Source organism: Curtobacterium sp. BH-2-1-1 (assembly GCF_001806325.1).
Taxonomy (GTDB): domain Bacteria; phylum Actinomycetota; class Actinomycetes; order Actinomycetales; family Microbacteriaceae; genus Curtobacterium.
In genome coordinates, this window is sequence record NZ_CP017580.1 from 2715068 (window position 1) to 2770053 (window position 54986).

At 72.6% G+C, this 54986-nt stretch carries 58 protein-coding genes (2 of these 58 running past the window's edge); 34 read left to right on the top strand and 24 right to left on the bottom strand.

Annotated elements, in window-relative coordinates:
• A protein-coding gene (locus BJK06_RS12970) for an NADP-dependent oxidoreductase (RefSeq protein ID WP_070418244.1) crosses the window boundary here: on the top strand, positions 1-653 show its 3' portion. Its footprint begins 409 nt before the window's first position; only the last 653 of its 1062 coding nucleotides appear in the window; its start codon lies off the left edge, out of view; its stop codon occupies positions 651-653.
• Here the strand turns inward: BJK06_RS12970 and BJK06_RS12975 are convergent.
• From BJK06_RS12975 to BJK06_RS12985, 3 genes are read right to left on the bottom strand one after another with little or no spacing between them, the layout of a single operon-like run.
• Positions 650-1540, bottom strand: a complete 891-nt coding sequence (locus BJK06_RS12975) for an ABC transporter permease (protein WP_070418245.1) — start codon at positions 1538-1540, stop codon at positions 650-652. The two genes, BJK06_RS12970 and BJK06_RS12975, sit on opposite strands and share 4 nt — an antisense overlap.
• Complete coding sequence (locus BJK06_RS12980) at positions 1527-2477, bottom strand: ABC transporter ATP-binding protein (protein WP_070418246.1); 951 nt, start codon at positions 2475-2477, stop codon at positions 1527-1529. Before BJK06_RS12980 ends, BJK06_RS12975 begins: the two co-directional genes overlap by 14 nt.
• Positions 2474-3544 carry an outer-membrane lipoprotein carrier protein LolA gene (locus tag BJK06_RS12985; RefSeq protein WP_070418247.1) on the bottom strand — a complete coding sequence of 357 codons (1071 nt, stop codon included), beginning with the start codon at positions 3542-3544 and terminating at the stop codon, positions 2474-2476. Before BJK06_RS12985 ends, BJK06_RS12980 begins: the two co-directional genes overlap by 4 nt.
• 122 nt (positions 3545-3666) lie before the next feature.
• Here BJK06_RS12985 and BJK06_RS12990 point away from each other — a divergent pair, with 122 nt between their 5' ends.
• A complete protein-coding gene (locus BJK06_RS12990; protein ID WP_070418248.1) occupies positions 3667-5145 on the top strand; it encodes an FGGY-family carbohydrate kinase in 1479 nt (492 codons plus the stop codon).
• 69 nt (positions 5146-5214) lie between these two features.
• Here BJK06_RS12990 and BJK06_RS12995 read toward each other — a convergent pair whose 3' ends face one another.
• From BJK06_RS12995 to BJK06_RS13010, 4 genes are all read right to left on the bottom strand, one after another.
• Positions 5215-5697 carry a ribose-5-phosphate isomerase gene (locus tag BJK06_RS12995; RefSeq protein WP_070418249.1) on the bottom strand — a complete coding sequence of 161 codons (483 nt, stop codon included), beginning with the start codon at positions 5695-5697 and terminating at the stop codon, positions 5215-5217.
• Entirely contained in the window at positions 5694-7436 is a 1743-nt protein-coding gene (locus BJK06_RS13000; protein WP_070418250.1) for a dihydroxyacetone kinase family protein, read from the bottom strand. Before BJK06_RS13000 ends, BJK06_RS12995 begins: the two co-directional genes overlap by 4 nt.
• Before the next feature lie 71 nt (positions 7437-7507).
• Complete coding sequence (locus BJK06_RS13005) at positions 7508-8821, bottom strand: MFS transporter (protein ID WP_217637371.1); 1314 nt, start codon at positions 8819-8821, stop codon at positions 7508-7510.
• A 28-nt stretch (positions 8822-8849) separates the two neighbouring features.
• Positions 8850-9986 (bottom strand): zinc-binding dehydrogenase, encoded by a 1137-nt coding sequence (locus BJK06_RS13010; RefSeq protein WP_070418252.1) that lies wholly within the window; start codon positions 9984-9986, stop codon positions 8850-8852.
• A 105-nt stretch (positions 9987-10091) separates the two neighbouring features.
• Here BJK06_RS13010 and BJK06_RS13015 point away from each other — a divergent pair, with 105 nt between their 5' ends.
• On the top strand, positions 10092-10898 hold the full coding sequence (locus tag BJK06_RS13015; protein ID WP_070418253.1) for a GolD/DthD family dehydrogenase: 807 nt from the start codon (positions 10092-10094) through the stop codon (positions 10896-10898).
• A 25-nt stretch (positions 10899-10923) separates the two neighbouring features.
• Positions 10924-11886, top strand: coding sequence for a sugar-binding transcriptional regulator (locus BJK06_RS13020; RefSeq protein ID WP_070418254.1), 963 nt, complete (start codon positions 10924-10926; stop codon positions 11884-11886).
• A 72-nt stretch (positions 11887-11958) separates the two neighbouring features.
• Here BJK06_RS13020 and BJK06_RS13025 read toward each other — a convergent pair whose 3' ends face one another.
• Complete coding sequence (locus BJK06_RS13025; protein ID WP_070418255.1) at positions 11959-12483, bottom strand: DinB family protein; 525 nt, start codon at positions 12481-12483, stop codon at positions 11959-11961.
• A 189-nt stretch (positions 12484-12672) separates the two neighbouring features.
• Between BJK06_RS13025 and BJK06_RS13030 the strand changes: the two genes are divergently transcribed.
• Positions 12673-14193, top strand: a complete 1521-nt coding sequence (locus BJK06_RS13030; protein ID WP_070418256.1) for an MFS transporter — start codon at positions 12673-12675, stop codon at positions 14191-14193.
• Between the two features lie 178 nt (positions 14194-14371).
• Here the strand turns inward: BJK06_RS13030 and BJK06_RS13035 are convergent, their stop codons facing one another.
• Entirely contained in the window at positions 14372-15394 is a 1023-nt protein-coding gene (locus tag BJK06_RS13035) for a GTP-binding protein (protein WP_070418257.1), read from the bottom strand.
• A 61-nt stretch (positions 15395-15455) separates the two neighbouring features.
• Here BJK06_RS13035 and ykgO point away from each other — a divergent pair, with 61 nt between their 5' ends.
• The gene (ykgO, locus tag BJK06_RS13040) at positions 15456-15578 is read left to right on the top strand and encodes a type B 50S ribosomal protein L36 (protein WP_022905672.1); all 123 of its coding nucleotides are present in this window, start codon (positions 15456-15458) and stop codon (positions 15576-15578) included.
• Positions 15579-15606: 28 nt separating this feature from the next.
• A complete protein-coding gene (locus BJK06_RS13045) occupies positions 15607-16263 on the top strand; it encodes a histidine phosphatase family protein (RefSeq protein ID WP_070418258.1) in 657 nt (218 codons plus the stop codon).
• Positions 16264-16336: 73 nt separating this feature from the next.
• On the opposite strand, the gene BJK06_RS13050 is transcribed toward BJK06_RS13045, so the two are convergent.
• Entirely contained in the window at positions 16337-18079 is a 1743-nt protein-coding gene (locus BJK06_RS13050) for a glycerol-3-phosphate dehydrogenase/oxidase (protein WP_070418259.1), read from the bottom strand.
• Between the two features lie 180 nt (positions 18080-18259).
• On the opposite strand from BJK06_RS13050, the gene BJK06_RS13055 reads away from it, so the two are divergent.
• The 4 genes from BJK06_RS13055 to ald all read left to right on the top strand — a co-directional run bounded on the left by BJK06_RS13055 (position 18260) and on the right by ald (position 22878).
• Entirely contained in the window at positions 18260-19222 is a 963-nt protein-coding gene (locus BJK06_RS13055) for a sugar-binding transcriptional regulator (RefSeq protein ID WP_070418260.1), read from the top strand.
• A gap of 50 nt (positions 19223-19272) precedes the next feature.
• Positions 19273-20259 carry a helix-turn-helix domain-containing protein gene (locus tag BJK06_RS13060; RefSeq protein ID WP_083295242.1) on the top strand — a complete coding sequence of 329 codons (987 nt, stop codon included), beginning with the start codon at positions 19273-19275 and terminating at the stop codon, positions 20257-20259.
• Positions 20260-20268: 9 nt separating this feature from the next.
• On the top strand, positions 20269-21657 hold the full coding sequence (locus BJK06_RS13065; RefSeq protein WP_070418262.1) for an FAD-binding oxidoreductase: 1389 nt from the start codon (positions 20269-20271) through the stop codon (positions 21655-21657).
• Positions 21658-21777: 120 nt separating this feature from the next.
• Positions 21778-22878: an alanine dehydrogenase gene (ald, locus tag BJK06_RS13070; RefSeq protein WP_070418263.1), complete on the top strand. Its 1101-nt coding sequence runs from the start codon at positions 21778-21780 to the stop codon at positions 22876-22878.
• Positions 22879-23118: 240 nt separating this feature from the next.
• On the opposite strand, the gene BJK06_RS13075 is transcribed toward ald, so the two are convergent.
• Positions 23119-23922, bottom strand: a complete 804-nt coding sequence (locus tag BJK06_RS13075; protein WP_070418264.1) for a tryptophan-rich sensory protein — start codon at positions 23920-23922, stop codon at positions 23119-23121.
• 189 nt (positions 23923-24111) lie between these two features.
• Between BJK06_RS13075 and BJK06_RS13080 the strand changes: the two genes are divergently transcribed.
• The 8 genes from BJK06_RS13080 to BJK06_RS13115 all read left to right on the top strand — a co-directional run bounded on the left by BJK06_RS13080 (position 24112) and on the right by BJK06_RS13115 (position 33069).
• Positions 24112-25095 (top strand): magnesium and cobalt transport protein CorA, encoded by a 984-nt coding sequence (locus BJK06_RS13080; RefSeq protein ID WP_070418265.1) that lies wholly within the window; start codon positions 24112-24114, stop codon positions 25093-25095.
• Between the two features lie 106 nt (positions 25096-25201).
• The gene (locus BJK06_RS13085) at positions 25202-27430 is read left to right on the top strand and encodes an alpha-galactosidase (RefSeq protein ID WP_070418266.1); all 2229 of its coding nucleotides are present in this window, start codon (positions 25202-25204) and stop codon (positions 27428-27430) included.
• A 98-nt stretch (positions 27431-27528) separates the two neighbouring features.
• The gene (locus BJK06_RS13090) at positions 27529-28821 is read left to right on the top strand and encodes a chloride channel protein (protein ID WP_070418267.1); all 1293 of its coding nucleotides are present in this window, start codon (positions 27529-27531) and stop codon (positions 28819-28821) included.
• Between the two features lie 97 nt (positions 28822-28918).
• A complete protein-coding gene (locus tag BJK06_RS13095) occupies positions 28919-29131 on the top strand; it encodes an antitoxin (RefSeq protein ID WP_070418268.1) in 213 nt (70 codons plus the stop codon).
• Between the two features lie 121 nt (positions 29132-29252).
• Positions 29253-30545, top strand: coding sequence for a SufS family cysteine desulfurase (locus tag BJK06_RS13100; RefSeq protein WP_070418269.1), 1293 nt, complete (start codon positions 29253-29255; stop codon positions 30543-30545).
• Positions 30542-30991 carry a Fe-S cluster assembly sulfur transfer protein SufU gene (gene sufU / locus BJK06_RS13105; RefSeq protein ID WP_070418270.1) on the top strand — a complete coding sequence of 150 codons (450 nt, stop codon included), beginning with the start codon at positions 30542-30544 and terminating at the stop codon, positions 30989-30991. Before BJK06_RS13100 ends, sufU begins: the two co-directional genes overlap by 4 nt.
• A 124-nt stretch (positions 30992-31115) precedes the next feature.
• Positions 31116-32519, top strand: coding sequence for an LLM class flavin-dependent oxidoreductase (locus tag BJK06_RS13110; RefSeq protein WP_070418271.1), 1404 nt, complete (start codon positions 31116-31118; stop codon positions 32517-32519).
• 4 nt (positions 32520-32523) lie between these two features.
• Entirely contained in the window at positions 32524-33069 is a 546-nt protein-coding gene (locus tag BJK06_RS13115) for a GNAT family N-acetyltransferase (protein ID WP_070418272.1), read from the top strand.
• A 4-nt stretch (positions 33070-33073) separates the two neighbouring features.
• On the opposite strand, the gene BJK06_RS13120 is transcribed toward BJK06_RS13115, so the two are convergent.
• Entirely contained in the window at positions 33074-33649 is a 576-nt protein-coding gene (locus BJK06_RS13120; protein WP_083295244.1) for a VOC family protein, read from the bottom strand.
• A 179-nt stretch (positions 33650-33828) separates the two neighbouring features.
• Here BJK06_RS13120 and BJK06_RS13125 point away from each other — a divergent pair, with 179 nt between their 5' ends.
• The 7 genes from BJK06_RS13125 (at position 33829) to BJK06_RS13155 (ending at position 41863) form a co-directional block, all read left to right on the top strand.
• Positions 33829-34548: a VIT1/CCC1 transporter family protein gene (locus tag BJK06_RS13125; RefSeq protein WP_070418274.1), complete on the top strand. Its 720-nt coding sequence runs from the start codon at positions 33829-33831 to the stop codon at positions 34546-34548.
• Between the two features lie 167 nt (positions 34549-34715).
• A complete protein-coding gene (locus BJK06_RS13130; protein WP_070418275.1) occupies positions 34716-36275 on the top strand; it encodes an NCS1 family nucleobase:cation symporter-1 in 1560 nt (519 codons plus the stop codon).
• 40 nt (positions 36276-36315) lie between these two features.
• Positions 36316-37080 carry an aspartate/glutamate racemase family protein gene (locus BJK06_RS13135; RefSeq protein WP_070418276.1) on the top strand — a complete coding sequence of 255 codons (765 nt, stop codon included), beginning with the start codon at positions 36316-36318 and terminating at the stop codon, positions 37078-37080.
• A complete protein-coding gene (allB, locus tag BJK06_RS13140) occupies positions 37077-38474 on the top strand; it encodes an allantoinase AllB (protein ID WP_070418277.1) in 1398 nt (465 codons plus the stop codon). The genes BJK06_RS13135 and allB overlap by 4 nt, the downstream gene beginning before the upstream one ends.
• A gap of 43 nt (positions 38475-38517) precedes the next feature.
• Complete coding sequence (locus BJK06_RS13145) at positions 38518-39777, top strand: alanine--glyoxylate aminotransferase family protein (RefSeq protein ID WP_070418278.1); 1260 nt, start codon at positions 38518-38520, stop codon at positions 39775-39777.
• Positions 39774-41033: an allantoate amidohydrolase gene (locus tag BJK06_RS13150; RefSeq protein ID WP_070418279.1), complete on the top strand. Its 1260-nt coding sequence runs from the start codon at positions 39774-39776 to the stop codon at positions 41031-41033. The genes BJK06_RS13145 and BJK06_RS13150 overlap by 4 nt, the downstream gene beginning before the upstream one ends.
• Positions 41030-41863 carry a MurR/RpiR family transcriptional regulator gene (locus BJK06_RS13155; protein WP_070418280.1) on the top strand — a complete coding sequence of 278 codons (834 nt, stop codon included), beginning with the start codon at positions 41030-41032 and terminating at the stop codon, positions 41861-41863. Before BJK06_RS13150 ends, BJK06_RS13155 begins: the two co-directional genes overlap by 4 nt.
• On the opposite strand, the gene BJK06_RS13160 is transcribed toward BJK06_RS13155, so the two are convergent.
• Both BJK06_RS13160 and BJK06_RS13165 read right to left on the bottom strand, forming a co-directional pair.
• Positions 41830-42357: an SRPBCC family protein gene (locus tag BJK06_RS13160; RefSeq protein WP_070418281.1), complete on the bottom strand. Its 528-nt coding sequence runs from the start codon at positions 42355-42357 to the stop codon at positions 41830-41832. The two genes, BJK06_RS13155 and BJK06_RS13160, sit on opposite strands and share 34 nt — an antisense overlap.
• A complete protein-coding gene (locus tag BJK06_RS13165; RefSeq protein WP_070418282.1) occupies positions 42354-42929 on the bottom strand; it encodes a GNAT family N-acetyltransferase in 576 nt (191 codons plus the stop codon). Before BJK06_RS13165 ends, BJK06_RS13160 begins: the two co-directional genes overlap by 4 nt.
• 44 nt (positions 42930-42973) lie before the next feature.
• On the opposite strand from BJK06_RS13165, the gene BJK06_RS13170 reads away from it, so the two are divergent.
• The gene (locus BJK06_RS13170) at positions 42974-44011 is read left to right on the top strand and encodes a dipeptidase (protein WP_070418283.1); all 1038 of its coding nucleotides are present in this window, start codon (positions 42974-42976) and stop codon (positions 44009-44011) included.
• Positions 44012-44023: 12 nt separating this feature from the next.
• On the opposite strand, the gene BJK06_RS13175 is transcribed toward BJK06_RS13170, so the two are convergent.
• Positions 44024-44722, bottom strand: a complete 699-nt coding sequence (locus BJK06_RS13175; RefSeq protein WP_258027639.1) for a DUF899 domain-containing protein — start codon at positions 44720-44722, stop codon at positions 44024-44026.
• Positions 44723-44889: 167 nt separating this feature from the next.
• Here BJK06_RS13175 and cysK point away from each other — a divergent pair, with 167 nt between their 5' ends.
• Both cysK and epsC read left to right on the top strand, forming a co-directional pair.
• The gene (cysK, locus tag BJK06_RS13180) at positions 44890-45828 is read left to right on the top strand and encodes a cysteine synthase A (protein ID WP_070418284.1); all 939 of its coding nucleotides are present in this window, start codon (positions 44890-44892) and stop codon (positions 45826-45828) included.
• The gene (epsC, locus tag BJK06_RS13185; RefSeq protein ID WP_229086908.1) at positions 45825-46409 is read left to right on the top strand and encodes a serine O-acetyltransferase EpsC; all 585 of its coding nucleotides are present in this window, start codon (positions 45825-45827) and stop codon (positions 46407-46409) included. The genes cysK and epsC overlap by 4 nt, the downstream gene beginning before the upstream one ends.
• A gap of 10 nt (positions 46410-46419) precedes the next feature.
• On the opposite strand, the gene BJK06_RS13190 is transcribed toward epsC, so the two are convergent.
• Positions 46420-46719, bottom strand: coding sequence for an excalibur calcium-binding domain-containing protein (locus BJK06_RS13190; protein WP_219810642.1), 300 nt, complete (start codon positions 46717-46719; stop codon positions 46420-46422).
• A gap of 83 nt (positions 46720-46802) precedes the next feature.
• Here BJK06_RS13190 and BJK06_RS13195 point away from each other — a divergent pair, with 83 nt between their 5' ends.
• Positions 46803-47186 (top strand): MmcQ/YjbR family DNA-binding protein, encoded by a 384-nt coding sequence (locus tag BJK06_RS13195; RefSeq protein WP_070419456.1) that lies wholly within the window; start codon positions 46803-46805, stop codon positions 47184-47186.
• A gap of 25 nt (positions 47187-47211) precedes the next feature.
• On the opposite strand, the gene BJK06_RS13200 is transcribed toward BJK06_RS13195, so the two are convergent.
• Positions 47212-47877 carry an MOSC domain-containing protein gene (locus BJK06_RS13200; RefSeq protein WP_083295245.1) on the bottom strand — a complete coding sequence of 222 codons (666 nt, stop codon included), beginning with the start codon at positions 47875-47877 and terminating at the stop codon, positions 47212-47214.
• An 84-nt stretch (positions 47878-47961) separates the two neighbouring features.
• On the opposite strand from BJK06_RS13200, the gene BJK06_RS18665 reads away from it, so the two are divergent.
• The 4 genes from BJK06_RS18665 to BJK06_RS13215 are packed head-to-tail and all read left to right on the top strand — an operon-like array spanning position 47962 to position 49695.
• Complete coding sequence (locus BJK06_RS18665) at positions 47962-48150, top strand: hypothetical protein (RefSeq protein WP_181015093.1); 189 nt, start codon at positions 47962-47964, stop codon at positions 48148-48150.
• A gap of 56 nt (positions 48151-48206) precedes the next feature.
• A complete protein-coding gene (locus tag BJK06_RS13205; protein ID WP_070418286.1) occupies positions 48207-48761 on the top strand; it encodes an RNA polymerase sigma factor in 555 nt (184 codons plus the stop codon).
• Complete coding sequence (locus BJK06_RS13210; RefSeq protein WP_070419458.1) at positions 48758-49390, top strand: hypothetical protein; 633 nt, start codon at positions 48758-48760, stop codon at positions 49388-49390. The genes BJK06_RS13205 and BJK06_RS13210 overlap by 4 nt, the downstream gene beginning before the upstream one ends.
• A complete protein-coding gene (locus BJK06_RS13215) occupies positions 49387-49695 on the top strand; it encodes a hypothetical protein (RefSeq protein ID WP_070418287.1) in 309 nt (102 codons plus the stop codon). Before BJK06_RS13210 ends, BJK06_RS13215 begins: the two co-directional genes overlap by 4 nt.
• Before the next feature lie 100 nt (positions 49696-49795).
• Here BJK06_RS13215 and BJK06_RS13220 read toward each other — a convergent pair whose 3' ends face one another.
• The 7 genes from BJK06_RS13220 to BJK06_RS13250 all read right to left on the bottom strand — a co-directional run.
• Positions 49796-50944: a low temperature requirement protein A gene (locus BJK06_RS13220; protein ID WP_258027640.1), complete on the bottom strand. Its 1149-nt coding sequence runs from the start codon at positions 50942-50944 to the stop codon at positions 49796-49798.
• 74 nt (positions 50945-51018) lie between these two features.
• Positions 51019-51882: a phospholipase gene (locus tag BJK06_RS13225; RefSeq protein WP_156794864.1), complete on the bottom strand. Its 864-nt coding sequence runs from the start codon at positions 51880-51882 to the stop codon at positions 51019-51021.
• A gap of 284 nt (positions 51883-52166) precedes the next feature.
• The gene (locus BJK06_RS13230; protein ID WP_070418288.1) at positions 52167-52628 is read right to left on the bottom strand and encodes a MarR family winged helix-turn-helix transcriptional regulator; all 462 of its coding nucleotides are present in this window, start codon (positions 52626-52628) and stop codon (positions 52167-52169) included.
• 175 nt (positions 52629-52803) lie between these two features.
• Positions 52804-53454 (bottom strand): GntR family transcriptional regulator, encoded by a 651-nt coding sequence (locus tag BJK06_RS13235; RefSeq protein WP_070418289.1) that lies wholly within the window; start codon positions 53452-53454, stop codon positions 52804-52806.
• A 108-nt stretch (positions 53455-53562) separates the two neighbouring features.
• The gene (locus tag BJK06_RS13240) at positions 53563-54027 is read right to left on the bottom strand and encodes a DUF1810 domain-containing protein (protein ID WP_070418290.1); all 465 of its coding nucleotides are present in this window, start codon (positions 54025-54027) and stop codon (positions 53563-53565) included.
• Entirely contained in the window at positions 54024-54869 is an 846-nt protein-coding gene (locus tag BJK06_RS13245) for a DUF2071 domain-containing protein (RefSeq protein WP_070418291.1), read from the bottom strand. The genes BJK06_RS13240 and BJK06_RS13245 overlap by 4 nt, the downstream gene beginning before the upstream one ends.
• A protein-coding gene (locus BJK06_RS13250; RefSeq protein WP_070418292.1) for a hypothetical protein crosses the window boundary here: on the bottom strand, positions 54866-54986 show its end. 278 nt of this gene lie beyond the right edge of the window; 121 of the gene's 399 nt are visible here — the last part of the coding sequence; its start codon lies off the right edge, out of view; its stop codon occupies positions 54866-54868. The genes BJK06_RS13245 and BJK06_RS13250 overlap by 4 nt, the downstream gene beginning before the upstream one ends.

Sequence of the window (54986 nt, forward strand, 5' to 3'; positions counted from 1 at the left end):
TCCGCAGCCTCAAGCTCGGACCGGAGGACACCGTCGTCATCACCGCTGCGGCCGGCGGCGTCGGGCACATCGAGTGCCAGCTCGCTCACGACGCCGGGGCGACCGTCATCGCGCTCGGCAGTGCGCGCAACCACGACTACCTCCGCCAGATCGGCACCCTGCCCGTCGTGTACGGCGAGGGCGAGGAGGAACGCATCCGTGCGATCGCGGCCGGCCGCCCGATCACCGCGTTCATCGACAACCACGGCGAGAGCCGGGCCGAGGAACTCGCGGAACGCCTCGGCGTCGCACCGGGGCGGTTCGTGTCGTCCGAGGCGCGACGCGACATCGAGATCCGGTTCCTGCGGGCGCCGGCCGAGGACGAGGAGACCCGGGAGCTCCTGGCCCTCCTGGCGAAGGCCGTACAGGACCGTCGCGTGCAGGTGCTCATCTCCGGGTTCTACCCGTTCGAGTACATCGTCGAGGCGTACGAGGACCTCGCCGAGATGAAGTCCCGCGGCAAGGTCGTGATCGGGATGCAGACCGTCGAGACCGGTGCACGGATGGACTGGTACCGCTCGGAGAAGGCCCGGGACCTGCGCGACCGGTACGCCGACGCGCGGGGGAGCGACTCCGAGACGATGGCGGGCGGGTCGGCGAGCCCGAGCGCCTAGCTCAGGACGTCCTTCGTGGTGAACCGGCTGTACGCCAGCGCGCCGAAGACGACGACGTAGCCGAGCTGGAGCACGGCGTTCGACCCGAACGAGTCGAACGCGATCGGGTCGCGGAGCAGGTCGCCGAACCCGAGCCACTGGTGCGAGAACAGGTACGGGTGCAACCAGTCGAGCTGCGGAAGCTGGTCGAGCACCTGGGACGCCCCGGCGAGCACCACCGTCGCGGCCATCGCACCGACCGGCACGCTCGTCAGGGTCGAGGCGAACAGCCCGATCGCCGACAGCCCGAGCATCGACAGCGTCACGTAGAGCGCGAGCAGCACGGCCCGGCCGGCGTAGGACCAGCCGTCGACCTGCGTGCCCGAGAGGAGGGCCACCGGGCCGATCGGGAACAGCACGGCACCGATCGCGGCCCCGACCAGGACGATGAGGAGCGTCGCGGCGAGGCAGAACGCCACCGCCCCCGCGTACTTGACGAGGATGAACCGCACGCGGCCTGTCGGGGCCACGAGCAGGTAGCGGATGGTGCCGTGGCTGGCCTCGCCCGCGACGGTGTCACCCGCGACCACGCCCACGGTGAGCGGCAGGAACAGCGGGATCGACACGGTCAGCGCGGTGAACGCCACGAACAGCCCGTTGTTCGTGATGTCGCCGAGGAACGCGGGACCACCGGAGTCGTCGCCGGTCGTGAGCCGGACGGCGACGGCGATGAGGATCGGCACGAGGGCGAGCGCCCCGAGCATCGCCCACGTGCGGCGGCGTCGGAAGACGAGGGCGAGCTCGGAGCCGAGGAGTGCGAAGGGGCGCTGGCGGGGACGTGGGGAGGCGCGGACGTCGTGCGACTGCGGGTCGTCCGTCGGCACGGTGGCGGCGTCAGGCTGCGACATCGAAGCCCTCTCCGGTGAGGGCGACGAAGAGGTCTTCGAGGGTGCCGCCGCCGACCGTGAGCCCGCGCACCCGGACGTCGGCGCGGACGAGCTCGGTCGTGATGGTCTCGGGCAGGACCTCTGGTGGCAGGTCGGCCACGAGGACGTCGGCACCGCCCTCGTGCCGCGGGGTCAGGCCGAGACGGCTCAGCACGGTGCCGGCCTGCCCGAGGTCGGGCGTCCGGACCGTGACCGTCCGGGCACCGGCGGCGCGGAGCTCGTCGAGCGGCCCCTGCGCGACGAGCTTGCCGGTCCGCATCACGGCGGCGTGCGTGCACACCTGCTCGATCTCGGCGAGCAGGTGGCTCGAGACGAACACGGTCGTGCCGTCGTCGGCGAGGGAGCGGATGAGGTTGCGGACCTCGCGCGTGCCCTGGGGGTCGAGGCCGTTCGTCGGTTCGTCGAGCACGAGGAGGTCCCGCGGGGCGAGCAGGGCGTTCGCGAGCCCGAGCCGCTGCTTCATGCCGAGCGAGTACGCGTGCGCCTTCTTGTCGGCCGCGTGCGAGAGCCCGACGCGATCGAGGGCGCTCGCCACCCGGGTCTTGCGGGTCCGTGGGTCGGAGGTGGGGTCGGCGGCGTCGAACCGGAACAGGTTCGCGCGGCCGGAGAGGTACGGGTAGAACGCCGGGCCCTCGACGAGTGCACCGACGCGCGGCAGGACGTCGTGGAGGGCCTTCGGCATCGGTTCGCCGAGCACCTCGATCGTGCCGCCCGTCGCGCTGGAGAGCCCGAGGAGCATGCGGATCGTCGTCGTCTTGCCGGAGCCGTTCGGCCCGAGGAAGCCGAACACCGCGCCGCGCGGGACGGCGAGGTCGATCCCGTCGACCGCGCGCTGCTTGCGGAAGACCTTCGCCAGTCCGGTGGTGCGGATCGCGAGGGCTGTTTCGGGCGTGCTCACTCGGCTGCGGCGACCAGCGCCGACACCGGGACCGCGCCCGCGAGGACCCGGCCGTCGTCGGTGAGGTAGACCGAGACGAGCGAGGTCTGCACCGCGCGGCCGCCGTCGACCGACCTGGTCAGCTGGTCGAGCAGTCCACTGGCGTCGTCGCCGAGCGCCGTCTGGTCGACCGAGCCCTTCGGCAGTTCGGCGATGGTGCTCCAGCCCGTCCCCGTGACCGTCGGCTCGTCGCCGGTGCGTCCGTGTCGGTGCTGCGCGTCGCCCGTGCCGTGGGCTGCCGCGTCGGAGAGGTCCTTCGTCTCGACCGTCGCGCCCGTGGGCGGCGTGAAGTCGAACAGGCGTGCGGCCGGCGCGCCGTACTGCAGGCTCGTGAAGCCGACCTCGACGGCGGGGTCGGACTGGCCCTTCGCCTCGATCGTGGCGCGCAGCGGCAGGCCGGTCTGCTGGTCGACCGCCAGGCGCACGGACCCGACGAGCGTGCCCGTCGACTTCGGCGTGAGGGTGATCTGCCAGGCGTCGTGGCCGGCGACCCGGACGTCCTTCGGCTTCGACACCGTGGTGCTCGGCGTGATCGCGTCGATCGCCTGCTTGGCGATGTCGGACGGCGTCGCGGCGCCGGACTCCGGCGTCCGGGCGTCCTTCGGGAGGGTGACGTGCGTCGCCGTGCGCTCCTTCGAGTCCCAGGTCCAGACGTCGGACCCGTTCCGGACGAGGTCCTGCTCGGCGAGCTGCTGCGTCAGCTGGACGCGCTGCTTGTCGGGGCCGTCGACGTAGACGCGGGCGGTGTGCGACGAGGTGAGGAGGCCGAGCGCGTCCGAGGCGTCGCCCTCGAGCGAGGAGCCGCCGGACCCGGTCGGGAGCTCCGGCAGGCCGAGGTCGCTCGTCTGCACGAGCTTGCCGGAGTACTTCGCGTCGGACGACCCCGCGATGCTGGCGATGACGTCCGCCGCGCTCGGGTTCGTCCCCGCGACCGGGTCGCTCGACGCGTTCGCGATCATCGGCGCAGCGACGGCGCCGGCGACGACGACCGGTGCGATGACGGCGGGCAGCCAGGCTGACTTCTTCATCGGTTTCCCCTCGGTGGAGCATTCGGAGTCGGCAGTACGGTACGTCGGCCCGCCGACAGTGGGCTGGGCGTTCGTAGACTCGGGGGCGACCGACGCGGGTCGGTGGCGGCGAAGGAGGCGGCATGCGGGCGGTGCTCGGTCTGGACATCGGGACGTCGAGCACGAAGGCGCTGCTCACGCGGTTCGACGGCACGGTGATCGCCGAGGTCGGACGACGGCACGAGGTCGACCGTCCGGAGCAGGGGCTCGTCGAGATGGACGCCGCGGTGTGGTGGGACGAGTTCACCGCCCTGACCCGTGAGCTGCTCGAGCGGGTGCCGGACGCCGAGGTCGAGGCCGTCGGCGTGAGCGGCATCGGCCCGTGCGTGCTCCTCACCGACGACGCCGGGGAACCGCTGCGGCCCGCGATCCTGTACGGCGTCGACACCCGGACGGCCGAGATGCTCCCCGCCGTGACGGCAGAGCTCGGCGGCGAGGAGGCGATCCGTTCCCGGTGCGGCTCCGCCCTCAGCACGCAGGCGGCCGGTGTGAAGCTCGCCTGGGTCGCCCGGCACGAACCCGACGTGTGGGCGCGTGCGGCGCGGTTCACGATGCCGTCGTCACGCGTGGTGGAGCTGCTGACGGGGGAGTACGTCCTCGACCACCACTCGGCGAGCCAGTGCACACCGCTCTACGACGTGCACGAGGACACCTGGATCGACGCGTGGTGCGAACGGCTCGCGCCGGGGCTCGCCATGCCGAGACTCGTCTGGTCGGGTGACCGGGCCGGCACCGTGACGGCCGCGGCGGCTGCGGCCACGGGCCTCCCGGTCGGCATCCCCGTGACGGCCGGGACCATCGACGCCTGGGCCGAGGGCGTGAGCGTCGGAGCCGCCGTGCCCGGGCGGATGTTCCTGCAGTACGGGACGACGATGTTCATGATCGCGCCGACCGACGAGCCGGTCTCGGTGCCCGGGATGTGGACCACCGTCGGCACCCGTCCGGGGCAGCCGAGCGTCGCCGGTGGGATGGCGACCTCCGGGGCGATCACCGACTGGCTCCGGCGGCTCGTCGACGGCGAGTGGTCGACGATGCTCGAGGAGGCCCGCTGCGCCGGCATCGGGGCGAACGGCCTGCTGATGCTGCCGTACTTCGCGGGGGAGCGGACCCCGATCGCGGACCCGGACGCACGCGGGGTGATCGCGGGCCTCACGGTGCGGCACACCCGCGGTGACCTGTACCGGGCGACGCTCGAGGCGACGGCCTACGCGGTGCGGCACAACGTCGAGGTGCTGCGCGAGGCCGGGGTCGAGGTCCACGAGCTCGTCGGCGCGGGCGGCGGGCTGCTCGGACGGCTCTGGCCGACGATCGTCTCGGACGTCACCGGGCTGCCGCAGACGGTCCCGAGCGTGACGATCGGTGCGTGCTACGGGTCGGCGTTCCTCGCGGCCGGGCTCGTCGCGGACGTGGACGTCACCGCGTGGAACCCGCCGGCCGCGCGCATCGAGCCCGATCCCGCGGCGACGGCGGCGTACGAGCCGGGCTACCGCGACTACCGCGAGCTGTACGAGGCGACGAGGGCCGTCGTGCACCGGTTGGCGGCGCGCGGTCGCACGCACTGACGAACCACGAATCCGACATCGAACCAGGCTCGGCGGCCGGTTCGATGTCGGATTCGTGGTTCGGAGCGCCTAAGCGGACGCGTCCACGCCCGCCGGCGCGCTGCCGTCGTACTCGCAGATCGCCGCGACCTTCGACGCGCTCGCGGACGAGCGGTCGAACTCGTAGCCGAGCCACTCGCGCGCCATGCGCCGAGCGACCTCGACGCCGACGACGCGCTGGCCCATGCAGAGGACCTGGGCGTCGTTCGACAGGATCGAACGCTCGACGCTGAACGAGTCGTGCGCGGTGACGGCCCGGATGCCCGGAACCTTGTTCGCGCTGATCGCGACGCCGAGTCCGGTGCCGCAGATCAGGATCGCCCGGTCCGCCTCGCCGTTCGCGACGAGCCGTGCGGCGTCGACGGCGACGTGCGGGTAGGCGGTGTGCCCGTCCGCGTCGACCCCCACGTCCACCACGGACTCCACCCGCGGATCGGCGAGCAGATCGGCCTTGATGATCTCCTTGTAGTCGAACCCTGCGTCGTCCGAACCGACCACGAGACGGTACGTCATGCGTGTGTCCCTTCCTTGTCTGCTGCACGGGTGGCGAGGACCTCGCCGACCCGCGTGAGGATCATCCCCATCGAGGTGGCACCCGCGTCGGGTGTCCCCAGGCTCTTCTCCGCCAGCGGCCGGGCACGCCCGACCTTCGGCTTGAGGTCTGCGGTCGCAGCGGCTTCCGCGACCGCGACCTGCGCGGCAGCCTGCCACGCCTCGGTGAGCGGCGTGCCAGCCTCGACGCCGCTCCGCAGCTCGTCGACGAACGGGAGCAGCGCATCGAGCAGCGTCTTGTCCCCGCGGGACGCCCCGCCGAGGTGCACGATCGAGTCCGCGAACGCCTGCGCCGCCTCGACGACGTCGGACGCCTCGTAGGCGGAGCGGTCGTCGCGGAGCGACCGGCCGAACGCCTCGAGCGCCGCACCCCACAGGACCCCGGAGGTGCCGCCCGCGAACTCGGCCCACGCGTCACCGGCGCGTCCGAGGACGAAGGCGACCCCTGCCTCCTGGCCCGCCCGGTCGACCGCCTTGCGGGCCGCACCGATCCCCTTCACCATGCCGCGTCCGTGGTCGCCGTCCCCGGCGACCGCGTCGATGCGGCCGAGCTCCTCCTCGTGCTCCCGCAGGAGCGCATCGACCGCCTCGATCGCGGCGCGCGCCGTCTGCGCGGCCTGCCTGGAGGCGCCACTCGCGTCCGGCACGACCGTCGCCTCGTCCTCGGCTGCGTCCACGGCGTCGGCCGGCACGAGCGCCGCGACCGGCGCCGCCACCTTGCGGTACGCGGGCGTGTACGCGTCGGCCCTCCACAGCGCCTCGAGCTCGTCGTCGAGCCACTGCAGGGTGAGCGAGCAGCCGCCCATGTCGAGGCTCGTGACGAGTTCGCCGACCTCGGGCTCGACGACCTCGATCCCGGCGTCCTGCAGGAGCGGGAGCACACGGCCCCAGAGCAGGAAGAGCTCCTCGTACTTGGTGTCGCCGAGACCGTTCAGGATCGGCGCGACCCGGGTGCGGGCGGCGTCCGGGCGGTCCGCGAGCAGCCGCTCGACGAGGAGCGACGCGAGTTCGGTCGCACGGACGAGCGGGACGTCCTCGATGCCCGGCTCGCCGTGGATGCCGAGCCCGAGGCCGAGGTGGCCCTCGGGGACGGTGAAGAGCGGCTCGGTCGCGCCGGGCATCGTGCAGCCGGAGAACGCGACGCCGATGGTGCGGGTCGCCCGGTTGGATGCGGTGCCGATGCGCTCGACCTCGTCGAGGTCGGCTCCGGCGGCCGCCGCGGCACCCATGGCCTTGAAGACCGAGAAGTCACCGGCGATGCCGCGGCGCTTCGACTCCTCGTCGGCGCTGGCGATGTCGTCGGTGACGACCACGATGCGGGTGTCGATGCCCTCGGCGTTCAGCCGCTCGGCCGCGAGCCCGAAGTTCATCGTGTCGCCGGCGTAGTTGCCGAACGACAGCACGACGCCCTTCCCCTGGTCCGCCGCCTTGGCGACCGAGTAGACCTGCGCCGTGGACGGCGAGGTGAAGATGTTGCCGACGACGGCCCCGGTGGCGAACCCCGGCCCGACCACGCCGCAGAACGCGGGGTAGTGGCCGGAACCGCCGCCGACGACGACCGCGACCTGCGGCTCGGCGCCCTCGGTCGGCAGGGCGACGACGCCGCCGTGGACGCCGCGGACCCGGTCGGCGTAGAGGGCGAGCCAGCCCGCGAGCTGGTCCTCGGCGAACTCCTCCGGGTCGTCGTGGATCGTGGTCATGGTGCTTGTCCTTCGCATCGAGTGGGGGTGGTGCACCGGGCGACGGCGGGACGGCCGCCGTCGCCCGGGGTTCAGTGTCCTCGGTCTCCCTGCGGGACCTTGAGGAAGTGGATCATCACGAACGCGCAGGCGTACAGGCCGACGAACGTCCAGGTCACGGCCTGGCCGCCACCGCCCAGCGCGAGCACCGCGGCGACGACGCCCGTGCCGAGGAACGCGGCTCCGCCGGCGGCCGTGGTGTACATCGCCATCGCGGCGCCCTTGTGCTCGGGGGCGAGCGCCGGCATGATCGCGCCCATCGGGACGAAGCCCGCGAGCAGGCAGCCGAACACACAACCGGCGACGACGGAGAGCACGTAGCCCCAGTCGGACCCGGCGGGGACGAGCTGGGGGACGTACCACCAGGCGATGAGCCCGAGCGCGGACCCGACGATGCCGAACCACTTGACGGTGCGCTGCCAGCCGATCTTGTCGCCGACCCAGCCGAACAGGGCGTTCACGAGGATGTTCGTCGCGTAGACGCACACCGTCATGAGCAGCCACCGGCTCTGGCCCCAGCCGCGCTCGTTCGCGATCACCGCCGGGAGGATGACGAACATGCCGAACTCCGGCGCGGTGTTGATCAGACGGACGAGGAAGCCCATCAGGATCTTCGGTCGCGTGGCCGTCAGGCGGATGCCGCTCGTCAGCACGCGCCAGGCGCTCTCGCCCTCCGGCGCGATGCGGGAGAACCCGTTCGGCAGGCGCACCCCGAACAGCAGGATGAGGAACCCGATCACGACGAGGCCGATCGAGGCGATCATCGCGCCGGTCTCACCGACCGTGCCGCCGCCGAACACCGGGATGGCGCCGATCGCGAAGAGCGAGCCGAGCGTGGGCAGACCGCCGGTGAAGGCGACGTAGAACCAGCCGACGGCCGAGCCGTTGCGCTCCACGGGCGTCGTGATGTTCACCCAGACCAGGAACGCGAAGGCGAACAGCGGGTACCCGAAGCCGCGGATCGCGTAGGCGACGGCGGCGAACGGCACGCTGCCGAGTCCGAGGGCGATGAGGAACAGGACCTCGAACACGACCCAGACGGCGAACCCGAGGATCATCACCCGTCGCGGACCGATCAGGTCGGCGAGTGCGCCGGAGACGTAGCTCCCCACCAGGGCGGCGAGGCTGTAGAACGTGACGATCGTCGCGACCGTGGCCTCGGGGGAGCCGAGGACCGCGACCATGTGCGGCGTGATGAAGTTCGACTCGACGCCGTTGCCGGTCATGAAGACCAGGACGGCGAGGAAGCCGAGGGCGAGCGGGCGGGGGATGCCCATCTTGTCGAGCCGGCCCTCGGTGCGGGGCATCGTCGGCGCACCGGTGGCGCGCTGTGTCGTCGTTGACATGCTTGCTGACTCCTGTGGTGGCTGCGGCTCAGGTCTGCAGGGACGGGATGATCGAGACCTTGACGCTCGCGCCCGCGGAGTCGCCGACGAGGTCGAGGGCCTCTTGGAAGCGCTCGAGCGGGAACTGGTGCGTGCAGATCTCCGACATCGGCAGGGTCTCGGCCTCGAGCAGCTTGATCGCCGCCGGCCAGGTGTGCGGGCCGAGGTGGGCACCGCGGACGTCGAGCTCCTTGTCGTCCGAGATGATCGACCAGTCGACGGACACGTTGTCCTTGAAGACCGAGTACTCGACGAACGTGCCGAGCTTGCGGAGCAGGTTGAGGCCCTGCGGGACCGCGGACGGGTGCCCGGTCGCCTCGATGTAGACGTCGGCGCCGTACCCGTCGGTGAGTTCCTTGACCCGGGCGACCGCGTCGTCCTGGGCGATGTTGATCGTGATGTCGGCACCGACCTTGCGGGCGAGTTCGAGCTTGTCCTCGACGACGTCGAGCGCGACGATCCGCAGCGGGTTCTTCTGGCGGGCACCGGCGATCGCGGAGAGCCCGATCGGCCCGGCGCCGGCGATCACCACCGTGTCGCCGAACTTGATGTCGCCCCGCTCGACGGCATGGAACGCGCACGAGAGCGGTTCGGCGAACGCGGCGACCTGCCCGGGGAGGGCGCTCGACACCGGGTGGGTCAGGGCCTTCGCCGGCACCAGGACGTACTCGGCCATCGCGCCGTCGTAGCCCTTGAAGCCGAACATGTCGTGCACGTTGCACATCCAGTACGCGCCCTCGAGGCAGTAGCGGCACTCCCAGCACGGCACGATCTGCTCGCAGGCGATCCGGTCGCCCACGGACACCCCGCGCTTGGCGAGGGTGGCGTCGTCACCGGCGACGATCGTGCCGACGAACTCGTGGCCGGGGATCCGGTCGGTGTCGGCCCAGGCGGGGCGGTTCTCGTCGCCCCAGAACTTCGCGGCGCCGTGGTAGCACTTCAGGTCGCTCGCGCAGATGCCGACGGCGTCGGTGCGGAGCAGGAGTTCGCCGGGTCCGGGGGTCGGCACGGGGCGGGTCTCGAGGCGGTAGTCCTCGGGGCCGTGGACCACGACGGCGCGCATCGTGGTCGGGATCTCGGTGGGCGTCGCGGCCGTGGTGGTCGCGTTCTCGGTCGTCGTCGACATGAGCTGCTCCTTCGTCGGGGTGCTTCGGCGACGACTGTACACCCCGCGGAACGTTTGTCCAGAACACAATTTCTGGTACGGTCGGCGCAACGCAAGGGAGCGAACATGACCACCGACTTCGCCGCAGCCCTCCGACCGGGCCCGGACACGATCGACCTGACGAACGACTTCAGCGGCCGCACGGCGGTGGTCACGGGCGGGGCGTCCGGCATCGGCAACGCGATCGCCGTGGCCCTCGCGTCCCGCGGCGCCCGGGTCGCCGTCGTCGACGTGCGGGCGGACGGCGCAGCAGCCGCCGCGGCAGCGCTGCCGACCCCCGGCGAACCGGCCCACCTCGGCCTCGGCTGCGACGTCACGGACGAGACGTCGGTGGCCCGCGCGGTCGCCGCCGTCACCGGTGCCGCCGGCGGGATCGACGTCCTCGTGAACTGCGCCGGCGTCGCGCTGCTCGCCCCCGCCGAGGACCTCGACCCCGGTGCCTGGGCCACGACCATCGACGTCAACCTCACCGGCACCTACCGGGTCGCCCAGGCCGTCGGGCGCCACATGCTCGCCGCCGGGTACGGCCGGATCGTGAACATCGCCTCGCAGGCAGCGCACGTCGGCATCGACGGCCACGCGGCGTACTGCGCGTCGAAGGCCGGTGTCATCGGGCTCACCCGCGTGCTCGCGCTCGAGTGGGGCGGACGGGGCGTCACCGTCAACACCGTGTCGCCGACGGTCGTGCTGACCGACCTCGGCCGCGGGGCGTGGGCGAACGAGAAGGGCCTGCGCCACCAGGACGAGATCCCCACCGGACGGTTCGCGACACCCGACGAGATCGCCGCCGCCGTCCTGTTCCTCGCCGGGGAGTCGAGCGCCATGGTGAACGGCGCCGACCTCCGCGTGGACGGCGGGTTCACGATCCGCTGACGCGTGCCAGGGCTACGATCGCCCCATGTCCGCCGAGAACCCCGCCGCCGAGGGTGCCCGGACCCGCTTCCCGCTCGACACCGTCTACCAGGCCGCGCGGATGTACTACCTCGAGGACGCCACCCAGGTCGAGATCGCCTCGCGCCTCGGAGTGTCCCGTCCGACGGTCAGCCGGCTCGTCGCCGAGGCGCGGAAGGCCGGCCTGGTCCGGATCGAGGTCGTCGACCCGTTCCAGGACGAGACCGTCGCGCTCGCCGAGCGGCTGCAGGTCGTGCTGGGACTCCGTGCCGTGCACCTCGCCGCGGTGACGCACACCGCCACGCTCGGCGCCGACCTCGCCGCCCCGCTCGCCGCCGCGGTCGAGGGGATGGGGCTCGTGCCGGGCGACGCCGTGCTCATGTCGTCGGGTCGGACGGTGTACGACGTCGCGCACGCCGGCATGCCGCAGCTGCCGGGCGTGCAGCTCGTCCCGACGGTCGGCGGGCAGGCCGACCCGATGCCGTGGTTCCAGACGAACGAGATCACCCGCGCAGCCGCCGAGCACTCCGGCGCGATCCCGGCGTTCCTGTTCGCGCAGGCCCTGCCGTCACCGGCGATGCGGTCCTCGCTCGACGAGGACCCCGCGTTCCAGCACGTCGTCGGCCTGTGGGGTCGGGCGAAGGGCGCCATCCTCGGCATCGGCGCGCCGACCCCGACCCGCGACGCACTCGCGCGCGGCGTCCCGGTCGAGGACGCCGTCTTCGACCAGGCGGCGGGTGACGTCTGCCTCAACTTCTACGCCGCGGACGGCTCGGCGATCGAGTTCCCGGGCAGCGACCGGATGGTGCGCACCTCCCGCGAGGTCCTCTCCGCCGTCCCGCACGCGATCGGCGTCGCGGTCGGTGCCGCGAAGGTGTCGAGCATCGTCGGCGCCGTCCGCGGGCGACTCGTCAACGAGCTGGTCACCGACGCGGCCACGGCGCGCGCCCTGCTGGACGCGCTCGCCTGAGCGGTTCCCACCTGTGGGCCTGGAGGCGCGGTGCGGGCCCGCACCGCGCCTCCAGGCCGTCAGGCGGTACGTCTACTGCGTGCGCCGCACGTCCCACAGGTGGTGCACCGGGTCGTGCGCGGAGTAGGTGGCGAGCGTGGCGACGGTGAACGCGCTGCCGTCCGACCGGAGGCCGGTGCGTCCCAGCTGGTCCTCCCGGACGTCGTCGAATGCACGGGCAGCACGGTGCGCCGCCTCGCCGAGCTCCCGCACGACGGTGGCGGGGTCCTGCTCGCCGTAGCGGTCCTCGACGGCCGTGGCGTCCTGGTCCCAGTTCGGGAAGGTCGGGGCGTCCTCGGTGAGCATGAGCGTCAGCCGCTCCGCCATCTTCCGGTGGACGTCACGCACGTGCGCGGCGTACTCGAGCGGTGACCAGGTGTGGTCGTCGGGGCGGTCGCTCACGTCCGCACGGTCGAGGATCGCCGGCCACGCCGAGGTGTTCGCGTCGATGATCCCCGGGACGTCGCGGATCGTGACCGTGCTGCCGTCGTAGCCGCACTCGGGGCACGCGGACTCGATGACCCACGTCCAGTTCTTCGTCTCGGGTTCGATCGCCATGACTGGATGTTATGGCCTCGTTACGGTCCGCCCCGATCCGCGTGCCCGAGGCGATCGGTGCTGACCCCCGTTCGGGTGACACGCCGGTTCCTGTGAATCACCGGCCAATGACATTTCGGTTGCTCGGTAACGTCGTCCGCTGTTCCCGGGCCGGTACCCGTCGGCCCGCCGATCCTCGAGGAGAGATGCATGGGCTCCGATCCCAGCAGTACCCCCACCCGACCGCACCGACGCCTTCGCGAGAGCGACGTCACCGTGGTCGACAAGAGCATGATGCGCCGTGCCGTGAGCGGCATGGTCGTCGGCAACACCATGGAGTGGTACGACGTCGGCGTCTACGGCTACCTGGCCGTCACGATGGGGAAGGTCTTCCTCCCCACGGCCGAACCCTCGGTCCAGATCCTGTTCAGCCTCGGTGTCTTCGCGGCGACGTACATCGCCCGGCCGCTCGGCGGCATCGTGTTCGGTCGTCTCGGCGACCGCATCGGGCGGCAGAAGGTCCTCGCGACGACGCTCATCATGATGGCGGCGTCCACGTTCCTCATCGGGGCGCTGCCCGCCTACGCCACGATCGGGGTGTTCGCGCCGATCGTCCTCGTCGCGCTGAAGCTCGCGCAGGGCTTCTCGACCGGCGGTGAGTACGCCGGGGCGACGACGTTCGTGACCGAGTACGCGCCGGACCGTCGCCGCGGCTTCTTCGCCAGCATCCTCGACTTCGGCAGCTACCTGGGCTTCGCGCTCGGGGCCACCGTCGTGTCGGTGCTGCAGCTCACCCTGGGCGAGGAGGCGATGACCGCCTACGGCTGGCGCTTCCCGTTCCTCGCCGCCGGGGTGATCGGCGTCGTCGCGATCTACTTCCGCCTGCGCATCGAGGAGTCGCCGGTGTTCCAGGCCACCCAGGCCGCGCAGGAGGCCGCGTCCGAGACCCGTGCCTCGCTGTCCGGGGAGCGCCCGGCGAACGTGTTCGTCATGGTCCGCGACCACTGGCGCCCGATCGTCATCGCCGTGATGCTCGTCGCCGCGTCGAACACTGTCGGGTACGCGCTGACCTCGTACATGCCGACGTACCTCACCGACTCGCTCGGCTACTCGGCGCTCGACGGCACGCTGCTCACCATCCCGGTGCTCGTGCTGCTCGCGGTGATGCTCCCGCTCACGGGCAAGCTGTCCGACAAGCTCGGCCGTCGCGTCGTGATGTGGATCGGTGCCGCGACCACCGTCGTGCTCGTCGTCCCGGCGTTCCTGCTGATCGGGCACGGCGCGCAGTGGTCGACGCTCGCCGGGCTCGGGCTCCTCGCGCTCATGACGGCGCTGTGGGTCTCGAACCAGGCAGCCTCGCTGCCGGCGCTGTTCCCGACGTCGACCCGGTACGGCGGCATGGGGTTCGCGTACAACATCGCGATCGCGGTGTTCGGCGGGACCACGCCCCTCATCGTGCAGGCCCTGCTCACGGCGACGGGCGACGAGCTCGCGCCGGCGTACTTCCTGATGGCGATGAGCGTCGTCGGGGCGATCGGGGTGTTCTGCATGAAGGAGTCCTCGCGACGCCCGCTGCCGGGTTCGATGCCGGCGGTGGAGACCGCCGAGGAAGCTCGCGAGCTCGTCCTCACGCAGGACACGAACCCGAACCTCGACCTGGGGGACCTGCCGTTCGCCGCCGAGGACGCTGCCCGCCGTGCGCGCGAGCGGGAGATGAGCGCGGTGCGCTGACGCGGCCCGCTGACGCGACCACGGACGGGAGGCGCGGTGCGGGTCCGACCCGCGCCGCGCCTCCCGTGCGTGCGTGCGTCTGTGCGCATGGTGCGACGTTCCACCAGTCGATCGACGCGTGTCTCGTCGGAAGATGCGCGCGCACTGACCGAGCGCGCACCCGCACCCGCCGCGGGCGTCACTCGTGCCGGTGCTCCTCCGACGGGTCGAGCGCCGGCCACACCGGGAACGGGTCGGCCCACATGCGCCACACCTCCGGCCCCGCGAGCAGCTCGTCTGACGTGAGGAGCGCCCCGTCCAGCGCCCGCTCGATCGCCGGCACGTCCAACCGCTCGCCGACGAACCAGAGCGCCTGCCCGATCGGCGCGTCCGCGTCCCACGACGGGTTCGCGGTCGGGTCGAGCGCCAGCATCGCCCCGAGGCTCGACCACGACCCGACGTGGTCCGGCCGGGAGGCGAGCCGGAAGAACCCACGGGACCGCAGCACCCGGCCGTTCCGCCCCGCGGCCAGCTCCCGTTCGATCACCGACGCCAGGCGGCCGGGGTGGAACGGCAGCGGCTCCCGGTAGCGCAGCGCGACCAGGCCGTCCCGCGGGTCCCGTCCGACCGAGCCCGAGAGCGCCCGCATCCATCCCGCTCCCTGGGCGAGGACCCGCGCCGCTCCGCCGTTCGACGCGGGCAGGTCGGCCGCGCTCCGGATCGACGAGAGCGCCACGACGACCGCCTGCGGGGCCAACCGGTGGAGCAGCGCGAGCAGACCGCGGCGGCGCTCCAGCGGCACCGGGCCGACCCGGTCGAGGACGATCACCGTGGCGTACTCGACGAGCGACGCCACGCGGTCGGCCGCGACGAACGCGTCGTCGACCTCGGACCAGAGCAGGTGCGCCACGTCGTCGGCGCGCAGCACGCTCACCACGTGGCGGAGCACCCGGTCGTCGCCGGTCTCCGCGCGCGCGGCGTTGGCGAGCATCATCCCCACCGCCCGGGTGTCGGCACCCGGCGGGAGCGTGACGACGAGCCCGTGGTCGGCATCCGGCCCGCAGACCCGGTCGAGGTGCTCGGCGCGGTCGGCGACGGCTCGGACCGCGGCGACGGCGTTCGCGGGCGCGTGCATCCGGTGGCCGGTCGCGAGCCGGACGGCCACGCGGTCGGCGTCGACGTCGTGCAGGGCGGAGACGAGGGTGATGGAGGCGGGACGCATGTCGGCTAATGTACATGATCATCGTTCTCATTAATGAGGACACCGACACAGGAGGTCGCTCGTGAAGGTCCGCAACTCGCTCAAGGCGCTCAAGAAGATCCCGGGGTCGCAGGTGGTCCGCCGCCGCGGCCGTGTCTACGTCATCAACAAGCAGAACCCCCGGTGGAACACCCGGCAGGGGTGACGTCACCGGCGTTCCGTAGGGTGGCTCCATGCGACTGCTGCTCATCCGCCACGGCCAGACCCCAGCGAACGTGAACGGCGTGCTCGACGCCGTCGTCCCCGGACCGGGCCTGACCGAACTCGGGCAGCAGCAGGCCGACGCCCTGCCGGCAGCGCTCGCCGACCGGGGGATCGAGCGGCTGTTCGTCTCGACGATGGTCCGCACGCAGATCACCGCGGCGCCCCTCGCCACGTCGCTCGGCCTCGAGCCGGTGGTGCTGCCGGGCCTCCGCGAGATCGAGGCCGGCGACACCCAGGGCAAGCGCGACCAGGTGTCCGTGCAGACGTACATCTCGACCGTGCACGGCTGGTCGCTCGGGGACCGCACCACCCGGATGCCCGGCGCCGAGAGCGGGACCGAGTTCTTCGCGCGCTACGACGACGCGGTCCGGCAGATCCTCGAGACCGGCGTCGACGTGGCGGCCGCGGTCAGCCACGGAGCGGCCATCCGGACGTGGGCGAGTGCCGCGGCCGACAACACGCCGGACCACTTCGGCACGAAGCGCCACCTCGAGAACACCGGGATCGTCGAGCTCGAGGGGTCGTTCGACGACGGCTGGCGCCTCGTCGACTGGGAGGGCGAGCCCGTCGGCGGCGAGCAGCTCATCGACCGGACGGCGCAGGACCCGACCGGCGAGCGGTTCTGACGCGACCAGCAGACAGACGGGAGGCGCGGTGCCAGCTGGCACCGCGCCTCCCGTCCGTGGTCGGTCGCGTGGACTACGCGAGCTGCGAGGCGGACGTCAGCGGCACGATCACCCGGTGCGCTTCGCGCAGGACGTCGAGCGTCTGCTGGACCTCGTCCGCACGCTCCTCGGGCGTCCAGCCGAGCGACCCGGCGAGCACGTCGGCCAGCTCGTCGAGCAGGTCGATCGTGACGCCGCCCACGAACGCGAGGTTCGTGCGGCGCAGCACCACGTCGACCAGGTGCACGGCCTGCTCGTGCTCCGCGAAGTACGCGACCTCGGCGCGGGTCAGCGCCGGGTCCGACTCGAGGGGCTCGACCGGTCCGTCGACCAGGACGTCGACGACCTCGGCGGCACGGGTGCCGTAGCGCTCGAGCAGCCCCTCGACGACGGATGCGTCGAGACCGTCGCGGTGCGACTTGATCCAGAGGGCGCGCTGGGCGTCCGTGGTCGGGAAGTCCTTGCCGCCGCCGATCGCCATGCCGGTCGTGTCGACCGTCCGGGTGATGCCGAGCTTCGTCGTGACGTCGGTGGAGAGGTGCGCGGCGAGGGCACGGAACGTGGTCCACTTGCCGCCGACGAGCGACAGCACCGTGGTCCCCGGCAGCCCGCCGATCGGGGTGTCCACGATCCGGTAGTCACGCGAGACGAAGCCGGGGGCGGTGTCCTCGTGCCGGGGGAGCGGGCGGATGCCGGAGTAGCTGTAGACGATGTGGTCGCGGGTGAGCGCGATCTGCGGGAAGACGTGCTCCACCAGGCCGAAGAAGTAGTCGATCTCCTCGTCGGTGGTGGTGACGGGCTTCGCCGGGTCGGCGTCGATGTCCGTCGTGCCGATGAGCACCCGGCCCTTGAGCGGGTAGATGAGCACGATGCGGCCGTCGTTGTTCTCGAAGAACAGCTCGCGGCCCTTCGTCGCCTCGAGCAGCTCGGGGTTGTCGACGACGATGTGGGAGCCCTTCGTGCCGCCCATGAACTTCGTCTCGCCGCCGAACGCCTGGTTCGTGAGGTCGGTCCAGGGTCCGGACGCGTTCACGACGACGTCCGCCGTGAAGACGAACTCCTCGCCGGTCTCACGGTCGCGGAGCAGGACGCCACCGTCGCGGGTCCCGGCGGCCTCGACGTAGTTCACCGCACGGGCGGTCGACGCCGAGCCCTCGCCCGTCCCCGCGGCGAGGCCGTCCTTGAGCACGTCGAGCGCCAGGCGCTCCGGCTCGTGCACCGAGGCGTCGTAGTAGGTGCCCGTGTACTTGAGGTCCTTGTTGAGCGCCGGCATGTCCGCGAGCGCGGCCTTCTTCGTGAGGAAGCGGTGCTTCGGGACCGAACCGCCGTCGCGCGAGAAGGAGTCGTAGATCGTCATGCCGATCTTGATGAGCGCGGCACCGCGCTCCTTCGTCGAGCGCTGCTTGTGCGTGAGCATCCGCAGCGGGGCGTTCATGATGCCCGAGAACGTCGAGAAGATCGGCATCGTGGTCTGCAGCGGCTTGACGTAGTGCGGGGCGATGCGGATGAGGCCGTTGCGCTCCTGCACGCTCTCGCGGACGAGGCGGAACTCGCCGTTCTCGAGGTACCGGATGCCGCCGTGGATCATGTGGCTCGACGCGGCGGACGCGCCCGAGGCGTAGTCGCCTCGCTCGACGAGGGCCACGTCGACCCCCTGCAGGGCGAGGTCGCGGAAGGTGGCGATGCCGTTGATGCCGCCACCGACCACGAGGACCTGTGCGTTCGGGCGCTCCGTGAGCGCGTTCACCGTGTTCCGGGGCTGCGTCTTCTTCGACATTGCTGCGTCGCTTCCTTCGTGGGTTCCGTGGTGGTTCGACATCGATCGTGCGCCTCCGTGAGAAGGCGGGCAACTCGCGTGCACGAACGTGCAGCACACGTGTCCGGACGGGGCGATCGAGGGTCGGGAGGCACGACAGGGGTTGCAGAGGCCGTGCACGTCCGTGCATGCTCGGTTCCCATGAATGACGCAGCGCAGCCCATGCGCACGCAGCAGGCGCTGCGCGCCGCGCATCTGTACTACCTGCAGGACCTGACGATGGACGCGATCGCCGACGAGCTCGGCACCTCGCGGTCGTCGGTCTCCCGCCTGCTGAAGTACGCGCGGGACACCGGACTCGTCGACATCCAGATCCGCTCGCCCCTCGACCAGGCCGCGGCGCTCAGCCGGAGCATCCGATCGCGCTTCGGGGTGCACGCACACGTCGTGCCGGTGCCGGACCACACGAGCGACGTCGACCGACTCGAACGCGTCGCCCTGTCCGCTGCGCGCATCCTGACGCAGTACGTCGAGTCGAACATGGTGATCGGGATCTCGTGGGGCTCGACCGTCAGCGCGGTGAGCCGCTACCTCGTGCCGAAGACCACGCACGGCTCCACGGTGGTGCAGATCAACGGCGCCGCGAACACCCGGACGACGGGCATCGTCTACGCGTCCGAGATCCTGCGGCGGTTCGGCGAGGCGTACGGCGCGTTCGTGCAGCAGTTCCCGGTGCCGGCGTTCTTCGACGACCCGGCCACGAAGCAAGCGCTCTTCCGGGAGCGTTCGATCCGCCGGGTGCTCGACCTGCACGAGCGCATGGACCTCGTCGTCTTCGGTGTCGGAGCGCCCCAGGCCCCGGTGCCCTCGCACGTGTACTCCGGCGGGTACCTCGACCCGTCCGACCGCGACGAGCTGACCAAGGCCCAGGTCGTCGGTGACGTCTCGACGGTGTTCTACCGCGCGGACGGCTCGTGGAAGGACATCGGGGTGAACGCCCGAGCCGGGGCTCCGGACCTCGACACGATCAAGCGTGCGCCGCGCCGGGTCTGCGTCGTGGCCGGACGCTCGAAGGCCGCGTCGCTGAAGGGCGCCCTCGCCGCCGGGTTGATCACCGACCTCATCCTCGACGAGAGCGTCGGGCAGGCGATCCTGCAGCCCTGACCCCGGGGGTGCGGTCCCGATTGTCGGTGGTGCCCCGTAGGTTCTCGACCATGGTTGCCACGATGGACACCCGCCACTCCGGTGGCGCCTGCAGCGTCGGGGACACGCGGTACTCGCGGCGGATCGCGGGCACCGACGTCGACCAGGCGCTCGCCTTCTTCACCGGGGACTACGACTTCCGCTCGCCCGCGGTCCGGCGGACCCACCGCGACACCCGCTGGGACTTCGCCGGCGTGGGCGACGAGCTGTTGTCGCTCCGGTCCTCGCGATTCCTGGTCGACCTGCGGAGCGACAGCCGTGTCGACGACGCGTTCCTGGTCGCCTGGATGCGCAGCGGGTCGAGCACGATCACGTACGGCGGGAACTCCCACGAGCTCGAACCGGGCGTGCCGGTCGTGCTGCCCTTCGCCGACACCTACGAGCTGCACCACCGCGACATCGGCCTGAACCTCGTGCACCTCGACGCGGGGTTCCTCCGCTCGGTCGTCGGCGAGGACGACTTCGCGTTCGAAGCGCTCCGCCGCCCGACCGCCGACGGCATGCGGGCGTGGCAGTCGGTCGTGCGGGCGTACTCGTCGACCTGGCTGGACGTCGGGCACGAGCTCACCGCGGTCGCCCGGCGTGACATCGCCGAGGCGTTCGCCACCGCGGCGGTCGCGGCCTTCCCCGAGCGGAGCCGCTGGCGCACGACGGTCACCGGCAGCGGGCCCGAGCACGAGCGGGTCCGCCGTGCGCTCGAGTACGTCCACGAGCACGCGCGCGACGCGATCGGGACGCCGGAGATCGCCGCGGCGGCTGGGCTCAGCCCGCGCGGCCTGCAGCAGTCCCTCCGCCGGCACCTCGACCAGACGCCGGGCGACCTGCTCCGCGGCGTCCGGCTCGACGGTGCTCGTGCCGACCTGCTGCGCGGCGACCGTGACGACACCTCGGTGGCCGACATCGCCCGGGCGTGGGGCTTCGGGCACCTCGGGCGCTTCTCGGCCACGTACCGGGCACGGTTCGGGGAACTGCCGAGCGAGTCCCTCCGCGCTCGGTAGCGTGGCGGGATGGACACCGTCGTCACCGCCCTCCGTTCCGCGCTCGCCGACCCGGACGGCGTGGTCGTCCGGACGGAACGCGGTGTGCTCGACGCGGCACGGACGGACAAGTCCGGCTGGATCGCCCCGGGCGGCCCCGTCGCCGTGGTCGAGGCCCGGACGGTCGAGCACGTGCAGGCGACCCTCCGGACGTGCTCCGGGCTCGGCGTCCCGGTCGTCCCGCGTGGCGCCGGCACCGGGCTCGCGGGCGGGGCGAACGGCACCGAGGGCACCGTCGTCCTGAGCGTGGCGCGCATGGACCGCATCGTCTCGGTCTCGACGGAGGACGAGTACGCGGTGGTGGAGCCCGGCGTGCTGAACGGCGACCTGAACGCGGCCGTCGCCGAACACGGCCTGCGGTTCGCGCCGGACCCGGCGAGTGCGGCCATCGCGAGCGTCGGCGGGAACATCGCCACGAACGCCGGCGGCCTGCGGTGCGTGAAGTACGGCGTCACGAGAGAGGCAGTGCTCGGCCTCGACGTCGTGCTCGCGGACGGGCGGCTCGTCGCCACCGGGCACCGCACCGTCAAGGGCGTCACCGGCCTCGACCTCACGGCGCTGCTCGTCGGGTCGGAGGGCACGCTCGGGGTGATCGTCGGCGCGACCGTCCGGCTCGTGCCGATCCCGGCGGGGGAGCCGGCCACCCTCGGCGCCGTGTACCCGACCGTCGAGGCCGCAGCCCGCGCCGCGGCGTCCGTCGTCGCCGGGGCGGAGCGTCCGTCCACGGTCGAACTGCTCGACGCCGCAGCACTCGAGGGGATCGCGGCCCACCTCGGGCCGCAGGTGATCGCCGAGACGGTGGGGAGCACCGCGGCGGGCGGGGTGTTCCTCCTCGTGGAGTACGACGGGCCGGGTGCGACGGAGGCGGCGCTCGGAGCCGTGCCGCGCCTCCAGGCCGAGGGCGGGACCGTGCACCTGGCCGGGTCGGCGGCGGAACGCGACCGCCTGCTGACGATCCGTCGGTCGTTCCACCCGGCCATGGAGGCGCGTGGCCGGGTCCTCATCGAGGACGTCGCGGTGCCGCGCAGTCGGCTCGCCGAGATGTTCGCGTGCGTCGAGGCCATCGGGCAGCAGTACGGCATCGCGATCCCCACCGTCGCGCACGCCGGGGACGGCAACCTGCACCCGAACTTCGTGTTCGAAGGCGACGAGGTGCCGCAGCACGTGTGGGACGCGGCCGACGCGATGTTCCGGGCGGCGATCGAGCTCGGCGGGACGCTGACGGGGGAGCACGGCGTGGGGGTGCTCAAGCGGCGGTGGATCGGCGACGAGCTCGGCGACGACGTGCTCGAGCTGCAGCGGGGGATCCGACGGGTGTTCGACCCCGCGGGGATCCTCAACCCGGGCAAGGTGTTCTGACGCCGAATCTCGGCACACGGAACCCGGCCACATTGCTCAGATGTTCGGCGGAAACAGTCCCGTAACGAACCTCGGCGCATCGTGGGTGTCGAACGCGCACCGCCCACGAAGGAGTCAGTGATGCTGATCGGCGTCCCCACCGAAGTCAAGAACAACGAGTTCCGCGTCGCCGCGACACCCGCCGGTGTCGCCGAGCTGGCGCTGCACGGACACGAGGTGCTCGTGCAGTCCGGAGCCGGTGACGGGTCGTCTTTCCCGGACGCCGAGTACGCCGCGGCCGGGGCCACCATCGTCCCGACGGCCGCCGAGGTCTGGGCGCGCGCCGAGATGATCCTGAAGGTCAAGGAGCCGGTCGCCGCCGAGCACGCCTCGATCCGACCAGGGCAGGTCCTGTTCACGTACCTGCACCTCGCCGCGGACCGGCCGCTGACCGATGCGCTCGTCGAGTCCGGGGCGACGGCCATCGCGTACGAGACCGTGCAGCTGCCGGACCGGTCGCTGCCCCTGCTGTCGCCGATGTCCGAGATCGCCGGGCGGTTGTCGGCGCAGGTCGGCGCGAACCACCTGATGCGGGCCAACGGCGGGCGCGGGCTCCTGCTCGGCGGCGTGCCCGGCACCCCGAAGGGCCGCGTCGTCGTGATCGGCGGCGGGGTCGCGGGCGAGCACGCGGCGACGATGGCGCTCGGCCTGGGCGCCGAGGTCACCGTGTTCGACATCAGCCTGCCGCGCCTGCGTGCGCTGGACGCCCGGTTCGACGGACGCATCACGACGCTGCGGTCCTCGGCGCACGCGATCGCGTCGGCCCTGCGCGAGGCCGACCTCGTCATCGGGTCGGTGCTCATCCCCGGGGCCTCGGCGCCGAAGCTCGTGACCGACGCCATGGTGGCGGACATGCAGCCCGGGTCGGTGCTCGTCGACATCGCGATCGACCAGGGCGGGTGCTTCGAGGGATCGCACCCGACCACGCACGACGACCCGACGTTCGCCGTGCACGACACCGTCTTCTACTGCGTGGCGAACATGCCGGGAGCGGTGCCGCGCACCTCGACGATCTCGCTGACGAACGCGACGCTGCCCTACGCCGTGGCGATCGCGAACCAGGGGTGGGAGGCGGCGACCGCTGCCGACCCGGCCCTGGCGCTCGGGGTGAACGTGCACGCGGGGCAGGTCGTGAACGCCGCCGTGGCGGCGGCGCACGGCCTGGCGGTCGCGGCGCGCTGAGCGCGGGCGCCGCGGCGCGCGGCCGCGCCGCGGCCGCACGCCGTTCCGCGAAAGCGACAGATTCCCGCCGGATGCCGGCGGGAATCTGTCGCTTTCGCGGGCAAGACGGTGCCGGATGCGTGAGCGGTGTCGCTTTGCCACCACCAAGAGCGGCGCGGCGCCGCCAGCGCGGCCGCCAGCCCAGCGCGGCGCGGCGCCGCCAGCGCGGCCACCAGCCCAGCGCGGCGCGCGGCGCGCCGCTCAGGCGGCCGCGACGCGCGCCGGCGCAGCCGCGCCGCGCCACCCCGCGCGAGCCCGCACCACGAGCGTCACGACGACCGCCGCAGCCGCGGCCACCACCGCCGCGACGGCGGTCGGCGTCGACACGAGCGGCCCGTCGAGCCGAGCGACCGCGACCCACGCCAACCCCCACGCGAGCGACGCCGTCGGCGCCAGGCGCCCCCGGCCCCACACCGCGAGGAGCACCCCGACGAGCCCGGCCACGAGCGCGATCACCACGCCCCAGACGTCCAGCGACAGCCCGAAGCCCCGGAAGCCCGCGGCCGTCAGCACCGCGGCCGTGTTCGCCGCCGTCGCGACGCACACCCACCCCAGGTAGAGCCCGAACGTGCCGTCGGTGACGATCGCCTCGACGATCCCGGAGGGCCCCGACCGCCGCAGCAGCACGAACGTCCACACCAGCACGGCGAGCAGCGCGACGATGATCGGCTCGCTCAACCACAGGAACCCGAACTGCACGCTCAGGATCCACGCCGCGTTGAGCAGGAGCGAGAGCACCGCAGGCACGGTCAGTCGCGCGTGCCGGTCGTCGTCGGCGGTGCGGAAGCACTGGCGGATCGCGTAGGCGAGCAGCCCGACGTAGATGACGCTCCAGATCGAGAACGCCGGCCCGTCCGGCGCGATCGCCGTCGACGAGGCCGACAGTGCTCCGCCGGCAGCGTCCTGGATCGGCGTCCCGCCGGCGGCTCCCGAGCCGACGAACGCGCCGACCACCGCGACGACCGCGCTCACCGCGACTGCGATCCGCTTCCAGATCCTCTTCATGTCAGCCCCTTTCGTCAGCATGCTGATGACCTGCACCGTAGGCGCGTGGTCGGGCCCGGCGCGCAGCGCACGTCCAGCAGACGGGGGACGGGCCGGACTGGAGGCGCGGTGCGGGCCCGACCCGCGCCTCCTGGCCCGCACGTCGGTCGCGTCCGACCTCCGCACGCTCGCCCTGCGTACGGTGGTGACGTGTCTGTCGAACTGAACACCGTCTACGTCGACCGGATCGCCCCGATCCCGAGTCCCTCGCTCGACGACACCTTCCGCATGCTCGAGGACCAGGGAGCGAGCGCGTGCATCGTTCTCCACCAGCCCGACGCCGAGGAGCTCGGCGACGTCGCGGTCGCGCTCGGCCTGCACGAACTCGCGGTCGAGGACTCCGCCGAGGGGCACCAGCGCCCGAAGCTCGAGCGCTACGGCTCGACGCTCTTCGTGGTCCTCAAGCCCGCGCTGTACAACGACCAGCAGGAGGAGGTCGCGTTCGGCGAGGTGCACGCCTTCGTCGGGGAGGACTTCTTCCTCGTGGTCGTGAAGGCCGACCCCCGTGGCAAGCAGACCGTCCCGCGGGCACTCCAGCGGATGAGCGGCAAGCCGGGACTCGTGACGGTGGGCCCGCAGGCGCAGCTCTGGGCGCTGATGGACTCGATCGTCGACGGGTACGTGCCGGTGATCGACGGCCTCGAGGAGGACATCAACCAGATCGAGGACCAGCTCTTCGCGGGCGAGGCCGGGGTCTCCCGTCGCATCTACGAGCTGTTCGGCGAGGTCGTGGACTTCCAGCGCGCGGCCCGACCGCTCATCCACATCATCGAGAACCTGCACCGCGGGGCGGAGAAGTACCACCTCCCGGTGGAGATGCAGCGCCGGTTCCGCGACGTGCTCGACCACGCGATCCGCACGGTGGAACGACTGGACACGTTCCGGCAGCTGCTGCAGAACGCGCTGACGGTCGACTCGACCCTCGCGGCGCAGAAGCAGAACGACGACACGAAGAAGATCTCGGGCTGGGCGGCGATCCTCTTCGCCCCGACACTCATCGCGGCGATCTACGGCATGAACTTCACGCACATGCCCGAGCTCTCCTGGACGTGGGGGTACCCGCTGGCGATCGTCGCGATGGTGGCGTTCGCCGCGGTCCTGTGGGTGGTGTTCAAGGTCAAGCGCTGGTTCTGACCCGGATCCCTGTGCATCCGCACACGCGCTGCGCGCGTCGACTTGCTGGGAGCGCTCCCAGAGCGCGAGACTCGTCGAGCCGTCATCGTCGCCGACTGGAGCACTCATGCCGCACGACCTCGTCCACCTGACCGCCGGGGGCGCCTCCCTCGTCCTCGACTGCCGCGACCGTGCCCTGCCCGCGGTGGTGCACTGGGGCGCGGCGCTCGGTCCGCTCGACGGCGCGGAGCTGGCGGCCCTGGCCGAGGCGGACGTGGCACCGGTCGCGCCGAACGAGGCGGACGTGCCGGTCCGGTTGGCGATCCTGCCCGAGCCGCACCGGGGGTGGACCGGGCGACCGGGGCTGTCCGGGCACCGGGACGGGCGCGACTGGTCCCCGGCGTTCACGGTCACCGAGCTCGAGGTGACCGGCGCCGCCGACACCGCGGGCACCGCCGGCGCCGCCGGCGCCGCCGGCGCCGCCGACACCGCGGGCACCGCCGGCGCCGCCGGCGCCGCCGACACCGCGGGCACCCGCGCCCCCGCCCCCGCCTCCGTCACCGCCCACGCCGTGGACGCCACCGCCGGCCTCGCCCTCCGCCTCACCGTCGAGATGCTCCCCTCCGGCCTCGTCCGCACCCGCGCCGCCGTCACCAACACGGCCGCCGGCACCTACACCGTCGACGACCTCACCCTGGCCCTCCCGGTCCCGTCGCACGCCCGCGAGGTCCTCGACTTCGCCGGCCGCTGGGGCAAGGAGCGCACCCCGCAGCGCCGCGAGCTCGTCGTCGGCACCCACGAGCGCGAGGGCCGGAAGGGCCGGACGGGCGCCGACGCCGCCACCGTCCTGAGCGTCGGCGTCCCCGGGTTCGGGTTCGCCCACGGCGAGGTCTGGGGCGTGCACACGGCGTGGAGCGGCAACCACCGGCACCTCGCGGAACGCCTCGCCACCGGCCGCCAGGTCGTCGGGGGAGGCGAACTCCTGCTCCCCGGCGAGGTGCGCCTCGGCACCGGGGACAGCTACGAGGGGCCGTGGGTGTACGCCGCGTACGGGGACGGCCTCGACGACCAGGCCCGCCGCTTCCACCGGTGGCTCCGCAGCCGCCCGCAGCACCCGAGGACGCCCCGCCCGGTGACGCTCAACGTCTGGGAGGCGGTCTACTTCGACCACGACCTCGCCCGGCTGACCGACCTCGCCGAGCGCGCCGCACGGCTCGGGGTCGAGCGCTACGTGCTCGACGACGGGTGGTTCCGGCACCGTCGTGACGACCACGCGGGCCTCGGCGACTGGTACGTGGACGAGGACGTCTGGCCGGACGGCCTCGGTCCGATCGTCGACCGGGTGCGGACGCTCGGCATGCAGTTCGGCCTGTGGTTCGAGCCGGAGATGGTCAACGAGGACAGCGACCTCGCCCGAGCCCACCCGGAGTGGATCCTGCAGGCGGACGGTCGCCTGCCGGTCCGGTCCCGGGACCAGCAGGTGCTGAACCTCGCGATCCCCGAGGCGTTCGCGTACCTGCTCGAGCGGATGACCGCGATCATCGGCGAGTACGGCGTCGACTACGTCAAGTGGGACCACAACCGCGACCTCGTCGAGGCGGGGCACCCCGGCGGCGGCGCAGCGGTCCACGAGCAGACCCTGGCGGCGTACCGGCTCATGGCGACGCTGAAGGAACGGTTCCCGGCGCTCGAGATCGAGTCGTGCTCGTCGGGTGGTGCCCGCGTCGACCTCGGCGTGATCGAGCACACCGACCGCGTCTGGGTGTCGGACGACATCGACCCGCTCGAGCGGCAGCAGATGCACCGGTGGACGCAGCAGCTCCTGCCCCCGGAGCTGCTCGGCTCCCACGTCGCGAGCGGCCGGAACCACACGACCGGCCGGGTGCACGACCTGGCGTTCCGTGCCGGGACCGCGATCGTCGGGCACTTCGGCATCGAGTGGGACCTCGCGCAGGCGACGGACGCCGAGGAGACGGCGCTCGCCGAGTGGATCGCGCTGCACAAGGAGTGGCGGGGCCTGCTGCACGGCGGCGACCTCGTGCGCGTCGACGAGGTCGACGAGACCCGGCTCGTGTCCGGCACGGTCGCCGCTGACAAGCAGCAGGCCCTGTTCTTCTTCGTCAGCACCGGCCGGTCCGAGGTGTCTGGTACCGGCCGCGTCACCTTCCGCGACCTCGACCCGGACACCGCGTACCGGGTCGACCCGGTCGTGGTCGGCGACGGGCACGGCATCGTGCCGCCGCCGTGGTGGTCGGGGGACCGGGTCTTCCGCGGGCGCGCGCTCGAGACGGTCGGCCTGCAGCCGCCGCTCGTGCCGGCCGACTGCGTGGTGCCGTACCGGCTCACGGCCGTCTGAGGGCAGCGGGTCCGGCCACCGCCCAGGAGGCGCGGCTCGGCCCGGCAGGGTCCGCCCGGTCGCGGGGGCGGTGCCGACGTGCCGCTAGGCTTCCGGTCATGCCGCACCCAGGACACGCGACACGTGCGACCCCGGTCTGGGCACTCAAGCTCGCGGTCGTCACCGGACTGGTGGGGGTGGCAGGCGGCATCGCCGGCATCTCGGTGTGGCTCGCGCTGCAGCTCATCCAGTTCGTCGCGTTCGGGTACCCGTTCGGCGGCCACCTCGAGGCCGCAGACGCACCGAGTGCCCTGAACCGCTTCCTCGCCCTCGTCGCCGCCGGCCTCCTGACCGGCGTCGCCTGGTGGGCGCTCCGACGCTGGGGCCGCCCGGTCGTCTCCGTGCCCGCGGCCGTCGGCGGGAAGCGGATGCCCGCCCTCGCGACGGTGGGGAACGCGGGCGTGCAGATCCTGGCCGTGGGGCTCGGCGCCTCGATCGGCAAAGAAGTGGCCCCGCGCGAGATCGGGGCGTGGCTGTCCCAGCTCGTGACCGCACGGGCCGGACTGACCGCTCGCGAGACGAAGATCCTCGTCGCCTGCGGTGCCGCCGCCGGTCTGGCCGCGGTCTACGACGTCCCGCTCGGGGGCGCCCTGTTCGCGGTCGAGGTGCTGCTCGGCGAGCTCACCTTCGCGACCGCGCTGCCGGCCTTCGCGACGAGCGCGGTCGCGGCGTTCGTGGCACGCCTCGTGATCCCGGACGAGGTGCTCTACCACGTGCCGGCGATGCACCTCTCGCCGTCGCTGCTCGTCTGGGCGGTGATCGTCGGGCCGGTCCTCGGGTTCGCGGGCGTCGGCTTCGTGAAGCTCACGAACCGGCTGCAGGGCCTCGCGCCGAAGGGATGGCGGCTCATCGTCGTGCTGCCGGTCGTCTTCGCCATGGTCGGACTCATCGCCGTGCCCTTCCCCGAGATCCTCGGCAACGGGCGGGCGCTCGGTGTCCTCGCGATGAACGCCTCGCTCGAGGACGGCTCCGTCGCCGGGCTCTCGCCGATCCTGTTCCTGCTCGCGCTCGGGGTCATCCGCACGATCACGACCTCGGCCACGATCGGTGCCGGGGCCGTCGGCGGCACGCTCACCCCGTCGATCGCGATCGGCTCCGCGGTCGGCGGCGGACTCGGCGGCCTCTGGCTGCTGCTCTGGCCGACCGACGGGCCGAGCCTCACGGCGTTCGCGTTCATCGGCGCCGCGGCCTTCCTCGCGACGACGATGCGGGCGCCCTTCACGGCCCTCGTGCTCGTCGTCGAGTTCACCCAGCAGGGGACCGACATCCTCATCCCCTCGCTCCTGGCCGTGTCCGGGTCGGTCGCCGTCGGCTACGTGCTCGCCCGCCGACGCAGCGCGCAGATGGTGTGAACACTTCGTCACGATCCGGCACACCCGACGGGCCACGGGCCTACGATCGGCCGCACGACGGGGCACCGGGCTCCGTACCGGCGACGAGGAGCAACCGATGGCGGGGTTCGACGACATCACGAAGAAGGCCCAGGACTTCCTGCAGGACAACAAGGTCCAGGACGCCCTGAAGAGCGAGAAGGCCGAGGACATCAGCGACAAGGTGCTCGGCGGTGTCGCCGACGCGGTCAAGAAGGCCACGGGTGGCAAGTACGACGACAAGATCGACGGCGCCCGTGACGCGGCGGACAAGCAGATCGGCAACGAGTGACGCGGTTCCCGCGCACCGTACGGACGGCCCCGGACCACGTGTCCGGGGCCGTTCGCCGTCAGCGGTACCCGTCCGACTGGACTCCGGGCCGCGAGCAGACCACCATTGTGTGGTGACTGTCGTGGCGCCCAACCAACCGCTCACCGAGTCCGAGGTCGAGGCGATCAAACGGGACTTCCCGATCCTCCAGCAGGAGGTGAACGGGTTCCCCCTCGCCTACCTCGACTCCGGGGCCACCGCCGAACGACCCCGCCAGGTGCTCGACGCCGAACGACGTTTCCTCGAGCACGACAACGCCGCCGTGCACCGCGGCGCGCACACCCTCGCCGCGCTGAGCACCGACGCGTACGAGGACGCCCGGGCCACCGTCGCCGGGTTCGTCGGGGCGGCGTCACCGTCCGAGGTCGTGTGGACCGCGAACGCCACCGACGCCCTCAACCTCGTGGCGTACGGCATCGCGAACGCCAGCCGCGGCCGTGGGGGACCCGATGCCGAGCGCTTCCGCATCGGACCCGGCGACGAGGTCCTCGTCACCGAGGCCGAGCACCACGCCAACCTCGTCCCGTGGCAGGAGCTCGCCGCGCTGACCGGTGCGACGCTCCGCTGGGTCCCCGTCGCGGACGACGGCACCTGGACGGCCGAGGACGCCGTCGCCCTGGTCTCCGACCGCACGAAGGTCGTCGCCTTCGCCCACGTCTCGAACGTCACCGGCATGGTCGCCCCGGTGTCGGCCGTCGTCGCGGCCGCCCACGCGCACGGTGCCCTCGTCGTCCTCGACGCCTGCCAGTCCGCACCGCACCGGCCGCTCGACGTGCAGGCGCTCGGCGTCGACTTCGCGGCGTTCTCCGGGCACAAGATGCTCGGGCCGAACGGCATCGGCGTGCTCTGGGGCCGCCAGGAACTGCTCGACGCCCTGCCCCCGTTCCGGACCGGCGGATCGATGATCACCACGGTGACGATGGAGCACACCGACTTCATGCCGGCGCCCGAGCGGTTCGAGGCCGGCACCCAGCCCGTGTCGCAGGCCGTGGCGCTCGCCGAGGCGGTCCGCTACCTGCAGGGCATCGGCATGGAGCGGGTCCGTGCGCACGAGGAGCACCTGGCCGAGCGCATGCTCACCGGACTCGCCGCGATCCCGGGCATCCACGTCGTCGGTCCGCCCGCCGGGGTGCCGCGGTCCGGTCTCGTGTCGTTCGACGTCGACGGCGTGCACGCCCACGACGTCTCGCAGTACCTCGACGCCCAGGGCATCGCGGTGCGCTCCGGCCACCACTGCGCCCAACCGCTGCACCGTCGGCTCGGCCTCGTCGCCACCAGCCGCGCGAGCACGTACGTCTACACGACCGAGCAGGACGTCGACCGGTTCCTCACGGCCGTCGGCGAGGTCCGCGGCTACTTCGGAGCGACCGCATGAGCTCCCTCGACTCCCTCTACCAGCAGGTCATCCTCGACCACGCGAAGGCCCGGCACGGCGACGGCGAGCTGCCCGACGCCGACGCCGAGCACTTCGAGCGCAATCCCACCTGCGGCGACGAGATCACCGTGCGCGTGCGCCTCGAGCCCGGCACGGACCGCATCGCCGGTCTCGCGTGGCAGGGCGACGGCTGCTCGATCTCGATGGCGTCGGCGTCGGTCCTCACGGACATGGCGGTCGGTCGCACGGTGCCCGAGCTGCTCGCGCTCACCGAGGAGTTCCGCACGATGATGCGGTCCCGCGGTGCCGGTGAGCCCGACGAGGACGTGCTCGAGGACCTCGTCGCGTTCCACGGCGTCTCGAAGTTCGTCATGCGGGTCAAGTGCGGCATGCTCGCGTGGGTCGCGGCCGAGGCCGCCGCGCGCGAGGCGACCACGCGCTCCTGACGCGACCGGTCTGCGGTCCCGGAGGCGCGGGGCGGGCCCGCACCGTCCCTCCCGGACCGCAGTCCCACGTCACGGTTCGTCACCTTCCGCCGTCCGCCCCGGGTCGGCACGTACCGTCACGCTCGTGAGCACGAGCAGCGAGCACCGTCAGATCCGGTTCAACGCCTTCGACATGAACTGCGTGGCGCACCAGTCCTCCGGGCTCTGGCGGCACCCGCGGGACCGGTCCCGGCACTACAACGACCTGTCGTACTGGACCGACCTCGCGCAGCTGCTCGAGCGGGGCAACTTCGACGGAATCTTCATCGCCGACGTGCTCGGGACGTACGACGTCTACGGCGACTCGAACGAGGCCGCGCTCCGCACCGGGTCGCAGGTCCCCGTGAACGACCCGATCCTGCTGGTGTCCGCGATGGCGTCGGTGACCGAGCACCTCGGCTTCGGGATCACGGCGGGGACCGCGTACGAGCACCCGTACCCGTTCGCCCGACGCATCTCGACGCTCGACCACCTCACGAAGGGCCGCATCGGCTGGAACGTCGTGACCGGGTACCTGCCGAGTGCCGCGCGGAACATGGGGCAGACCGACCAGCTCTCGCACGACGACCGGTACGACGTCGCCGACGAGTACCTCGAGGTCCTCTACAAGCTGTGGGAGGGCTCGTGGGAGGACGACGCCGTGGTCGAGGACCGCGAGACCGGCGTCTTCACCGACCCCGCGAAGGTCCACCCGATCGAGCACCACGGCACGCACTTCGACGTCCCGGGCATCCACCTGTCCGAGCCGTCGGTCCAGCGGTCGCCCGTGATCTACCAGGCCGGGGCCTCGCCGCGCGGCATCCGGTTCGCGGCCGAGAACGCCGAGGCGGTGTTCGTGGGCGCACCGACCGTCGAGCAGCTCGCGTCGACCGTGCGGAAGGTCCGTGACGCCCTGGAGGCTGCTGGTCGCGACCGGTACGCCGCCCGCGTCTACACGCTGCTCACCGTCATCACCGACGCCACCGACGAGCTCGCCCAGGCCAAGTACGAGGACTACCTGTCCTACGCCTCGGAGCTCGGTGCGCTCGTGCTCAACTCCGGCTGGATGGGCGTCGACCTGTCGCAGTGGGACCTCGACGAGCCGCTCGGCGACGTCGAGTCGAACGCGATCCAGTCCGCGGCGGCGAACATCGCGGCGGCCACCGGGTCCGACGGGTCGAAGTGGACGATCCGGGACCTCGCCCGGCACACGGCGATCGGCGGCCTCGGCCCGGCCGCGGTCGGCGGCGGGGCGACCATCGCCGACCGGCTCGTCGCGATCCAGGAGCAGACGGACGTCGACGGGTTCAACCTCGCCTACGCGGTGACCCCGGGGACGTGGGAGGACGTCATCGAGTTCGTCGTGCCGGAGCTCCGTGCCCGCGGCGTCTACCCCGAGGGCTACGAGCCCGGGTCGCTGCGGCACAAGCTGCACGGGCGCGGTGACCGGCTGCCGGCGGAGCACCGCGGGGCGTCGTTCCGGGTGGGGCAGTCCGCAGCCGTACGCTGAACCGGTGATCGGGTCGTCGTTCGTCGTGCGTGCCGCCGTCGAGGACGAGGTCACCGCGTGCGTCGACCTGTGGACGCGCGCCGTCGCCACCCGTGACGGCGTGCCCGAGTCGGACGCGGCGCGGGAACGCGCCCGGTCGAAGTTCGCGGTGCCCCGCGTCGCGCTCGTCGTGGCGTCGACGGAGTCGGACCGTGGTGCGGCCGCGGCGATCGCCGGGTTCGCGCTCGTCACCGCTCCGGGGACGGGGCGTCCGGGGGACCCGGAGGACGCGGCCTACCTCTCGCTCCTCGCCGTCGACCCGCGGGCCCAGGGGCACGGACTCGGACGGTCCCTGCTGCTGGAAGCCGTCGCCGAGGCCGGAGCCGCGGGCCACCGCCGAGCCCTGCTGCACGCGCTGGACGACAACGCGCCGGCGCTCCGGCTGTACCGCAGCGCGGGGTTCCGCCCCGTGGGCGACCCCTTCGCGCACGCACTGAGCGGTCGGCCGACCCGGGTCTGGGTCGCCGACGGCGTCGACGCTGCCGAGGGTGTCGTCGCTGCCGACGACTGACCCGTCAGGACGGCTGGGGCTCCGGCTCCGGCTGGGGAACGGGCAGCGCGTCCGCCGCGCTCGGCCACGGCGCCCACTTCGCCCGTGGCGCGACGAGCAGGTACGGCTGCGGCGTCGGGTAGGAGACGAGTTCGAGCGTCGAGCCCCACGGGGTCCGGGTGTACACGAACCGGTTCCCCTCGCCGACCTCGAGGCCGCGGAGGTCCCGAGGATCCGAGTTGCGGGTGCCCCCGGCTGCCTCGATGCGGGCGAGCGTGCCGTCGAGGTCGTCCGTGTACATCGCGAGGTGCTGCCACCCGAGGTCCGCGGGGTGCACGGGACGGTGCTGGTCCGGTCCGTGGTACTCGAACAGCTCGAGACCCGGTCCGTCCGGCAGTGCGAGCATCCGCATCGCGCCCTGTGCCATCGTCGACGGGATCCCCAGGTAGCGGTGCGCCTCGGCCGTCGCGTTCGGCTCCTCGGTGCGGCAGCGCATGTCGTACAGCACGACGGCGTCGAACGCCGCCTCGAAGAACGCCGTGGCGGCATCGATGTCCGGCACCGTGACGCCCACGTGGTCGATCCTGATTCCCGCGCTCATGGGCCGATCCTGACATCCGGGCGCCCGCACGTTCCGCCCGGGTGTCGAGGGTGCGGTGCCGATGCGGCTTCCCGCACGCCGCAGACCGGTGAGGTGAGGCTGCCCTCACCGGAAAAACCCTGATCAGGGTAGCCTCACCATGCTGGCGCCGACCCGCGCCGAGTGGCATCCTGACTCGCATGTCGACCGCTGCGGACCTCGTCCTGCCCTCCACGGACCACGACGCCACGAGCGCCGCCCGGCTCAACTGGCTGCGCGCCGGCCTGCTCGGGGCCAACGACGGCATCGTCTCGGTCGCGGCGGTGCTCGTCGGCGTCGCCGGAGCCGGCGCGGGGACCGGTCCGGTCATCGCGGCGGGCGCCGCTGCCCTCGTCGGCGGTGCGGTCTCGATGGCCCTCGGCGAGTACGTGTCCGTCAGCGGTGCCCGTGACGCCCAGCGCACCGGCCAGGCCGCCCACCAGGCCGAGCTCGAGGCGGAGTCGGAGGACGCCGGCACGATCGCCGCCCACTACCGGAGCCTCGGCGTCGACCCGGCCGTCGCGAGCGCCGTCGCCGACGAGCTCGTCCGACCCGAGGTGCGCCGTCGACGGGCAGCGGTCGCGCTCCGCGATGCCGAGGACGAGGTGGTCAGCCCGTGGCGTGCCGCGTGGGTGTCGGCGGCGACCTTCACGACCGGTGCCGCGCTGCCCTTCCTCGCGATGCTCCTCAGCCCCGAGCCCGCCCGCGTGGCGGTGACGGTCGTCGCGGTCCTCGTCGCGCTCGCCGCCACCGGCACGACCGGTGCCACGCTCGGTGGTGCGCCGCGCACGCGGGCGACGATCCGTGTCGTGACCGGGGGAGCGCTGGCCCTGGCCGCGACGTACGCGGCCGGGGCGGTCCTCGGGGCGCACGCGCTCTGAGCGGGCGGACGGCGATCGGTGTCGGTGTCCGTGTCGGAACGATCGTTCCAGGATGGGCGTCACGACACACGACCGTTACACGGGGGTAACGGGCCGGGCGCAGTGTCTCCGTAGCGTCGTGGCACAGGCGGACACCGCTCGCCCTTCCCACTCCTTCGGAGGACGCCATGGCAACAGAGATCCAGCCCCCGGTCGCCGCGCCCCACGCCCCCCGCACGACGGCAGCACCCGCCGGTGCCGGCGTCGTCCGCCCCGGGTACGACCCGGCGCTCACCAACGAGGACCTCGCTCCGCTCCGCAAGCAGACGTGGACGAGCTACAACATCTTCGCGTTCTGGATGTCGGACGTGCACTCGGTCGGCGGCTACGTCACCGCCGGGTCGCTCTTCGCCCTGGGCATCGCCAGCTGGCAGGTGCTCATCGCCCTGGTGGTCGGCATCCTCATCGTGCAGGTGTTCGCGAACCTCGTCGCCAAGCCGTCCCAGCGCACCGGGGTGCCGTACCCGGTGATCAACCGCGCGGTGTTCGGCGTGCTCGGGGCGAACGTCCCCGCCATCATCCGCGGGCTCATCGCGATGGCCTGGTACGGCGTGCAGACCTTCCTCGCCGCCCAGTCGCTCAACATCGTCTTCCTCAAGTTCATCCCGGCCTCGGCGGGACTCCTCGAGCACTCGTTCCTCGGGCTCTCCGCGCTCGGTTGGATCTCGTACGCCATCCTCTGGGTCGCACAGGGCGCCCTCTTCTGGATGGGCATGGACGCGATCCGGCGGTTCATCGACTGGGCCGGCCCGGCGGTGTACGTCATCATGATCGCCCTCGCCATCTACCTCGTCAGCCGTGCCGGCATCGGGAACATCTCGTTCACGCTGTCCGCCGGTGCGCCGCTGTCGTTCGGCGCGAGCATCCCGGTGATGCTGTCCGCCATCGCCCTCGTGGTGAGCTACTTCTCCGGCCCGATGCTGAACTTCGGCGACTTCTCCCGCTACGCGAAGTCGTTCGACGCGGTGAAGCGCGGCAACCTCTGGGGCCTGCCGATCAACTTCCTGTTCTTCTCGGTGCTCACCGTCCTCTGCGCCAGCGCCACGGTGCCGGTGTTCGGCAAGCTCATCACCGACCCGATCGAGACCGTGCAGGCGATCGGGGCACCGTTCGCGATCCTCCTCGGCGGGTTGACCTTCGTCACCGCGACCGTCGGCATCAACATCGTCGCGAACTTCATCAGCCCCGCGTTCGACTTCTCGAACGTGGCCCCGCGGAAGATCAGCTGGCGGGCGGGCGGCATGATCGCGGCCGTCGGGTCCGTCCTCCTCACCCCGTGGAACTGGTACGGCAACGACCAGGCGATCCTGTACACGCTGGGGGTCCTCGGCGCCCTGATCGGCCCGCTGTTCGGGATCCTCATCGCCGGCTACTACATCGTCGCGAAGCAGCGCATCGCCGTCGACGACATGTACACGAAGGACCCCGCGGCCCGGTACTGGTACGTCAAGGGCTTCAACCCGAACGCGATCTGGACGCTCGTCGTCACCGGTGCGGTGTCGGTCGCCAGTGCGGTCCTGCCGTCGGCGCTCGGCGTCGTCCCGTGGCTGTCGAACTACAGCTGGTTCATCGGGTGCGCCCTCGGCCTCGTCGTCTTCGTCGGGATGGAGCGCTTGCGTCCGAGCATGCCCGTGCTGGCCGCCGACGACCCGTCCGTCGACGACGGCGCCGCGGTCGGCCGGGCCTGACCGACCGAGCCGTCCCACCCGCACCACCGGAAGGAACTCGATGCGCATCCGCGTCGTCAACCCCAACACCACCTCCTCGATGACCGCGGCGATCGGCAGCGCCGCCGCCGCGGTCGCCGGGCCCGGGACGATCGTCGAGGCCGTCAACCCCACCATGGGGCCGGCGTCGATCGAGAGCCACTACGAGGAGGCGCTGGCCGTCCCCGGGCTCCTCGAGCAGATCGCGCTCGGCGAGCAGGACGGTGTCGACGCGTTCGTGGTCGCGTGCTTCGGGGACCCCGGGCTCGACGCGGCACGCGAGGTCGCGTCCGGACCCGTCATCGGCATCGCGGAGGCGGCCTTCCACGCCGCCGCGATGCTCGGGCGCCGGTTCGGCGTGGTGACCACCCTGAGCCGGACCACCGGCCGGGCGCACGAGCTCGCCGAACGGTACGGGTTCGCGTCGCTCGTGACCGAGGTCCGGGCGTGCGAGGTCCCCGTGCTCCGCCTGGAGGACCCGGACTCGGACGCCCGGGCACTCGTCGTCGAGGAGTGCCGGGCCGTGCTCGCTGGCGGCGCCGACGCCGTGGTGCTCGGCTGCGCCGGCATGGCGGACTTCTGCGCCGAGGTGTCCCGGGCCGTCGGGGCGCCGGTCGTGGACGGTGTCGCGGCGGCCACTGTGCTCGCCGAGTCCCTCGTGCGCCTCGGGCTCACGACCGGGCGACGCGGCGAGTACGCGCCACCCCCGGCCAAGCCGATGGCGGGACTGCTCGCGGGGTTCGAACGTCGGCCGATGGCGGGCGCGACGGTCGGGGCGGGCGCATGACGCGCCTCCAGGGCCCCGCCGGCGACCCGACGGCCGCGCCCGTACCCGCTGACCTGGTCCTGCGCGCCGGCCGCGCCTGGATCGACGGCGCCTTCCGGCCCGCAGCCGTCGTCGTCCGCGACGGACGGGTCGACGCCGTCGTGGCCGTGGACGAACCCGTCGACGCCGTCGAGGACCGCACCGTGCCCGACGCGCACGTCCTGCTCCCGGGCCTGGTCGACACGCACGTGCACGTGAACGAGCCCGGCCGCACCGAGTGGGAGGGCTTCGCCTCGGCGACCCGTGCAGCCGCACTCGGTGGCGTCACCACGATCATCGACATGCCGCTCAACTCGATCCCCGCGACGACCACCGTCGAGGCGCTCGAGGTCAAGCGCGCGAGCGCCGCGGGCCGCGTCGCCGTCGACGTCGGGTTCTGGGGCGGTGCCGTCCCGGCGAACCTCGGGTCGCTCGACGGCCTGCACGACGCCGGCGTGTTCGGCTTCAAGTGCTTCACCGCGCCGTCCGGGGTCGACGAGTTCCCGCACCTCGACGCACGGCAGCTGCGCGCGGCGATCGAGGAGGTCGCCCGCATCGACGCCCTGCTCATCGTGCACGCCGAGGACCCCGAGTTCCTGGTCGACCACGCGGCGCTCGGCGGACACTACGAGGACTTCCTCGCCACCCGCCCGGTCGACGCCGAGCGCTCTGCGATCGCCCGGGTCGTCGAGGGTGCCCGCGAGACGGGCGCGCGCGTGCACGTCCTGCACCTGTCGGACGCCGGCGCGCTGCCGATGATCCGCGCCGCGAAGGACGACGGCGTGCGGATCACGGTCGAGACCTGCCCGCACTACCTCGCCTTCGAGGCCGGCACGATCCCCGACGGGGCGACCGAGTTCAAGTGCTGCCCGCCGATCCGCGACGACGCCAACCGCGACGCGCTCTGGGCCGGGGTCCTGGACGGGACGATCGACATGATCGTGTCCGACCACTCGCCCTCCACCGCGGACCTCAAGACCGACGACTGGGGGACCGCCTGGGGCGGGATCGCCGGGCTGCAGGTCGGCTTCCGTGCCGTGTGGACGGAGGCCCTGCGCCGCGGTGTCGCGCTCGAGCAGCTGCTGCCGCACTTCACGACCGGCCCGGCGGCACTCGCCGGCTTCGCCGACCGCGGACGCATCGCGCCGGGCGCACTCGCGCACTTCGCGGTGTTCGACCCGTCCGCCTCGGCGGTCGTCGACGTGGCCGGGCTCGCGCACCGCAACCCCGTCTCGGCGTTCGCCGGTCTGGAGGCACGGGGCAGCGTCACCGAGACCTGGTTGCGCGGGCGGCTGGTCGCGACCGCGGACGGCGGCGTCACGTCCGTCAGCGGGGCGCTCGTCGACCGACCCGTGCTCGCGGGAACACCGCTGTAACGATCGTTCCGATACGATCTCCACCGGAACGAGAGGACCGAACATGCTCCCTGTGAACCCACCCGCCCGTCTGCTCATGGGACCGGGGCCGATCACCGCCGACCCGCGGGTGCTCCGTGCCCTGTCGACCCCGCTCGTCGGGCAGTACGACCCGTGGATGACCACCACGATGAACGAGACGCAGGAGCTGTACCGGCGGGTGTTCGGCACCACGAACGAGGCGACCGTCCTCGTCGACGGCACCTCCCGCGCCGGCATCGAGGCGGCGCTCGTCTCCCTGCTCGCCCCGGGGGACCGCGTGCTCGTGCCGGTGTTCGGGCGCTTCGGGCACCTGCTCGCCGAGATCGCCGGGCGTGCCGGGGCCGAGGTCCACACGATCGAGACCGAGTGGGGGCAGGTGTTCACCCCGTCGGCGATCGAGGACGCGATCGCGCGGGTGCGCCCGAAGGTCCTGGCGATCGTGCAGGGCGACACCTCGACCACGATGAACCAGCCGCTCGACGAGCTCGGCGCGATCTGCGAACGGTACGGCGTGCTGTTCTACACCGACGCGACCGCCACCGTCGGGGGCAACCCGCTCGAGGTCGACGCCTGGGGCATCGACGCGGTGAGCGCGGGGCTGCAGAAGTGCCTGGGCGGACCGTCCGGCAGCGCGCCGCTCACCGTCTCGCCGCGGGCCGTCGCCGTGCTCGACCAGCGTCGCAGCGTCGAGGCGGGCATCCGCGAACCCGGGGACGAGGTCGCCGACGAACCCATCCGGTCGAACTACCTCGACCTCGCGATGATCCTCGACTACTGGGGCCCGCGACGGCTCAACCACCACACCGAGGCCGCGTCGATGCTCTACGCCGCGAACGAGTGCGCCCGGATCCTGCTCGAGGAGGGCCGCGACGCCGTGGTCGCACGGCACGAGACCGCCGGTCGCGCGATGACCGCCGGCGTGCAGGCACTCGGGCTCGGCGTCTTCGGCGACCTCGGGCACAAGATGCACAACGTCGTCGCGGTCGAGATCCCGTCGGACGTCGTCGGCGACCAGGTCCGCGCCGCGATGCTCGACGACCACGGCATCGAGATCGGCACGTCGTTCGGGCCGCTGCACGGACGGGTCTGGCGGATCGGCACCATGGGCTACAACGCGCGCAAGGACACCGTCGTGACGACCCTCGCCGCGCTCGAGCACGCCCTGCGCCGGGCCGGGCACGCGGTGCCGTCCGGCGGTGGCGTGGACGCGGCGCTCGACGTCTACGCCGGCGTCGGTGCCGGTGCCGTCGCCGGCGTCGTCGCTGCCGGGGTGTCGGCGTGAGCGCGCCGTCCGTGGTCCGGGCCTCCGCGACCGCCACCGCCGACGCGACGCTGATCGCCGGGTGGTGCGACGAACTCGCGACCGTCACCGAGGAGCCCGGCCGGATCACCCGCGTCTACCTCTCGCCGGAGCACGCACGGGTCAACGCGATCGTCGCCGGCTGGATGCGCGACGCCGGCCTCAGCACCTGGCAGGACGCGGCGGGCAACCTGCACGGCCGCGTCGACGGTGCGACCCCGGACGCCCCCGTGCTGCTGCTCGGATCGCACCTCGACACCGTGGTGGACGCCGGCCGGTACGACGGGATCGTCGGGGTCCTCATGGCGATCCGGACGGTGGCGCGCGTGACCGCCGACGGCCCGCTCCCCGTCGCGCTCGAGGTCATCGCGTTCTCCGACGAGGAGGGCACCCGCTTCGGCAAGGCGCTGCTCGGGTCCTCCGCGGTCGCCGGTGTCTGGGACGAGTCCTGGTGGGACCTCGCCGACGGCGACGGGGTCACCCTCCGCGACGCCTTCACCCGCTTCGGGCTCGACCCGTCGCGCGTGCACGAGGCCGCGGTCGAACCGTCGGTGCTCGCCGGATACCTCGAGGCGCACATCGAGCAGGGACCGTACCTCGAACAGGCCGGTCAGGCGCTCGGCGTCGTCACGAGCATCGCGAGTGCGCGGCGGTTCACCGTCGAGGCCGTCGGCGAGGCCCGGCACGCCGGTGGCACCCCCTACGACCGACGGCACGACGCGCTGCTCGCCGCCGCCGAGGCCGCCCTCGCCGTCGAACGGATCTGCCGGGCGTCGCAGCACGTCGGCACGGTCGGCACCATGACCGTCGAGCCCGGAGCCGTGAACGTCGTCCCGGGGCTGGCACGGTTCTCGGTCGACCTGCGCGGGGAGTTCGACGATGGACGCGACGCCGTGTGGGAGGAGATCACGAAGGCGTTCGCGCTCATCGGGGAGCGCCGTGGCGTCAGCGTCGAGCCGACCGAGGTCCACCGTGCGCCGGCGGTGTTCTGCGCACCGCGGCTGATGGACGCCGTCCGGGCGGGCATCGAGTCGACGGGGGAGCCCCGTCCGATCGAGCTGTTCTCCCGCGCGGGACACGACGCCATGTCGCTCGGGCTCGTGACCGACGTCGCGATGCTCTTCCTCCGCAACCCGGACGGCATCAGCCACCACCCCGACGAGTTCGTCTCCACCGAGGACATCGCCCTCGGGCTCGACGCGCTCGCGGTCGCGGTCGGACGGGTGGCCGCAGCGTGAGCACCGCGGGCCCCGACGTCCGGGCGCGCATCGACTCGGTGTGGGAGCAGCTGTCCCCGGCCGAGCGACGCGTCGCCGCGATGGTGCGCCACGACCCCGAACTCCTGCTCGTCGGGACCTCGGCCGAGCTCGCCGCCGAGTCGGGCACCTCGAAGGCCACGGTCTCCCGGCTCGTCCGGTCGCTCGGCTTCCAGGACGCCGCCGAGGTCCGGCAGAACCTGATGTCGGCACGGGGTTCCGGCCTGCCGTGGGCCGCCGAGGACGCGGCGCACGTCGACCAGCGCGCCGTCGAGTCGCGCAACCTCGACGCCGCGTTCGCCTCGCTCGCCCGGGCCGACCGTCCCCGTCTCGCCCGGCGGATCGTCCGCGCGCGCCGGGTGCTCGTGGCGGGGGAGCGCGGGGCGTACCCGATCGCCCTCCAGCTGCGCGCCCAGCTCGCGCAGGTCCGACCGGACGTCCGCATCGGCCCGGCCCCGGGACAGCGCCTCGGCGAAGAGGTGGCCGACCTCGACCGACGCGACCTCGTCATCATCGTCACGGTGCGCCGGCACGCCGCCGGCATCGGCAAGCTCGTGCGGCACTGCGTCGCCAGCGGCGCGGACGTCGTCGTCCTGGGCGACCCGACCGCGGCGGTCATCGCGGCCCCGGCGGCCACGGCGATCCTCTGCCCGGTGGACTCCCCGTCGGCGTTCGACTCGATGGCGGCGCTGTTCGCCGTCGTCGCCGCGGTCGCGAACGACGTGTACGAGGCATCCGGCCCGGGCGGGCGTGCGCGGGTGGACGCGGTGGCGCAGGCCTACGACGCGCTGGGGGAGCTCGCCGCGCCCTGACCCGTGCCGTCGCCGCGCTCGTCGTCGCCGGCACCGCCGCGCTCGTCGGCGAGTTCGGCCGCCAGCGAGGCGTTGCGCTCCCGGATCAGCCGCGGCAGGTACCGAGCCAGCGCGAGCCGCTCGGCGACGACCCCGAGCACCCCGAGCGGTGCGCGGAACTCGATCTCGTCGACCATCCGCGTGCCGCCGGCCGACGGCTCGAACCGGTGCTCGTGCCGGAACCGGGCGAACGGTCCACGCACCTGTTCGTCGACGAACCGGTGGGGCGCCTCCAGGGCCGTGATCCGACTCGTCATCCGCCACACGATCCCGAAGTGCCGCGCGCGCCACGTGACGGACTCACCGAGCCCGATCGTGCCGGCCATGGTGCCCGCGACCGCGCGCTCGTCCGTGGCGGCCATGGACCGCTCGTGCGCGCCGATGTCGAGCGACAGCGCGAACGCGCGCTCCGGCGGGGCGGCGAGGTCGGTGACGACCCGGAACGCGACGGTCACGACGTCGGCCAGACCGGTCGGACGGATCGGTCGTCGTCGCGCAGGACGGCCGCCAGCAACTGGTCGTGGCGGCGGCCGTGCTGGAGCACCGCGGACCGCTGACGCCCTTCGTACCGCATGCCGAGCCGCTGCGCGACGGCGATCGACGCACGGTTCTCCGCCATCGCCCGCCACTGCACGCGCGCGAGCCCGAGCCCGTCGGGAGCCGGCGCGAACGCCCACTGCAGCACGCGGTCCGCCGCCTCGGTCACGAAGCCGTGCCCGCGGGCGTCCGGGTGGGTCGCGTACCCGATCTCCGCGCCGCCGCCGGCGAACCCGAAGAGCCCGACGGTACCGAGCAGCCGTGGGTCGTCGGCACGGCGGAGGGCGAACTCGTAGCGGGTGTCCGACGCCCAGCCGTCCTGCACCACGGCCGTGAGCCAGTGGCGGGCCTCGGCGTGACCGTACGGTTCGGGCATCGGGATGAACGCCACCACGTCGGGATCGGTCGCGTAGGCGACGACGTCGTCGGCATCGGTGAGCTCGGGGACCGAGAGGACCAGCCGCTCGGTCCGCAGCGTGACGGGGTCCATGGGGCGAGCCTAGCGACGGCGGTCGTCGCGGTAGCGTCGGTGGCATGACGTTCGACGCGCTCCCGTTCCCGGTCATCGACGGACACAACGACTTGCCCTGGGAACGGCGCGAGACCCACTACTCCGGGGTCGAGGGCATCGACTCCGAGCAAGGGTCCCTGCACACCGACCTGCCGAAGCTCCGTGCCGGAGGGGTCGTCGGGCAGTTCTGGTCGGTGTTCGTCCCCACCGACGTCCCCGATCCCGTCCGCGCGACGCTGCAGCAGGTCGACCTCGCGCACCGGATCATCGAGCGGTACCCGGAGTCGCTCACCCTCGCCCAGACCGCGGCCGAGGTCGTCGCGGCCGTCGACGCCGGGCGCACCGCGTCGCTCCTCGGCGCCGAGGGCGGCCACTCGATCGGCGACGACCTGGCGGTGCTCCGCGACCTCGCCCGGCTCGGGGTCCGGTACATGACCCTCACGCACAACGACGACACACCCTGGGCCGACTCGGCCACCGGCTCCCACCCGCACGGCGGCCTGACCGACCGCGGGCGCGAGGTCGTGGCCGAGATGGAGCGGATCGGGATGCTCGTCGACCTGTCGCACACGTCGCCGGAGACCATGCGCGACACCCTCGACGTCGCCACGCAGCCGGTGGTGTTCAGCCACTCCTCGACGATCGCGGTGAACGACCACCCGCGGAACGTCCCGGACGACGTGCTCGCCCGCCTGCGCGACAACGGCGGTGTGGTGATGATCACCTTCGTGCCGAAGTTCGTGTCCCGGGCGTGGGCCGACTGGGAAGACGCCGGTTCGGTGGGGGAGCCCCCGCTCGTCACGGTGTCGGACGTGGCGGACCACGTCGAGCACGCGCGCGAGGTCGCTGGCGCGGCGCACATCGGGCTCGGCGGCGACTACGACGGGACGCCCGTGCTGCCGCCGGACCTGCGGGACGTGTCGCGGTACCCGGTGCTGGCGGCGGAACTGCAGCGTCGTGGCTGGGGCCCGGAGGACCTGCGCGCCCTGGCCGGGGGCAACGTGCTGCGGGTGCTCGCGGCGACGGACGAGCGGTTCGCGCGGACGGCGCACGTGCGCTGACCGGCGGCCCGGTCAGCCGTAAGTGGGGTACTGCGGCCAGCCCTCGGGACTGTCCTCCCAGTCCTGCTGCCGCCCGTACACCGTGCGGTCCATGATGTGCGGCACCGGCAGGATCGCCTCCGTCCCGCGCGCACCGGTCGCGTAGGTCAGGTACGGCACACCGTCGCGCAGCAGGTAGTACGAGTACCCGGGCACCGGGCCGTCCCAGTCGTCGCTGTGCACGGTCCAGCCCCAGTCGTCGTGGTAGCTCGTCGCGCCGGACGACACCCACGTGTGCGGCCACCCGTGCTGCTGCCGCCAGGCCTCGAGCCGCTCGATCGGCCCCTCGGAGACCATCGCGAACGCGATCCCCTCGTCGTCGAGGCGGCCCATGTCGGCGGGCAGGTTGTCGACGGCCCACGTGCAGCTCGGGCAGCCGGCGTCCCAGTCCCGTCCGTACATGACGTTCTGCACGAGGAGCAGGTACTTCCCGGCGAACAGCTCCGTCAGTCGCACGGGACCGTCGGGACCCGTGAACTCGTAGTCGTCGACACGGACCATCGGGAGCCGTCGGCGCGCGGCCGAGACGCGGTCGCCGTGGCGGGTGAGTTCCTTCTCGTCGCGCACCTGCGCGGCGAGCGCCGTGTCGAACGCTGCGCGGTCGACGACGGGTGGCGTGGCGTCGGGTTGCTGCTCCTTGGACATGGCGACCTCCTCGTCGTTGCGGCGCACGGTACGCTCGTCGCGGTCGCGGCGTGACGGACGGGAGGCGCGGCGAGCGCCCGGTGCGGAGCACGCGTCACGAGGCAGCACCATCCGGGGTCCGATCGCTAGGATCGCAGCGCACGCCGTGCCTCCAGGGCGGAGGCACGCGACCTGACCCGAAGAGGACGGTACCGATGAGCGGCACGATCCACGACAACATCTCGCAGGCGTTCGGGAACACGCCGCTGGTCCGGCTGAACCGCCTCCCGAAGGAGGGCGGCGCCGAGGTCCTGGCAAAGCTCGAGTTCTACAACCCGGGTGCGAGCGTGAAGGACCGGCTCGGCGTCGCGATCATCGACGCAGCCGAGGAGTCCGGCGAGCTGCAGGCCGGCGGGACGATCGTCGAGGGGTCCTCCGGCAACACGGGCATCGCGCTCGCACTGGTCGGCGCGGCTCGCGGGTACCGGGTCGTCATCACGATGCCCGAGACGATGAGTGTCGAGCGTCGCGCCCTCATCCGCGCGTACGGTGCCGAGATCGTCCTCACCCCGGGGCCGGAGGGCATGAAGGGCGCGGTGTCGAAGGCGGAGCAGATCGTCGCCGAGACGCCCGGCGCGATCCTCGCCCACCAGTTCGAGACGCCGGCGAACGCGGCCATCCACCGGAAGACGACGGCGGAGGAGATCCTCCGCGACACCGAGGAGCACGTCGACGTGTTCGTCGCGGGCGTCGGCACGGGCGGCACGATCACCGGTGTCGGCCAGGTCCTCAAGGAGCGCGTGCCGGGTGTGCAGATCGTCGCGGTGGAGCCGAAGGACTCGCCGCTGCTGACCGAGGGCAAGGCGGGTCCGCACAAGATCCAGGGCATCGGTGCGAACTTCATCCCCGAGGTCCTCGACCAGTCGGTCATCGACGAGGTGTTCGACGTCGAGCTGGACGACGCGCTCCGGGTCGCCCGCGACCTCGCCACGCAGGAGGGCATCCTCGCGGGCATCTCGTCCGGCGCGATCATCCACGCCGCGATCGAGATCGCCGCGCGTCCGGAGAACGCGGGCAAGCGGGTCGTCGCGATCGTGTGCGACACCGGTGAGCGCTACCTGTCGACGGTCCTCTTCGAGGGACTCACTGCGTGAGTCGTCCCGCCCGACGAGGCGTGCTGCGGACCGTCCGGGAGGACCTGGCCGCAGCACGCCGCGGTGACCCCGCGTCCCGCGGCGACCTCGAGAACGCGATCGTCTACTCGGGGCTGCACGCCGTCTGGACCCACCGACTGACGCACCGGCTCTGGATCGCCGAGGGCCTGCCGGGGTCGCGGTTCGCGGCCCGGGTCCTCGCGCAGGTCGCCCGGTCGGTCACCGGCATCGAGATCCACCCCGGTGCCCGCATCGGCCGTCGGTTCTTCATCGACCACGGCATGGGGGTCGTCATCGGGGAGACCGCGGTGGTCGGCGACGACGTCGTGCTCTTCCACGGGGTGACCCTCGGCGGCCGCGGGGGCGACCACGGGCCCGGAGCCCGTCGGCACCCAGCGGTGGGGGACCGCGTCGTGCTCGGTGCCGGGTCGTCGCTCATCGGCGCGATCACGGTCGGCGCGGACTCCGTCGTCGGCGCGAACACGGTGGTGACGAAGGACGTCCCACCGGGGTCGGTCGTGACGGGTGTCGCCGGGACGGCCCGCCCGCGCTCGGGACACGAGGGCGTCCCGCCCCTCTGACGGGTCGGGGTCAGCTCTTCTCGCAGGCGATCCCGTCGCCGTCGGCGTCCATCTTCTTGTTCGCCGCGTACAGTGCGTCGTCCTTCTTCACCGTGCCCTTGAGCGCCCGGTACGTGACCTTGCCCTTCGAGGTGACGCGGTTCTTCGTGACGGACTTCTTCGCGATCCCGCCCGAGTACACCTTCTGCACGGCGGTGCAGTTCTTGTAGACGGTGGGGGCGGCCTGCGCGGTCGAGGCGCCGCCGACGACGGCGGTCGCAGCGAGCACGACGGTGGCGGCGGCGATGCTGAGGGTTCGGGTGATGTGCACGGCCTGAGGATAGTTCGGAACCGGGGCCTGCACGCACCCCAGAACGAGGTGCACCGTCGGCGGTCCGGTGCATGCTGGAGCACATGGACGGCGAGACGCTGCACGAGGTCGCGATCCGCACCGCGATGGCCCTGCCCGCGGTGGCGGAGACCCAGCCCTTCGGCGAAGGCGCGTTCGTCTACAAGGTCGTCGGCAAGATGTTCGTGATGACGTCCGAGCTCCGCGGCGTGCCGATCGTGAACCTCAAGTGCGCGCCGCCCCACGGTGCCGCCCTGGTGCGCGACCACGCCGAGATCACCCCGGGCTGGCACATGAACAAGCAGCACTGGATCACGCTGTCACCCGGGGACGGCATCGACGAGACCCTGGTCGAGGACCTCGTCGGCAACGCGTACGACCTCGTCGTCGCGAAGCTGCCGCAGGCGAAGCGCCCGATCGACCCGGTGCGCCGGACGCAGCCGGACTGACCACGGCACGGCGGACCGCCCGCGCTCAGGCGGTCGCGCGCGCCAGGACCTTCGACACGTCCCGGACGACCTTCGGCGCGAGCCCACCCGTCCCCGGGCCACCGGGACCCGTCCCGCGCCCCGACGACAGCACGGCCTGCGCCTGCTCGGGCGTCAGGCCCGTGAAGAGCTGGCCGATCGTGACGCCGTGGTCCGGTCGGTGGGTGACGACGACCGGGTCGCCGGGGGACACGGGCCCGGACCGCACCACGCGGAGGTAGGCGCCGGGGCGGCCCTCCTCCGTGAACCGCTTGACCCACTTGTCCACCCGCATCCGGCGGGCGAAGGTGCCGCAGGGGATCCGCGGGATCGTGACCTCGAGCTCGAGGGTCTCGCCGATCCGCCAGCGTTCCCCCGTCACGGCCCCGGTGACGTCGACGCCCGTCGTGCGCAGGTTCTCGCCGAACAGTCCCGGCGGGACGTCCCGGTCGAGCAGGTCCGCGAAGTACGCCGCGTCCTCGTCCGCGTAGGCGTACACCGCCTGGTCCTCGCCACCGTGGTGCTTCCGGTCCGCCTGCACGTCGGCGTACAGCCCGAGCGGACGGACCCGGACGGGGCCGTCGACGGGGCGCTTGTCGATCGCGGTGACCCCGATGGTGCCGGAGTCGGGCAGCAGGCGGTCGACGCGGCAGACGGCGGTGACGAGGGACATGCCCCCAGCCTGCCGCAGAACCCGCGCACGCAGAACTCGTTCGTGCAGAAGTGTGACGATCCGGCTGTTCGTTCCGTCCCATCGGTGAGCACCCCGATGGAGGACCCCGTCATGACCGACACCGCACCCGCAGCACACCTCGCGACCACCGCGCTCGTCCGCGTCGGGCACGAGCACGTCCTGGCGCAGGCACGCGTCCGGTCGCTGTCCGCGCGGCCCGTCGGCCCGATGAAGGTCCGCCGCACGCACGGACACCAGGCGCACACGGCCTGACGGCTCGACGGCACCGCACTCAGGAACCCCCGACCCCACACCAGTAGAAGGAAAGCGTGCACCACCAGCCCCTCACCGACCTCGACGACGCCGTCCTCGCTGGTCGATCGTCCGACGGCGACGTCCGGGCGTTCGAGGTCCTCATCCGGCGCCACACCCCCCTGCTCCGTGCCTACGCGCGCCGGACCCTCGGCTCGACCGACGAACTCGACGACGTCGTGCAGGAGACGTTCATCACCGCCTGGAACCAGCTCGACACGCTCCAGGACGGCGCCCGGGTCAAGGCGTGGCTCATGCGCATCCTCAGCCGGAAGTGCATCGACCGCATCCGGGCCCGGCGGTTCCACGACGACGTCACCGAGCTCGAAGTCGAGGCACCGGCGGACGACGCACCCGAACGCGTCGCCGAGGCCCGCTCCCGCGAGGAAGCGGTCGAGACGGCGCTCGCCGAACTGCCCGAGGCGCAGCGCCGCACGTGGGTGATGAAGGAAGTGCTCGAGTACTCGTACGAGGCCATCGCGGAGGAACTGGACCTCCCGACCTCGACCGTCCGGGGACTGCTGTCCCGGGCGCGCAAGAACATGATCCGTCTCATGGAGGGATGGCGATGACCGAACCCGATCCCGTCCGGCTCGACTCCCTCGAACCCGACGACCTCGACGGCCACACGATCGACGAGCTGGCCGACTACCTCGACGCCGGCATGCAGCCGGCCGACCCGAGCATCGACCACTCCGCCGCGTGCCAGAACGCCCTCGCCGCCATCGTGCGGCTCCGGCAGTCCTCGCTCGGCTCGCTCGAGGCCGCTGCCGAACAGGAAGCACCCGCCGACGAGTCGTGGATCAGCGGCGTGCTCGCGAACATCTCGCTCGAGGCACGCGCCGGCCGTGACGTCCCGCTCCGCCCGGCGGCGCCCACCGAACGCCCGGTCATGACCGAGGGCGCCATCCGCTCGCTCGTCCGGACCGCCGGCGACGCGGTGCCCGACGCGCTCATCGCACGGTGCACGCTCGAAGGGGACGTCACCGAGCTCGGCGCCCCGGTGCGCATCGTCGTCGAGATCGCCGTCCGCGCCGGGTCGACGATCCAGCGCGTGGCGTCGGACATCCGCGAGACCGTCGCCGAGGTCCTCGCGACCGAGACCGACCTGCTCGTCGAGTCCGTGGACGTCGTGGTGCGCGACCTGCTGCCACCGTCCGACGACGAGCCGGGCCCCGACGCCGAGGAGGAACGAGCATGAGCAGCCACGACGAGACCTTCGCCGCGATCGAGGCAGCGGTCGTCGCGGTCCCCGGGGTCGCCGAGCTCTACCGGGCACGCCCGACGCTCGGCAGCGCGGTCGGTGCCGCCAAGAACCTCGCGACCCGCACCACGGTCGCGCGCGTGGTGCTCGACGACGACGTCCTCCGCATCGTGATCGGGACCGACGGTTCCGTCCCGGCACCCGAGACGGCACGCGCGGCACACCTCGCGGCGCTCGCCGCCGCGACCGAGCACGGCCTGCCGCTCAGCCGGGTCGACGTGCGGATCGCGCGCGTCGGCTGACGCACCCGCCTGCGGTTCGGGAGGGACGGCGCGGGCCCGCGCCGCGCCTCCCGTCCGTCAGCCGGTCACCGTCACCGGCTCGCTCACGTCCGCCTGCGGGTCACGGTCGCCGGTCGGGGACCTCCAGCACGACGACCACGGCGGCGACGAGCAGTGCCGTCGCCACGAGGGACACCGACGGCACGGCGATGCTCGCGAGCACCGCGAGCGCGAGTGCCACGACGACGACGTTCCAGCCGAGGCTGAGGGACGGCCGGAGCGCCAGCGCCCAGATCGACAGCACGAACAACGCGACCGGCACGGCGATCGTGGCGGCGACGGTCGCGTGCGACAGGTCGGCCTCGCCCGCGTCGGCGCTCACCGCGACCTCGATCCCCGCCGGGAGTGCCCCGGCGGCGGCGAAGACCAGGTAGTGGCCGTAGCCGAACAGGAGCGCGGTCGGCAGGGACCGGATGTGGTCGTGCTGCTCGCGGGAGAAGTAGATCCACCACAGTCCGGCGACGATCACGAGCCCGCACGCCGCCAGCACGAGGAGCGACCCGAGATGGTCAGCGTGCGCGATGCCGTCGATGACCGCGTTCGCCGAGGCCACGAGCCCCTCGCCGAGGACGATCAGCGTGAAGAGGGAGTACCGCTCCGCGATGTGCCGGGTGTGCCACGGGGTGGTCTGCGTGCCGGCCTCGGCGAACGGCGGGACGAGGACCTCGAGCAGGATGAGCACCGGGATCACACCCCACGAGACGCCGTCCGGCAGCAGGAGCGCGAGCACCCAGAGCACCTGCACGACGACGATGCCGCCGGCGTACCGAAGTGCGGTCCGCCGGTACTCCGACGACGACGCGGCGACCCGGAGCCACTGCCCGACGAGGGCGAGCCGCATGATGACGTAGCCGAGCACGACGACCGTGGTCGACCCCTCGACCATCGCGGCGTGCACCCCGGCGGCGAGCACGAGCACCCCCGCCATCTGCACGAAGGTCATCACGCGGTAGAGCCAGTCGTCGGTGTCGAACGAGGTGGCGAACCAGGTGAAGTTGAGCCACGCCCACCAGATCGCGAAGAAGACGAAGGCGTACGCGAGGACGGCCGACGAGACGTGCCCCTCGACCTCGATCTCGTGCAGGTTCGTCGCGGCGAACCCGACGGCGACCACGAAGACGAGGTCGAAGAGGAGCTCGAGGGGGCTGGCCGCGCGGTGTGCCTCGGTGGGGTCGCGGGGTGCCATGCGGCGGAGTCCGATGGTGGTCACCTGCGTATGCCTACACGACGAACGACCCCGGGTGCAGGACCCGGGGTCGTTCGTCGTGCGTGCCTGGCGTCGGCTCAGTAGAAGTTCGACGCCTGCGAGTGCGACCACGCGGCGCACGGGGTGCCGTACGCGTCGCTGATGTACTGCAGGCCCCAGGTGATCTGGGTGGTCGCGTTCGTCCGCCAGTCGGACGCGATCGTGGCCATCTTCGACCCGGGGAGCGCCTGCGGGATGCCGGTCGCGCCGCCGTTCGCGTTGACGGCCTGGTAGTTCCAGCCGGACTCCTTGGTCCACAGGTTGTCGAGGCACTGGAACTGGTCGGAACCCCAGCCGTACTTCGACGAGGCGAGCGAGCTCGCGGTCGCCTTGGCACCCTCGACCGTGTTCGCGGCGGCCTGCTTGCGCGCGGCCTCGGCGGCTGCTGCCCGTTCGGCAGCGGCGCGCTTCGCTGCGGCGACAGCGGCGGCCTTCGCGTCGGCGTCCCGCTTGTCCTGCGCGGCGCTGGCGTCCGCGACCGCCGTCGTGGCGTCGACCGTCGAGGAGATCCTCGAGGTCAGTGCCGCGCCGGAGAGCTTCCGGTAGTCGTCGAGCGCGTCGATGCGGCGCTCGAGGACGCCGGTGTCGGTCTTCTCGTTCGCCGAGTCGGCGATCGTCTCCGCCGTGGCGATGGTCGCCGCGGCCTGGGCGCGGTCGAGCGCGGTCCCGGCGAGCGCCGGTGCCGCGGTCGCGCTGGCGGTCGGCATACCGAGGGCCTCGCCGATCGCGGGTTGCGTGCCGACGGTGGCGATGCCTCCGGAGACCGCGAGGACGGCGGCCCCGCCCACGATGAGCGTGGTGGGGCGGCGGAGCGCGCGGCGGAGGCGCCGGTTGGGGGAGTTCAGGGCCTCACGTCGGGTCGAGGCGGTGGTGGTGGGGAGGTCGGTGTTGCGTCCTGTCATCGATTCCGGTGGTCGGCCGACTCGTGGTGCGTGACTCGTGACGCTGCACGCGGGGTGGGGGAGCGCGCAGGGGTGCGGATGAACGAGACGTCCGTCGTCAGGAGTTCGCGAGCCGGGGGAGGACCGGACGGTGGTGTGGGGCCCGTCCGTCCGCCGACGGGTGACCGTGGGGTGGCCGCCGCTGGGCGAAGCCGCCACGATGACCGGTGTTGCTGGGTGCACCGTCCAGTTTGTCTGGCAGAACCGTCCGTCCACCCGTTGGTAACGGTTCGGTAACGGGCGGATCAGGCCCGGGAGGTGTGAGCTTCCTGGGTGCGCTCGCCCTGCGCGACGCGTTCGAGGGCGTCGAGCGCGGCGGCGATGGCGTCGACGTCGGTGTCGGGCAGTTCGGCGATGAGCTCGGCGACGATGCCGGTGCGGGTGGAACGGGCTCGCTCGACCGCTGCGATGCCCTCGGGGGTGGCCGTCACCATGAACGCCCGACCGTCCCGGGGGTCCGCCTCGCGCTCGATGAACCCGCGCTGCTCGAGCTCGGTCAGGATGCGGGTCATCGTCGGCTTCGTGACGACCTCGATCCGCGACAGGTCGCCCGGGCGCAGGGGTCCCTCGCGCTGGATCGTCGCCAGCGCCGAGACGATGCCGTACCCGAGCGAGGCCGAGTCAGTGCGGGCCCGCCGGTTGATCCGGCCGACCGCCGCGGCGAGGCGCGCGGCGATCTCGGTACGGTCCGGCTGGCGGTGGCTCATACGGTGCTCCGGGTCGCTCGACGGGGTGGTCGGGGCGATGCTACCGGCTCGTCGGACGGTGTGACTGGGAGCGTCGCGCGGGTCGCCGTGGTGTCGCCGTGTGCTGTGGCGGACGGAGCACGCCCGCCTCGCGAGGGCGAGACGGGCGTGTTCCTGTACGGGCGCTCAGGCGGGGTCAGCGTTTCTCGCCGGGGAGCAGGTGGATCGCCTCGGTCGCGAGCTCTGCCTCGATGTTGTCCCCGGACGCGGTGGCCTCACGCAGACGGCGGAAGTCGGCCGTCATCTGGTCCCAGTCGACGAGCTCGTCGAGGTTCGGCAGCCGCAGTCGGAACGCGAGGCCGTCCATGGTGTCCCGGCAGACACGCTGGAGGTTCTGGTTGCCGCACTCCTCGACGTAGCGGGCGAACACGGCGAGGGCGTCACGGTTCACCGCAGCGACGTCGTGCGACTCGTAGTCCGCGATCGTGGCGTCGAGCTGGGCGAGGATCTTCTTCTTCGCGCTCGCACCGAGGCGCGGGACCGCCAGCCGCACGACCCCGCCGAACAGGACGCCCAGGGTCTGCAGCGCCTCGACCACCTCGGTCGGGTCCGGCGTGGTGACGCGGGTGTAGCGGTTCGGCGCCATCTCGATCAGGCCGGCGCGTGCGAGCTGGCTCAGTGCTTCGCGGATCGGGGTGCGGGAGACGCCGAGCCAGGCGATGAGCTCGTCGTCGTTGAGCCGCTCGCCGGGCTCGAGCGTGCCGTCCATGATCGCGGCGTGGATCTTGAGCCGGACGGTGTCGCGGAGCAGCTGGTGCTCGGTCGGTGCACTGCTGGGGACCGGCATGCGGGTTCCTCCGGGATCGTGGCGTCGGCGGGCGTCCCACCGGTCGGTGCGGACGCACGGTTCACCGTACCTGATATGTGAACGGTGTCCCTGTCGGCTCGGAGCGTGTCAGTCGTGGGGGTGGAGCAGCCGGAGGGTCACCGGGTCCTCGGAGCCGTCGTACCAGCGGTCGAGGACGGCCCGGAACGGCTCCGGGTCGGCGGCGGCCGCGGCGAACAGGGTCATGGACGACCGGAGCTTCAGCGCGTCGATGCCCCCGAGCAGGTCGTCGGCGGTCCGGGCCGGGGCGGACTCCGCCGCACGGGTCGCCTCGAGCAGCCGCGGGCCGAGGACGGGGTGGTCGAGGTACGCCCGGGTCTCGTCGAGGCCGTCGAGTGCGTACCGCTGCGCGGTGGGCGAGCGGCCGAGCCCGGCGAGCTGGGGGAACACGAACCACATCCAGTGCGACGACTTCCGGCCGCGCCGCAGCTCGGCGAGCGCGGTGTCGTGCACACACTGCTGCGCGCGGACGAACCGGTCGAGGTCGAACCGGTCCGTGCCGTGCTGGTCCGTGTCGTGCCGATCGACGCTCACCGGACCACGTCCCCCCAGGCGTAGCGGACGGTCGTGCCGTCCACGACGAGCAGCGAGTCGGGTTCGCGGTCGAGGAGCCCGGGCATCCCGACGGCGTCGGGCAGGTCGCCGCCGAGCCGCTCGAGCCGTGCCGACCGGATCGTCAGCGGCGGGTGCTGGCGCTGCCAGAACAGCGTCTGCGCGAGGTGCCGGGCGTGGATGCCCTGTCGGGTGGTGAGGTCCGTCGCCAGCCGGTCGTCGACGACGTCACCGGCCACGACCCGGACGGTGGCGTCGTGGCGGGGTCGCACCGCGCCTCCTGGCCCACCCGTGCTGCCCGGCCAGACCGGACCGCCGGGCCACGCCGCTCCGGACCCTGGTCCGCCCCGGCGTCCGCGGAGCCAGCGGACCGGGTGGAGGGAGCGTGCCGGGTGCCGCACCGACCGGTAGGACAGCGTGTCCCCACGACTTCGCGCCCGCGCGTGCGCGAACGTGTACGGCACCCCGAGCAGGGCGTGCGCCGCCACGATCGCGGGCACGTTCGCGGTGTCGACCGTGCGGTAGGCGACCCCGCGGCGACCGCGGTCGTCGACGGTGAGCACCTCGATCGTCACCTCGGTCATCGAGCCGAGGCGGCCGGACGGCGGGAACGGCGGCACCCGGGTCTCGCGGAAGACGTACGCCGTCAGGCCGGCCCACGCACTGCCGTCGACGACGTCGGGGCGGGTGCCGCGCGGCACCAGACGCGCGAGCGACTCGGGGTCGTGGCGCCAGTGCGCGAAGACGACGTCCTCCCAGGCGTGCACCGTCACCGGCCGGTGCAGCAGGGGGACCGCGGCTCGGTCCCGCGCGGGCTCGGTCACCGTCGTGGCGCGTGCCGGCCGACGCGCACGGCCCAGGCGACGAGGGGTGCCTGCAGCGGCAGGCGGAGCACCGACACGAGCCGCATCGCCCGCGTCGACCGCGGGCTGTCGAGCAGG

What these genes read in the sequence shown, in the direction of transcription:
- BJK06_RS13095 (WP_070418268.1), top strand. Translation starts at nt 28,919, where the DNA reads ATGGCGGGGTTCGACGACATCACGAAGAAGGCCCAGGACTTCCTGCAG.
- BJK06_RS13030 (WP_070418256.1), top strand. Translation starts at nt 12,673, where the DNA reads ATGGGCTCCGATCCCAGCAGTACCCCCACCCGACCGCACCGACGCCTT.
- BJK06_RS13055 (WP_070418260.1), top strand. Translation starts at nt 18,260, where the DNA reads ATGAATGACGCAGCGCAGCCCATGCGCACGCAGCAGGCGCTGCGCGCC.
- BJK06_RS13120 (WP_083295244.1), bottom strand. Translation starts at nt 33,649, where the DNA reads ATGAGCGCGGGAATCAGGATCGACCACGTGGGCGTCACGGTGCCGGAC.
- cysK (WP_070418284.1), top strand. Translation starts at nt 44,890, where the DNA reads ATGAGCGGCACGATCCACGACAACATCTCGCAGGCGTTCGGGAACACG.
- BJK06_RS13225 (WP_156794864.1), bottom strand. Translation starts at nt 51,882, where the DNA reads ATGACAGGACGCAACACCGACCTCCCCACCACCACCGCCTCGACCCGA.
- BJK06_RS13090 (WP_070418267.1), top strand. Translation starts at nt 27,529, where the DNA reads ATGCCGCACCCAGGACACGCGACACGTGCGACCCCGGTCTGGGCACTC.
- BJK06_RS13200 (WP_083295245.1), bottom strand. Translation starts at nt 47,877, where the DNA reads ATGTCCCTCGTCACCGCCGTCTGCCGCGTCGACCGCCTGCTGCCCGAC.
- BJK06_RS13145 (WP_070418278.1), top strand. Translation starts at nt 38,518, where the DNA reads ATGCTCCCTGTGAACCCACCCGCCCGTCTGCTCATGGGACCGGGGCCG.
- BJK06_RS13235 (WP_070418289.1), bottom strand. Translation starts at nt 53,454, where the DNA reads ATGCCGGTCCCCAGCAGTGCACCGACCGAGCACCAGCTGCTCCGCGAC.
- BJK06_RS13025 (WP_070418255.1), bottom strand. Translation starts at nt 12,483, where the DNA reads ATGGCGATCGAACCCGAGACGAAGAACTGGACGTGGGTCATCGAGTCC.
- BJK06_RS13170 (WP_070418283.1), top strand. Translation starts at nt 42,974, where the DNA reads ATGACGTTCGACGCGCTCCCGTTCCCGGTCATCGACGGACACAACGAC.
- BJK06_RS13195 (WP_070419456.1), top strand. Translation starts at nt 46,803, where the DNA reads ATGGACGGCGAGACGCTGCACGAGGTCGCGATCCGCACCGCGATGGCC.
- BJK06_RS13010 (WP_070418252.1), bottom strand. Translation starts at nt 9,986, where the DNA reads ATGTCGACGACGACCGAGAACGCGACCACCACGGCCGCGACGCCCACC.
- BJK06_RS12975 (WP_070418245.1), bottom strand. Translation starts at nt 1,540, where the DNA reads ATGTCGCAGCCTGACGCCGCCACCGTGCCGACGGACGACCCGCAGTCG.
- BJK06_RS13015 (WP_070418253.1), top strand. Translation starts at nt 10,092, where the DNA reads ATGACCACCGACTTCGCCGCAGCCCTCCGACCGGGCCCGGACACGATC.
- BJK06_RS13020 (WP_070418254.1), top strand. Translation starts at nt 10,924, where the DNA reads ATGTCCGCCGAGAACCCCGCCGCCGAGGGTGCCCGGACCCGCTTCCCG.
- BJK06_RS13135 (WP_070418276.1), top strand. Translation starts at nt 36,316, where the DNA reads ATGCGCATCCGCGTCGTCAACCCCAACACCACCTCCTCGATGACCGCG.
- BJK06_RS12985 (WP_070418247.1), bottom strand. Translation starts at nt 3,544, where the DNA reads ATGAAGAAGTCAGCCTGGCTGCCCGCCGTCATCGCACCGGTCGTCGTC.
- BJK06_RS13165 (WP_070418282.1), bottom strand. Translation starts at nt 42,929, where the DNA reads ATGGACCCCGTCACGCTGCGGACCGAGCGGCTGGTCCTCTCGGTCCCC.
- BJK06_RS13035 (WP_070418257.1), bottom strand. Translation starts at nt 15,394, where the DNA reads ATGCGTCCCGCCTCCATCACCCTCGTCTCCGCCCTGCACGACGTCGAC.
- allB (WP_070418277.1), top strand. Translation starts at nt 37,077, where the DNA reads ATGACGCGCCTCCAGGGCCCCGCCGGCGACCCGACGGCCGCGCCCGTA.
- BJK06_RS13000 (WP_070418250.1), bottom strand. Translation starts at nt 7,436, where the DNA reads ATGACCACGATCCACGACGACCCGGAGGAGTTCGCCGAGGACCAGCTC.
- sufU (WP_070418270.1), top strand. Translation starts at nt 30,542, where the DNA reads ATGAGCTCCCTCGACTCCCTCTACCAGCAGGTCATCCTCGACCACGCG.
- BJK06_RS13060 (WP_083295242.1), top strand. Translation starts at nt 19,273, where the DNA reads ATGGTTGCCACGATGGACACCCGCCACTCCGGTGGCGCCTGCAGCGTC.
- BJK06_RS12990 (WP_070418248.1), top strand. Translation starts at nt 3,667, where the DNA reads ATGCGGGCGGTGCTCGGTCTGGACATCGGGACGTCGAGCACGAAGGCG.
- BJK06_RS13215 (WP_070418287.1), top strand. Translation starts at nt 49,387, where the DNA reads ATGAGCAGCCACGACGAGACCTTCGCCGCGATCGAGGCAGCGGTCGTC.
- BJK06_RS13210 (WP_070419458.1), top strand. Translation starts at nt 48,758, where the DNA reads ATGACCGAACCCGATCCCGTCCGGCTCGACTCCCTCGAACCCGACGAC.
- BJK06_RS13050 (WP_070418259.1), bottom strand. Translation starts at nt 18,079, where the DNA reads ATGTCGAAGAAGACGCAGCCCCGGAACACGGTGAACGCGCTCACGGAG.
- BJK06_RS13065 (WP_070418262.1), top strand. Translation starts at nt 20,269, where the DNA reads ATGGACACCGTCGTCACCGCCCTCCGTTCCGCGCTCGCCGACCCGGAC.
- BJK06_RS13125 (WP_070418274.1), top strand. Translation starts at nt 33,829, where the DNA reads ATGTCGACCGCTGCGGACCTCGTCCTGCCCTCCACGGACCACGACGCC.
- BJK06_RS12995 (WP_070418249.1), bottom strand. Translation starts at nt 5,697, where the DNA reads ATGACGTACCGTCTCGTGGTCGGTTCGGACGACGCAGGGTTCGACTAC.
- BJK06_RS13230 (WP_070418288.1), bottom strand. Translation starts at nt 52,628, where the DNA reads ATGAGCCACCGCCAGCCGGACCGTACCGAGATCGCCGCGCGCCTCGCC.
- BJK06_RS13075 (WP_070418264.1), bottom strand. Translation starts at nt 23,922, where the DNA reads ATGAAGAGGATCTGGAAGCGGATCGCAGTCGCGGTGAGCGCGGTCGTC.
- ald (WP_070418263.1), top strand. Translation starts at nt 21,778, where the DNA reads ATGCTGATCGGCGTCCCCACCGAAGTCAAGAACAACGAGTTCCGCGTC.
- BJK06_RS13130 (WP_070418275.1), top strand. Translation starts at nt 34,716, where the DNA reads ATGGCAACAGAGATCCAGCCCCCGGTCGCCGCGCCCCACGCCCCCCGC.
- BJK06_RS13005 (WP_217637371.1), bottom strand. Translation starts at nt 8,821, where the DNA reads ATGTCAACGACGACACAGCGCGCCACCGGTGCGCCGACGATGCCCCGC.
- BJK06_RS13085 (WP_070418266.1), top strand. Translation starts at nt 25,202, where the DNA reads ATGCCGCACGACCTCGTCCACCTGACCGCCGGGGGCGCCTCCCTCGTC.
- BJK06_RS13045 (WP_070418258.1), top strand. Translation starts at nt 15,607, where the DNA reads ATGCGACTGCTGCTCATCCGCCACGGCCAGACCCCAGCGAACGTGAAC.